Annotated in this window: 48 protein-coding genes (1 of these 48 cut by a window edge); 25 read left to right on the top strand and 23 right to left on the bottom strand. The window is 61.9% G+C overall.

What is annotated here, in order from left to right:
• Window positions 1–124: 124 nt before the first annotated feature.
• Both tssC and tssB read right to left on the bottom strand, forming a co-directional pair.
• Window positions 125–1,606, bottom strand: coding sequence for a type VI secretion system contractile sheath large subunit (gene tssC, locus J3P97_RS16335; RefSeq protein ID WP_434672271.1), 1,482 nt, complete (start codon window positions 1,604–1,606; stop codon window positions 125–127).
• Between the two features lie 30 nt (window positions 1,607–1,636).
• Window positions 1,637–2,197 (bottom strand): type VI secretion system contractile sheath small subunit, encoded by a 561-nt coding sequence (gene tssB, locus J3P97_RS16330; protein ID WP_434672270.1) that lies wholly within the window; start codon window positions 2,195–2,197, stop codon window positions 1,637–1,639.
• Between the two features lie 224 nt (window positions 2,198–2,421).
• Between tssB and J3P97_RS16325 the strand changes: the two genes are divergently transcribed.
• Genes J3P97_RS16325 through tssA form a run of 5 tightly spaced genes read left to right on the top strand, consistent with a single transcriptional unit; the run spans window position 2,422 to window position 9,941 of the window.
• A complete protein-coding gene (locus tag J3P97_RS16325; RefSeq protein WP_434573556.1) occupies window positions 2,422–2,880 on the top strand; it encodes a type VI secretion protein in 459 nt (152 codons plus the stop codon).
• 49 nt (window positions 2,881–2,929) lie between these two features.
• Window positions 2,930–4,261: a type VI secretion system baseplate subunit TssK gene (gene tssK, locus J3P97_RS16320; RefSeq protein ID WP_434672269.1), complete on the top strand. Its 1,332-nt coding sequence runs from the start codon at window positions 2,930–2,932 to the stop codon at window positions 4,259–4,261.
• Window positions 4,262–4,279: 18 nt separating this feature from the next.
• Window positions 4,280–5,041, top strand: coding sequence for a DotU family type IV/VI secretion system protein (locus tag J3P97_RS16315; RefSeq protein WP_434672268.1), 762 nt, complete (start codon window positions 4,280–4,282; stop codon window positions 5,039–5,041).
• Window positions 5,038–8,862, top strand: a complete 3,825-nt coding sequence (locus tag J3P97_RS16310) for a type VI secretion system protein (protein ID WP_434672267.1) — start codon at window positions 5,038–5,040, stop codon at window positions 8,860–8,862. The genes J3P97_RS16315 and J3P97_RS16310 overlap by 4 nt, the downstream gene beginning before the upstream one ends.
• Window positions 8,859–9,941 (top strand): type VI secretion system protein TssA, encoded by a 1,083-nt coding sequence (tssA, locus tag J3P97_RS16305; RefSeq protein WP_434672266.1) that lies wholly within the window; start codon window positions 8,859–8,861, stop codon window positions 9,939–9,941. The genes J3P97_RS16310 and tssA overlap by 4 nt, the downstream gene beginning before the upstream one ends.
• Here the strand turns inward: tssA and J3P97_RS16300 are convergent.
• The gene (locus J3P97_RS16300; RefSeq protein ID WP_434672265.1) at window positions 9,938–10,891 is read right to left on the bottom strand and encodes a 2-hydroxyacid dehydrogenase; all 954 of its coding nucleotides are present in this window, start codon (window positions 10,889–10,891) and stop codon (window positions 9,938–9,940) included. The genes tssA and J3P97_RS16300 overlap by 4 nt on opposite strands.
• Before the next feature lie 381 nt (window positions 10,892–11,272).
• On the opposite strand from J3P97_RS16300, the gene J3P97_RS16295 reads away from it, so the two are divergent.
• A complete protein-coding gene (locus J3P97_RS16295) occupies window positions 11,273–12,553 on the top strand; it encodes a serine/threonine transporter (protein ID WP_434672264.1) in 1,281 nt (426 codons plus the stop codon).
• 571 nt (window positions 12,554–13,124) lie between these two features.
• On the opposite strand, the gene acnB is transcribed toward J3P97_RS16295, so the two are convergent.
• Window positions 13,125–15,725, bottom strand: a complete 2,601-nt coding sequence (gene acnB, locus J3P97_RS16290) for a bifunctional aconitate hydratase 2/2-methylisocitrate dehydratase (protein ID WP_434674567.1) — start codon at window positions 15,723–15,725, stop codon at window positions 13,125–13,127.
• Window positions 15,726–16,132: 407 nt separating this feature from the next.
• Between acnB and J3P97_RS16285 the strand changes: the two genes are divergently transcribed.
• Window positions 16,133–16,603 (top strand): DUF1289 domain-containing protein, encoded by a 471-nt coding sequence (locus J3P97_RS16285; RefSeq protein ID WP_434573568.1) that lies wholly within the window; start codon window positions 16,133–16,135, stop codon window positions 16,601–16,603.
• Window positions 16,604–16,793: 190 nt separating this feature from the next.
• On the opposite strand, the gene J3P97_RS16280 is transcribed toward J3P97_RS16285, so the two are convergent.
• On the bottom strand, window positions 16,794–17,657 hold the full coding sequence (locus J3P97_RS16280; RefSeq protein WP_434573569.1) for a universal stress protein: 864 nt from the start codon (window positions 17,655–17,657) through the stop codon (window positions 16,794–16,796).
• A 159-nt stretch (window positions 17,658–17,816) separates the two neighbouring features.
• Here J3P97_RS16280 and J3P97_RS16275 point away from each other — a divergent pair, with 159 nt between their 5' ends.
• A complete protein-coding gene (locus tag J3P97_RS16275) occupies window positions 17,817–18,419 on the top strand; it encodes a tRNA-(ms[2]io[6]A)-hydroxylase (protein ID WP_434672263.1) in 603 nt (200 codons plus the stop codon).
• A 134-nt stretch (window positions 18,420–18,553) separates the two neighbouring features.
• On the opposite strand, the gene J3P97_RS16270 is transcribed toward J3P97_RS16275, so the two are convergent.
• From J3P97_RS16270 to J3P97_RS16260, 3 genes are all read right to left on the bottom strand, one after another.
• Window positions 18,554–19,042, bottom strand: coding sequence for a GFA family protein (locus J3P97_RS16270; RefSeq protein WP_434672262.1), 489 nt, complete (start codon window positions 19,040–19,042; stop codon window positions 18,554–18,556).
• A gap of 184 nt (window positions 19,043–19,226) precedes the next feature.
• Entirely contained in the window at window positions 19,227–19,841 is a 615-nt protein-coding gene (locus J3P97_RS16265) for a DNA-3-methyladenine glycosylase family protein (RefSeq protein WP_434601116.1), read from the bottom strand.
• Window positions 19,842–19,844: 3 nt separating this feature from the next.
• Entirely contained in the window at window positions 19,845–20,927 is a 1,083-nt protein-coding gene (locus J3P97_RS16260) for a bifunctional transcriptional activator/DNA repair enzyme AdaA (RefSeq protein WP_434672261.1), read from the bottom strand.
• A gap of 144 nt (window positions 20,928–21,071) precedes the next feature.
• On the opposite strand from J3P97_RS16260, the gene J3P97_RS16255 reads away from it, so the two are divergent.
• Window positions 21,072–21,563: a hypothetical protein gene (locus tag J3P97_RS16255; RefSeq protein ID WP_434672260.1), complete on the top strand. Its 492-nt coding sequence runs from the start codon at window positions 21,072–21,074 to the stop codon at window positions 21,561–21,563.
• A 77-nt stretch (window positions 21,564–21,640) separates the two neighbouring features.
• Here the strand turns inward: J3P97_RS16255 and J3P97_RS16250 are convergent, their stop codons facing one another.
• Window positions 21,641–23,095, bottom strand: a complete 1,455-nt coding sequence (locus J3P97_RS16250; protein WP_434573580.1) for a TrkH family potassium uptake protein — start codon at window positions 23,093–23,095, stop codon at window positions 21,641–21,643.
• Window positions 23,096–23,271: 176 nt separating this feature from the next.
• Between J3P97_RS16250 and J3P97_RS16245 the strand changes: the two genes are divergently transcribed.
• Complete coding sequence (locus J3P97_RS16245; RefSeq protein WP_434601113.1) at window positions 23,272–23,859, top strand: LysE family translocator; 588 nt, start codon at window positions 23,272–23,274, stop codon at window positions 23,857–23,859.
• Window positions 23,860–24,000: 141 nt separating this feature from the next.
• On the opposite strand, the gene J3P97_RS16240 is transcribed toward J3P97_RS16245, so the two are convergent.
• Window positions 24,001–24,825, bottom strand: coding sequence for an AraC family transcriptional regulator (locus tag J3P97_RS16240; protein WP_434672259.1), 825 nt, complete (start codon window positions 24,823–24,825; stop codon window positions 24,001–24,003).
• 119 nt (window positions 24,826–24,944) lie between these two features.
• Here J3P97_RS16240 and J3P97_RS16235 point away from each other — a divergent pair, with 119 nt between their 5' ends.
• Complete coding sequence (locus J3P97_RS16235; protein ID WP_434672258.1) at window positions 24,945–25,916, top strand: sensor domain-containing diguanylate cyclase; 972 nt, start codon at window positions 24,945–24,947, stop codon at window positions 25,914–25,916.
• Window positions 25,917–26,857: 941 nt separating this feature from the next.
• Here the strand turns inward: J3P97_RS16235 and fabI are convergent.
• The 8 genes from fabI to gloB all read right to left on the bottom strand — a co-directional run bounded on the left by fabI (window position 26,858) and on the right by gloB (window position 37,655).
• Window positions 26,858–27,652: an enoyl-ACP reductase FabI gene (fabI, locus tag J3P97_RS16230; protein WP_003202751.1), complete on the bottom strand. Its 795-nt coding sequence runs from the start codon at window positions 27,650–27,652 to the stop codon at window positions 26,858–26,860.
• A 19-nt stretch (window positions 27,653–27,671) separates the two neighbouring features.
• Complete coding sequence (locus tag J3P97_RS16225; RefSeq protein WP_434672257.1) at window positions 27,672–29,282, bottom strand: ABC transporter ATP-binding protein; 1,611 nt, start codon at window positions 29,280–29,282, stop codon at window positions 27,672–27,674.
• Between the two features lies 1 nt (window position 29,283).
• On the bottom strand, window positions 29,284–30,303 hold the full coding sequence (locus J3P97_RS16220; RefSeq protein WP_434601109.1) for an ABC transporter permease: 1,020 nt from the start codon (window positions 30,301–30,303) through the stop codon (window positions 29,284–29,286).
• Between the two features lies 1 nt (window position 30,304).
• Entirely contained in the window at window positions 30,305–31,378 is a 1,074-nt protein-coding gene (locus tag J3P97_RS16215) for a microcin C ABC transporter permease YejB (RefSeq protein ID WP_434573593.1), read from the bottom strand.
• Window positions 31,379–31,382: 4 nt separating this feature from the next.
• Window positions 31,383–33,236 carry an extracellular solute-binding protein gene (locus tag J3P97_RS16210; RefSeq protein WP_434672256.1) on the bottom strand — a complete coding sequence of 618 codons (1,854 nt, stop codon included), beginning with the start codon at window positions 33,234–33,236 and terminating at the stop codon, window positions 31,383–31,385.
• Entirely contained in the window at window positions 33,233–35,065 is a 1,833-nt protein-coding gene (locus tag J3P97_RS16205) for an extracellular solute-binding protein (protein WP_434672255.1), read from the bottom strand. The genes J3P97_RS16210 and J3P97_RS16205 overlap by 4 nt, the downstream gene beginning before the upstream one ends.
• Window positions 35,066–35,330: 265 nt before the next feature.
• Window positions 35,331–36,788, bottom strand: a complete 1,458-nt coding sequence (locus J3P97_RS16200; protein WP_434601103.1) for a transglycosylase SLT domain-containing protein — start codon at window positions 36,786–36,788, stop codon at window positions 35,331–35,333.
• A 99-nt stretch (window positions 36,789–36,887) separates the two neighbouring features.
• The gene (gene gloB, locus J3P97_RS16195; protein WP_434601101.1) at window positions 36,888–37,655 is read right to left on the bottom strand and encodes a hydroxyacylglutathione hydrolase; all 768 of its coding nucleotides are present in this window, start codon (window positions 37,653–37,655) and stop codon (window positions 36,888–36,890) included.
• Window positions 37,656–37,720: 65 nt separating this feature from the next.
• Between gloB and J3P97_RS16190 the strand changes: the two genes are divergently transcribed.
• From J3P97_RS16190 to J3P97_RS16175, 4 genes are all read left to right on the top strand, one after another.
• Window positions 37,721–38,479, top strand: coding sequence for a class I SAM-dependent methyltransferase (locus J3P97_RS16190; RefSeq protein ID WP_434573601.1), 759 nt, complete (start codon window positions 37,721–37,723; stop codon window positions 38,477–38,479).
• A gap of 92 nt (window positions 38,480–38,571) precedes the next feature.
• Complete coding sequence (rnhA, locus tag J3P97_RS16185; RefSeq protein WP_030142629.1) at window positions 38,572–39,024, top strand: ribonuclease HI; 453 nt, start codon at window positions 38,572–38,574, stop codon at window positions 39,022–39,024.
• An 88-nt stretch (window positions 39,025–39,112) separates the two neighbouring features.
• Window positions 39,113–39,874: a DNA polymerase III subunit epsilon gene (dnaQ, locus tag J3P97_RS16180; RefSeq protein WP_434601099.1), complete on the top strand. Its 762-nt coding sequence runs from the start codon at window positions 39,113–39,115 to the stop codon at window positions 39,872–39,874.
• Window positions 39,875–40,132: 258 nt separating this feature from the next.
• Window positions 40,133–40,747 carry a GNAT family N-acetyltransferase gene (locus tag J3P97_RS16175; protein WP_305500442.1) on the top strand — a complete coding sequence of 205 codons (615 nt, stop codon included), beginning with the start codon at window positions 40,133–40,135 and terminating at the stop codon, window positions 40,745–40,747.
• Here J3P97_RS16175 and J3P97_RS16170 read toward each other — a convergent pair.
• Window positions 40,713–41,606, bottom strand: a complete 894-nt coding sequence (locus tag J3P97_RS16170) for a LysR substrate-binding domain-containing protein (protein WP_434601096.1) — start codon at window positions 41,604–41,606, stop codon at window positions 40,713–40,715. The two genes, J3P97_RS16175 and J3P97_RS16170, sit on opposite strands and share 35 nt — an antisense overlap.
• A gap of 85 nt (window positions 41,607–41,691) precedes the next feature.
• Window positions 41,692–41,952 carry a hypothetical protein gene (locus J3P97_RS16165; RefSeq protein ID WP_305500444.1) on the bottom strand — a complete coding sequence of 87 codons (261 nt, stop codon included), beginning with the start codon at window positions 41,950–41,952 and terminating at the stop codon, window positions 41,692–41,694.
• Between the two features lie 186 nt (window positions 41,953–42,138).
• Here J3P97_RS16165 and J3P97_RS16160 point away from each other — a divergent pair, with 186 nt between their 5' ends.
• The gene (locus J3P97_RS16160; RefSeq protein ID WP_305500446.1) at window positions 42,139–42,696 is read left to right on the top strand and encodes an NADPH-dependent FMN reductase; all 558 of its coding nucleotides are present in this window, start codon (window positions 42,139–42,141) and stop codon (window positions 42,694–42,696) included.
• Between the two features lie 176 nt (window positions 42,697–42,872).
• A complete protein-coding gene (locus tag J3P97_RS16155) occupies window positions 42,873–44,156 on the top strand; it encodes an arsenic transporter (RefSeq protein WP_434672254.1) in 1,284 nt (427 codons plus the stop codon).
• Between the two features lie 121 nt (window positions 44,157–44,277).
• Here J3P97_RS16155 and J3P97_RS16150 read toward each other — a convergent pair whose 3' ends face one another.
• On the bottom strand, window positions 44,278–45,228 hold the full coding sequence (locus tag J3P97_RS16150) for a DUF1853 family protein (RefSeq protein ID WP_434672253.1): 951 nt from the start codon (window positions 45,226–45,228) through the stop codon (window positions 44,278–44,280).
• A gap of 104 nt (window positions 45,229–45,332) precedes the next feature.
• Between J3P97_RS16150 and J3P97_RS16145 the strand changes: the two genes are divergently transcribed.
• The 8 genes from J3P97_RS16145 (at window position 45,333) to J3P97_RS16110 (ending at window position 55,712) form a co-directional block, all read left to right on the top strand.
• The gene (locus tag J3P97_RS16145; RefSeq protein ID WP_003180647.1) at window positions 45,333–46,223 is read left to right on the top strand and encodes an NAD(+) kinase; all 891 of its coding nucleotides are present in this window, start codon (window positions 45,333–45,335) and stop codon (window positions 46,221–46,223) included.
• Window positions 46,220–47,194 carry a metallophosphoesterase gene (locus J3P97_RS16140; RefSeq protein WP_434674566.1) on the top strand — a complete coding sequence of 325 codons (975 nt, stop codon included), beginning with the start codon at window positions 46,220–46,222 and terminating at the stop codon, window positions 47,192–47,194. Before J3P97_RS16145 ends, J3P97_RS16140 begins: the two co-directional genes overlap by 4 nt.
• Window positions 47,191–48,063 carry a rhomboid family intramembrane serine protease gene (locus J3P97_RS16135; protein WP_434672252.1) on the top strand — a complete coding sequence of 291 codons (873 nt, stop codon included), beginning with the start codon at window positions 47,191–47,193 and terminating at the stop codon, window positions 48,061–48,063. The genes J3P97_RS16140 and J3P97_RS16135 overlap by 4 nt, the downstream gene beginning before the upstream one ends.
• Window positions 48,064–48,108: 45 nt before the next feature.
• On the top strand, window positions 48,109–48,369 hold the full coding sequence (locus tag J3P97_RS16130; protein ID WP_434573613.1) for a YeaC family protein: 261 nt from the start codon (window positions 48,109–48,111) through the stop codon (window positions 48,367–48,369).
• Window positions 48,366–49,196, top strand: coding sequence for a DUF2797 domain-containing protein (locus tag J3P97_RS16125; protein WP_434672251.1), 831 nt, complete (start codon window positions 48,366–48,368; stop codon window positions 49,194–49,196). Before J3P97_RS16130 ends, J3P97_RS16125 begins: the two co-directional genes overlap by 4 nt.
• A 13-nt stretch (window positions 49,197–49,209) precedes the next feature.
• Window positions 49,210–51,867: an aminopeptidase N gene (gene pepN, locus J3P97_RS16120; RefSeq protein ID WP_434672250.1), complete on the top strand. Its 2,658-nt coding sequence runs from the start codon at window positions 49,210–49,212 to the stop codon at window positions 51,865–51,867.
• Between the two features lie 373 nt (window positions 51,868–52,240).
• Window positions 52,241–53,293 carry a WD40/YVTN/BNR-like repeat-containing protein gene (locus J3P97_RS16115; protein ID WP_434672249.1) on the top strand — a complete coding sequence of 351 codons (1,053 nt, stop codon included), beginning with the start codon at window positions 52,241–52,243 and terminating at the stop codon, window positions 53,291–53,293.
• A gap of 43 nt (window positions 53,294–53,336) precedes the next feature.
• Window positions 53,337–55,712, top strand: coding sequence for an efflux RND transporter permease subunit (locus tag J3P97_RS16110; protein WP_434573619.1), 2,376 nt, complete (start codon window positions 53,337–53,339; stop codon window positions 55,710–55,712).
• A gap of 61 nt (window positions 55,713–55,773) precedes the next feature.
• Here the strand turns inward: J3P97_RS16110 and J3P97_RS16105 are convergent, their stop codons facing one another.
• On the bottom strand, window positions 55,774–56,493 hold the full coding sequence (locus J3P97_RS16105; RefSeq protein ID WP_305500458.1) for a FadR/GntR family transcriptional regulator: 720 nt from the start codon (window positions 56,491–56,493) through the stop codon (window positions 55,774–55,776).
• 200 nt (window positions 56,494–56,693) lie between these two features.
• Window positions 56,694–57,461 carry the final stretch of an IlvD/Edd family dehydratase gene (locus J3P97_RS16100; protein WP_181290491.1) on the bottom strand. It continues 969 nt past the right edge of the window, so only the last 768 of its 1,737 coding nucleotides appear in the window; its start codon lies off the right edge, out of view — the gene reads right to left on this strand; it ends in the stop codon at window positions 56,694–56,696.

The raw sequence follows: 57,461 nt of genomic DNA, 5'->3' as shown, positions 1-57,461 counted from the left end.
GCTCCCGCTGGGTCGCGCAGCGGCCCTGTTTTTTGGGACTGCTGCGCCCGAAGCGTCGGACCGGTCCAGCGGGAGCAAGCTCCCTCGCCACAAAAAGCTCTTTAACCACACAGCCACGCCGTGGTCAGGCAGCTACCGGCGGCGGCAGCGTCGCCACCAGGCGGATCGAGGCGGTCAGTTCCTCCAGTTGGAAGTGCGGCCGCAGGAACACCGTCGCTTTATAGGCCCCGGGCTTGCCAGCCACCTCGGTCACGTCCACCCGGGCCTCGCGCAACGGGTACTGCGCCTTGATCTCCTGCGGCGCGTTGTCGTTGATCAGCACGTAGTCGGCGATCCAGTTGTTGAGGTAGGTCTGGACGTTGTCGCGGGTCATGAAGCTGCCGACCTTGTCGCGCATGATCACCTTCAGGTAATGGGCGAAGCGCGAGGCCGCCAGCACATACGGCAACATCGCCGAGATCCGTGCGTTGGCGTTGGCCTCGTTGGTGTTGTAGACCTTGGCCTTGTTGGTGCTCTGGCCACCGAAGAACACCGCCACGTCACTGTTTTTCTTGTGGCACAGGGCGATGAAGCCGAGGTCATTGAGTTCTTTCTCGCGACGGTCGGTGATCGCCACCTCGGTCGGGCATTTGAGCGACAGGTCCCCGGAGCTGGTGCGGAAGGTATGGGCCGGCAGGCCTTCGACCGCACCACCGCCCTCGGCCCCGCGAATCGCCGCGCACCAACCGTATTTGGCAAAGGCCTCGGTGATGCGTTGCGACAGTGCCCAGGCGGCGTTACCCCACAGGTATTTGCTGTGGTCGGTGCCGTTGACGTCCTCGACGTAATTGATGCCTTCCACCGACAGCGTGTCCGGGCCGTACGGCAGGCGCAGCAGGAACTGCGGCAACACCAGGGACACATAACGCGAGTCTTCGCTTTCGCGGAAGGCGCGCCACTTGATCAGCTCCTGGCTTTCGAAAATTTTCGACAGGTCCCGGGGGATCGCCAGTTCGGTGAAGCTGGTCATGTCGAACAGCCGCGGGCTGGCGGCGGCAATGAACGGCGCGTGCGCGGCGGCGGCGACGTTCGAGAGTTTTTCCAGCAGGCCGATGTCCTGCGGATGCCGGCCAAAGGTGTAGTCGCCCACCAGGAGGCTGAACGGGTGCCCGCCGAAGGTGCCGTACTCTTCCTCGTAGATCTTCTTGAACAACGCGCTCTGGTCGAATTCGACGGCTTTCTCCAGGTCGTTCTGCAGTTCTTTCTGGGTGACGTTGAGCAGGCGCAACTTGAGCCGGGTACTGGTTTCGGTGTTCTGCACCAGCAGGTGCAGGCCGCGCCAGGAGGCCTCGAGTTTTTGCAGGTCGGGATGGTGCAGGACTTCGTTGAGCTGGGCGCTGATCAGCTCGTCGATCTGGCTGATGCGGTCGTTGATCATGGCCACGGTGTCCTTGTCGATGGCCATGCCTTCGTCGAGGACCTGGGTGGCGAACTCCGCCAGCATGTCGCGGGCGTAGTCTTGCTGGCTGTCGTCGTGGGCCATGCGGCCTTCGGCGATGATCTTGTCCAGCAAGGACAGGGTCTGGGTCGTGCTCTCGCTGGTTTGAGCGCTGGATGAAGCAGGCATGGCTTTATCTCCCTTGAATGAGGCGCGCGATCAGGCCTGTGGTTCGGCCGGGGCAGGGTCATCGTTGGCGGCGACGGTCGGCAGCTCTGGCGTCGTGTCCTGGGGCCGGGCCGACTTGATCTCCTGCAGGCCTTCGGTGTTGGCGATCACGTCACGCAGCAGCTTGTCCAGGTCATCGTTGCCGTCGAGCTTGGTCAACAGGTCCCGCAGGCGCTGCCGGGCTTCGAACAAGCGGCGCAGCGGCGTGACCTGCTCGACGACCTTTACCGGGTCGAAATCGTCGATGTGCCGGAAGTTGAGTTCGATATTGAGCTTGCTGTCGTCGCCGCTGAGGGTGTTGTTCACCTGCAGCGTGGCGCGGGGGGAGATGGAGGCGAGCACCTCGTTGAAATTATCCCGATCGATCTCGGTGAAGCGCCGCTCGTTGAGCTTGGGCAGCGGCTCCAGTGGCTTGCCCGAGAGGTCGGCCAGAATGCCGACGACCAGTGGCAGTTCTTTTTTCTCGATGGCGTTGCCGATTTCCACGTCGTAGGTGATCTGGACGCGGGGAGGACGGACTCTGTCGAGCTTGTGCTGGGTACTTTCTGCCATGGTGGCCGACTCCGATGCAGGTGTGGAAGCAATGCATCGGGAGTCCCGCTCATCGCATTCCCTTGCTGATCCGCAGGTTGCAAATGGACGGCAGAAAACCTGTCATTCCCTTGACGAACCTGGTCCATTCGACTGTGTGGGTCGAACTATCCAAGACGCTAGAACAGGTCTATAAAAATGCAAGCAAAAACAATTTTTGACCGCTGAGAAAAGGAAGATTCATTTTGCGTGGGTTTTTTCATGGATTTTTTTTGAGCCTGGCACTCACCGGTTGCTCGCTCTTTGCCCCCAGCGTCGACCTCGACAGCCTGACCCTGGACGTCGCGCCTCGGGCCAACGACGACACGCCGATCGCCGTGGATTTCATTGCGGTAAACGACCCGGACCTGCTCAAGCAACTCTCGGGCATCACCGCTAGCCAGTGGTTTGCCGAGCGCGAACAGTTCCAGCGTGACTATCGTCAGCTCATGTCGGTGTGGGGGCTGGAGCTGGTCCCGGGGCAATTCATCGACCGCCAACCCTTCCCGCTGGAGGGCCGGCGCGCCGCTGGACTTTTGGTCTTCGCCAGCTATAACACTCCGGGAGCCCACCGGCTTCGGCTGGACGATCAGCACGAGGCCTGGCTGAAGTTCGACAGTCGCGAGATGACCCTCGTGAATGATGATCGGCACAAGCAGCCTTGAGTGACCGCGGCCGCCTCGCGCGGCAATTTGGGATGTCGAAGGGAGTCGTATGAGCCTGTTACCTGACGCGGTGTGCTGGCACGAGGGCATGCAACTGTTGCCCCAGCATTTTCAGTTGCAAGGACTGCGCGCCGAGGCCCTCGCCGCGCATTTTGCCGGGGCTTGCAACCCTTGGTTCTGGGGCGTCAGCCAGTTGGAAGTCGATCCTTCGGCCCTGAGTGCCGGCCAGGTACGCCTGCTGCAATTGCAAGGCACCTTGCCGGACGGCTTGCCGGTCAATTTGCAGGCCGGTGTCGGGCCAACCCTGGAACTGGACGTCAGCGAGGCGATCGACAAGACCGACGACGCCACCGTGACCGTGTACCTGGCGGTCAGCCCGCTGTGGCGTGCCGGGCAGTTGCTGCCGCTCAAGGGACGTTTGCAATCGGTGGTCGGCGAGGCTTTGCCAGACCTCACCAGCGGCGAGTTTCCCGAGTCGATCACCGTCTGGCGGCCCAACCCGAGGTTGTGCACGCAATTGAGCAAGGCTGATTCGATCTGCTTGCCATTGCTGCGCATCCGCAAGGAAGGCGGCGGTTTCTGGCGCGTGCCGTATACGCCGCCAACGCCGATCCTGCTGCCTGAGTCGGCCCTTGGTCGACGGGTGGCCGGGGTGTGCGCGAGGGCCAGGGAAAAGTGCATGTTTCTCGCCGGTCGCTTGCGTCAGGCCCAGGCGGCTGGCAACCAGGACGATGCCATGGAGATCCGTCGGCAATTGACGGCCCTGTGGGCGCGCTTGCCGGAGCTCGAAGGGATGCTGAATACCCGGGTGGCGACGCCCCAGGCTCTCTACGGTTTGCTGCTGGGGCTGGCCGGGAGCTGGTCGGCGCTGGACCCGTTGGCGGGCGTCCCGGCTTTCGCGCCGTTGGATTTTCTCGAGTTGCAGCGCGGCTACGAGCCGCTGCTCGACTGGCTGGAAACCACCCTGGAATTGGTCCGCGCCGGCTACCGCAGCCTGGCATTCGAGCGCAACGAGCAGGTCTTCTCGATCCAGTTGCCTGATGACCAGCCCAATCAACGCCTGGTGATCGGTTTGCGCATGCCCAACGGCGCCGGCGAACAAGCGGCGGCGGAATGGTTGCGCGGCGCGATCATCGCGTCGGCGCCCCACATTGCGCTGCTGAGCCGCCAACGCATGAGTGGTTTGCCGCACCAGGCCATGAGCCGCAACGAGCAGGTGGCCTACAGCGTCGGTGACGACACCCGTTTGTTTGTGGTGGCCGCGAGCGGGCAATGGTTCGACGGGCAATTGCCGCTGCACATCGTGGCGCCGGCCTCAGCCCAGGCCAGCAGCCCGTGGCAAGTGGTGTTGTTCGTGGCGCAAGCCAGTGAAAATGCCTGATCGCAGAAGGGGAGTCGTATGCCTGACGGAAGTGGCGGGGTGGTTCGGAGTCTGCACGAGGCGCCGCTGAGCAGTGCGTTTCGTCAAGCCTGGTTGAAGTGGTCCCAGGACTGGCAAGACTTGCCCAAGGACAGCGACCCTGCGGTGCTGGTCAATCGGGTCGTGGAGTTTTCCGGTCGCGGCGCCCAGCGTCTCTGGCGGGTGGCCTATGCCACCGTCGGCGATGCCGCTTCCGAGCAGGTCAAGGCGCTGGTCTATGCCTTCGTCGCGCTGGTGGACGAGACCTTGCTGTTCAGCACCTGGCCCGGCCAACTGGCCTGGCAGCAGCATCCCCTCGAGTCACGCATGTACGCCAGCCGCCAGGCCGGCGAGCGCTTGCCCGCAGCGATCAAGAAACTGCTGGATGAGCAGATGCCGGGCACTCGGGACCTGGCGAATGTCTATCTGCAATGCCTGATCCTGGGATTCCAAGGGCGCTTGCGCGGCGAGCCTGGCCAGGTCCAGCACGAAAAATGGCGCGTGGCGTTGTTCACCTTTGCCTGGCAGCACGAACCCGATTACGTCGACGTCAGCCAGCGCCTGGCGATGTCTGCGGCGGCGACGCCCGCGCGTATGCCCGCGCAGCAATCCTTGCCGGACGGCTTTCGCCTGGGGTTAGCGATCGTGGCGATGGTGCTGTTGTTGACTGGCCTGGGGCAGGTCTTCTGGCGTGACATCCGCCTGGAGCTCGAACCTGTGTTGCAACTGAACGAGTCGTCAGGCCAGGAGCAGGATTCATGAATACCCTGAGCATCGTCGCCTTGGTGCTGCTCGCCATTGTCGTGGTGCTGGTGATCGCGGCAGCGGTCTGGTGGTTGCGAACCCAGGGCGGCGCGGCGGTTCGCAATTTCTACGGGGCGGTGCGCCAGATGGAGCAGGAGCAGGGCACCCGCGACCGCTATCAGACGCCTTGGCTGATGATGCTCGGCAACGAAACCGACGGCGCCCAGCTGTGCAGCCAATGGCGTTTGCAACCCACGGAAAAGGCGGGCTGGTTCGGGCGCTGGTTTTGCGATGCCGAAGGCGCCTTGCTGGTAGTGCCCCAGGCGTTGTTCCTGCCCGATGAAGGCATGAACCGGCAACGGGGCAACTGGTGGCGACTGCTGGGCCTGCTGTTGCGGCTGCGCAGCAAGCGGCCATTGGACGGGGTGATCTGGACAGTACCGTTCAGCAAGTTCGATGACATCGAGCACACCACTGAGCTGAGCCTCAAGGTCCGACGGGTTTTTATCGATTTGCTGCAACGGTTTGGCTTGAGCCTGCCGGTTTACGTGGTGATCACCGGGATGGAAGAGTTGCCCGGGTTCCAGGAATTGGTCAGCGCGCTGCCTGCCAAGGCGCGGGAGTCGATGCTGGGTTGGTCGTCGCCTTATTTGCCGGATGCGGCGTGGCAGTCGCACTGGAGTGACCAGGCGCTGGATGAGATCAACGCCGCACTGGCGCAATCGATCATCGAGATCGGTGCGTTGTCGGGACAGCTGAGCACCGATCTTTATGGCCTGCCAGAACGCTTCGAAGGCTTGCGACGAACCTTGCAGATCTTGTTGGAGCCGGTATTCCAGGGCAACGCCCAAGGCGAAGCGCCGCGATTTCGCGGCGTGTACTTCACCGCCAGTCAGGCACCGGCCGTCAGCGGCGACAGTTTGGCCGCCCATCACGATGGCCAGCGGCAAACGGTGTTTGCCCGGCAATTGTGGTCGCGACGTCTTATGGCCGAACGCGGCCTGGCCCAGCCGGTGCCTCGCTTGCTGCGCGTGCGCCAACGCGGTCATCGGCTGGCCGGCGCGGTGGCGTTGGTGGTGGGCCTGGTCTGGTTGGGAGGCATGGTCTGGGTCTGGCGCGATTCGGTGGAAAACGCCGAGGGACTGTCGCGGTTGGTCCTCAGTGCCCACAAGAACCACATTGTCGTTGACCCGGACCAGCCGCAACTGGAGCCGACCCGGCATAACGTGCAGAACTACTGGAACGTCTTGGAGAAAGCCCCGCGCTGGCGTTATGTCTCGGTCGTCTTCCCCACCTCCTGGTTTTCCTCCGTGGACACGCAGCTGGAGGATGGCTTGCGCCTGACCGCCCGGCACCATTGGATACTACCGCTGCGAGACTTGCTCGATTCCGACCTGGAACAGCTCAAGTCCATCCGCAACACCGAGCGGCGGGGCAACGTCGAGAACGACGATCCGGCGCAGTGGCAAAGCTACCTGAAGGCCAAGGCGCTGGTGGATCTGGCGGCACGCCTCGAGCAGCACAACCAGATGTTCAGCCAAGTGGTGAACGACCCCAAGGCGCCACTGGACGAACTGGTGCAGTTGAGCAACGCCGCGTTGTCCTTGGGCCTGAACACCGGGACTTTGAGTCGCCCACAGTTTTACAACCGGGTCCTGTTCGATGCGCGAAACAGTGATTTGCAAGGGCTGGACCTGAACGCCGCGCGCCCTGTGATTACCGATAATTTCACCGGCCTGATGCAACGCTGGCTGGACCATTACTTCCTGGCGGACAACTTCGTTCGCCAGGCCGGTTATCTCAAGTTGCACCTGCAAGGACTGGAGGCAGGCAGCGGCAACTCCTTGAGTGAGCTGGAAGACCTGATGGCGCTGATCGATGACCTGCAGACGCTGGTCAGCCTGACCAACTCCGCCTGGGGGCGGGGCAAGGGCCAGGACCTCGTGCCTGGCTACACCCAGATGCTGGACAAGGTCAGCCACAGCACTTTGCTTGGCCCGGATATCACACAGGACTTGGAGAGCCAGGCGGCGAAGTTGCAGCAAAGTTTTCGCGACCAGTGGATCGTCCAGAGTGGTTCCCGGGACAATCTGCTGGTGCAGCAGGGCAGTGGCTTGCTGGTGTTGCAGGACCATGTCACGGCGTTGGACGGCGCGGTGCAAGCGCTGTTCAAACGGGATTTCGTGGCGTTGGCGATGCAGAAGGATCCGTCGACCGGCAATCCGGATTCAATAGGCCAGGGCGATGGCAGTGATGATTTCAGCGTCGCCCTGAATTATTTCGCCAGCTACAAGAGCTATGCCAGCGAAGAGCTGTCGCGGATCCCGCCGGATTACCGTGACGCGCTGATGCAGGCCGCCGAAAGCGCCGCGGCACGGGCCATGTGGTTGAGCCTGGATGAAAGCGACGAGCCGTCGCCGGGCCTGGGCTTCAACGTACAGACCGCCCAAGCCGTGGCGCTGCAGAAAGCCTTCATGGACGTGCACCGGGGCGACCTGGCGATACGTTTCCAGCGCCTGCTCAATCGCCGGGCATTGGCGCAGATCAACAATGGCCTGGCCGAAATCGATGCCCAGCCGTTATTCAGCCAGCGCGCCGATATCGAGCGTTGGGACGGTTCGAAGAACTTCGGCTTGCAGCTGTATGGCGCCAACGATCCACAGGAACTGAAGCTGAACCTGAACCAGCAATTCAGTGCCATGCTGCAGATCGCCGAACAGCGCATGCCTGCCCTGGAATGGCTGATCGTCCAGCAGGACGACCTGTCCGCCCTGGAGCATGACCAGGTGGCGCGGTTCATGGCCCTCAACGACGAACTGCTCAAGTACAAGAATCAGAACCCGGCCAGTTCGGCTGCCCAGTTGGAACAATTGGTAAGTCGGGATTTCAATGCGATGGACACCGCGTCCTGCGCGCAGATCTTGCAGACCTCCAGCCTGTCCGGTGGGCGCGGCGACCTGGCTCGGCGCACGGTCGCATTGCAGCAGGGGGCGCTGCAGCGTTGCCTGTACCTGCGACAGAACCAGGCGGCAATGGCCTGGAATGACCTGGCCAATTATTTCAACCAGTACCTGGCGGGACGCTTCCCGTTTTCCCAGGACGTGCGGGCCAGTGATGCCGACCCGGCACGGGTCCGGCACCTGTTGGAATTGATCGAGACACGCGTGCCCCTGGCCCAGGCCGGGCTGACGCTGAGCCAGACGCCGGAGCGGTTGGCGGCCGAGGATTTCCTCAACCGCTTGAAGCAGGCCGGTGTCTGGCTCGGGCCGCTGTTCGTGCGGGACAAGAGCGGCATCCTGGGCGTGGAGATGGACGTGCGCTGGCGCACCGACCGCGAGGAAGAGCGCGGCGCCGACCAGGTCATCGCCTGGAGCCTGGACGCCGGCAACCAGCAGATCAACTACCCCGGTGAGGGCCAGCAGAACCTGCGCTGGATGGTCGGCCAGCCCGTGCGCCTGACCTTGCGTTGGGCCCGCAACGGCTACCAGCGCCCGGCCAACGACCCGTTGCAACCGAACCTGGTGGTGCGCGACCTCGAAGCCGGCTGGGAATACCAAGGGCCATGGTCGTTGCTGCGCCTGATGCGTTCGCTGGGCTCGGCCCAACGCCAGCCGAATGTCGACTACACCGATTTTCCCCTGGCCCTGCAACTGCCGGTGACCGCCCAGACCCAAGCCCGCACGGCGCAACAGACCTTGATGTTCGTGCGCCTGTCTTTGATGAGCCAGGGTTCCAAATTGCCGCTGTCGATCCCGCCGCTGCCGACACAGGCGCCGCGGTCACCTTTCCTCGCGCCTGCGTCGAGGCCTGCCATTGCCACCCGTGAGGAGGGCCTGTGAGTTTGCCGATAACCCCGTTGCCCGAATTGGTCAGCCAATTGCTCGAACCGATCAGCGCCGAGTCGCCCTGTGGCCAGGATCTGCGTTACGAAACGGAGTACGACCAGCTACGCGAATTGCGTCGGGAAGACGACACCAGCCTACCCACCGGCGTGTGGCAGTCTTCGATCAAGCGCGCGCTCTGGCCGTACCTGGAGCGGCTCGCGACCACGTTGCTGCTGGAGCGCAGCAAGGACCTGATGATCAGTGCCTGGCTGGGGGAGGCCTGGCTGCACCTGGCCGGGCTGGAAGGTTTGCCCGGCAGCCTGGCACTGGTGGCGGGGCTGTGCGAGCGCTATCCGGAACACCTGCATCCCCTTGCCGAGGATGGCGATCAATCGTGGCGGGTGATTCCGCTGGAATGGCTGGCCCGTCGCTACAGCGAAGTGCTGCTGACGCGGGTGCCGTTGCTTGATGGTCGTGACCCAGACTTCGCGGGTTTCAGCCTGGACGATTGGCAGCGCCTGCAGCGCCAGCAAGTGCTGGGCAACGACAGCAAGAATGCCAAGGCCTCGGCGGAGGCGGCGCGCAACGAACAAAAGAAGCTCAGCGAACTGATTCGCAACACCCCGTTGTCGTTTTGGTTGCACCGCCAGGGCAGCCTGATGTTGAGCCTGCAACACCTGCAACGGCTCGAAGCCTGGAGCGACGCCTATCTGGGTAACCTGGCGCCGGGCTACAAGTCCTTGCAGGACGTGATGCAAGCCATGTTGGCATTGGTAAAGGAGTTCATCGCGATGCATCCACAGCAACCCGCCGTCGTGCCCGCGCAAACGCCCACGGTGGCAACGACGCCGACCTCCCCGCCGACGGCGGCACCTGCCCAGGTCTTCCAGGAACCGGCCAATCGTGAGGAGGCCTATCGACAATTGCTGGTCATCGCCGGTTACCTGGCGCGCACCGAACCCCACAGTCCCGTGCCCTATCTGATCCGGCGCGGTGTGGAGTGGGGCAACAAGCCGCTGAGCGAGCTGCTGGGAGAACTGATCAGTGCCGATGCCGAGTCTCGACGGCTGTGGACGTTACTCGGGGTGCTTTAATGCTGCGCGTCGGGTAGCTCCACTGGCGTCAGCACCGGCTTGCCGGAAAAAAACGCGTTCAGGTTATCGCCGACCAACTCCACCATGGCGCGTGTCGCTTCCGGCGACAGGCCAGCCACGTGAGGTGTCAGCACGACGTTCGACAATTGCTTCAGGGCGTCGGGTACTTCGGGTTCATGGTCGAATACATCCAGCGCAGCCCCGGCAATTCGCCGATGTTCGAGGGCGTAGATGAGCTCGGTCGTGGCGACCACGCTGCCGCGGGCAATGTTGACCAGGAATCCGTTGGGACCCAGGGCGTCGAGGGCTTGCTTGTTGATTAACTGGCGGGTGTCCAGCCCTCCGGGCGTGGCGATAATCAGAAAATCCGAAACCCTGGCCAGTTCGGTGGGCGTTGCGCAGAAGGCGTAGGGCACGTCGCTGCGTACGCGGCGATTGTGGTAGCTGATGTTCATGTCGAAACCGAGGGCGGCCCGCTTGGCAATCGCCATGCCCACGGCGCCGAGTCCCAGCACGCCCAAGTGCTTGCCAGCGAGGGAAGGGCGCGTGCTTCGCGGCCATTCGCCCCGGCGCAGGGCTGCGTCGGATCGAGGCACATCGCGCACCAACGCCAATAACAGCGCCATGGCATGGTCGGCCACCGATGAAGCGTTGACCCCGGCACCGTTGGTGACAACGATGCCTCGGTCGCGGGCGGCTTGCAGGTCCACTTGTTCATAACCTGCGCCGATCACGCAGATGATCTTCAGGTTGGGCAGGGCGGCCATTTCCTCGGCGGTCAAGCCCAAGGGGCCGCGGGTCAACACCGCGCTGAACCGTTCACCGTGTTCGAAAACCGCTGCCTTGCGTTCGGCGGGCGTGGGCGCGAGTTCCAAGTGATAGCCTTGGCGCTCCAGGATCGGCAGGTATTCGTTAACGGTTTCAACCAGTACCAGAACGGTTGCAGTCATGCTGTGCTCCTGTGGGCGCGGGCGATTTTGATATTCAACCTGATTGTAGGGGCCGCAGGGAGGTGTAGCTTGGGCTTTTTGTATTTCATTTTTGGCTGGCGCATTTCCCCGTGGGAGCGAGCCTGCTCGCGAAGACGCTGGTTCAGGCAGTGAGGTGTTACAGGAAGGGCCTCTTCGCGAGCAGGCTCGCTCCCACAAGAATGTGGGGGACAATTTTTCTGTCCATGATCTGCTCCGGATAACCACTCCTCAGCTAAGTCTTTGCTTCTGTTCATGAATCCCGGACAATCGCGCCCCTGTTTCGGCCAGGGCGCTGCCTGTCGGGGTTTTCCGACTCGTCCTGGCCGGGTGCATGTGACCGGAAAGCGGAGATCCGACCGGATGAATGATCAGGCCAACAGCGTCGAAGAGCGCTTTGAAACGACAGCCCCAGCCACCCTCAGTCAATGGAGTCGCCACGACACGACGTGGATGCTGGGCCTTTTTGGTACCGCCATTGGCGCTGGCACGCTGTTTCTACCGATCAACGCCGGCCTCGGCGGTTTCTGGCCGCTGCTGATCCTGGCGCTGCTGGCGTTCCCCATGACGTTCTATGCGCACCGGGGCCTGACTCGTTTCGTGCTGTCCGGTCGCGACGGGGCAGACATCACCGAGGTGGTGGAAGAGCATTTCGGCATCAAGGCCGGCGCGTTGATCACCCTGTTGTACTTCTTTGCGATCTTTCCGATCCTGCTGATCTACAGCGTGGCGCTGACCAATACGGTGGGCAGTTTCCTGGAACATCAGCTGCACGTGCAGCCGCCTCCTCGGATTGTGTTGTCGCTGATGCTCATTCTCGGCCTGCTGGCCGTGGTGCGTTGCGGCGAGCAGGCGATCGTCAAGGCCATGAGCCTGATGGTTTACCCGTTCATCGTGGCGCTGCTGTTCCTTGCGGTGTTCCTAATGCCCCATTGGAACGGCGGGATCCTGACCACTGCGTCGACGCTGCCGGAGCCTTCGGCATTGCTGCATACCTTGTGGCTGGCAATTCCGGTAATGGTGTTTTCGTTCAACCATTCGCCGATCATTTCGGCATTTGCGGTGGACCAGAAACGTCGCTACGGCGATAACGCTGAAGAGCGCAGCTCACAGATCCTGTCGCGCGCGCATGTGCTGATGGTGGTGATGGTGCTGTTCTTCGTGTTCAGTTGCGTGCTGACCCTGTCCCCGGCACAACTGGCCGAGGCCAAGGCGCAGAACCTGTCGATCCTGTCGTACCTGGCGAACCATTTCAGCAACCCGACCATCGCCTTCGCGGCACCGCTGATTGCCTTCGTGGCGATCTCCAAGTCGTTCCTGGGGCACTACATCGGCGCCAGCGAAGGTCTCAAGGGCCTGATCGTCAAGAGCGGCCGGCGCCCGGCGCCGAAAACCCTCGATCGCCTGACGGCGGCGTTCATGCTGGTGGTGTGCTGGGTCGTTGCTACCCTTAACCCGAGCATCCTGGGCATGATCGAAACCCTGGGCGGCCCGGTCATCGCGGCCATCCTGTTTCTGATGCCGATGTACGCGATCCGCAAAGTCCCAGCCATGGCCCGCTATCGTGGCCAGGCGTCGAATGTCTTTGTGGTGTCGGTGGGCTTGGTGGCGATCACTGCGTTGGTCTATTCCCTCCTGGCCTGACCTGCGTTTATGTGGGAGCGAGCCTGCTCGCGAAAGCGGCGGTTCAGTTGGCAGGGATGTTGGCTGTGCCGCCGTCTTCGCGAGCAGGCTCGCTCCCACATTGGTTTTGGGTGTTTATGGCATTGCGTCCGGCATAAAACCCTGTGGGAGCGAGCTTGCTCGCGAAAGCGGTGGGTCAGTCGGCAGGGATGTTGGCTGTGCCGCCGTCTTCGCGAGCAGGCTCGCTCCCACATTGGTTTTGGGTGTTTATGGCATTGCGTCCGGCATAAAACCCTGTGGGAGCGAGCTTGCTCGCGAAAGCGGTGGGTCAGTCGGCAGGGATGTTGGCTGTGCCGCCGTCTTCGCGAGCAGGCTCGCTCCCACATTGGTTTTGAGGTGTTCACAAAAATTGTGTTCATGCTCGCTCCCACATGGGTTCCGGGTTGTCTGCCAAAATTGCAGCGGCCACAAAAATCCCTGTGGGAGCGAGCCTGCTCGCGATGGCGGTCTGTCAGCTTGCATCAAATCCCCAGGCATAAAAAAACGCCGCCCCTCGCAAGAAGGGCGGCGTTTCAGTGGTGCGCTTTAAGCTTTACGCTTGAACGACCGGGATGTTGGCGTTGGCAGCCGCTTCACGGAACTCGGCGATCTGGTCGAAGCTCAGGTAGCGGTATACGTCCGCTGCCATGCTGTCGATCTTGCCGGCGTATTCCATGTACTCCTCGACGGTCGGCAGGCGACCCAGGATCGACGCCACGGATGCCAGCTCAGCCGAAGCCAGGTAGACATTCGCGCCGTCACCCAGACGGTTCGGGAAGTTACGGGTCGAAGTGGAGACCACGGTGGAGTTCGGTTCCACGCGTGCCTGGTTACCCATGCACAGCGAGCAGCCCGGCATTTCCATCCGTGCACCGGCCTTGCCATAGATGCCGTAGTAGCCTTCTTCGGTAAGCTGGTGAGCGTCCATCTTGGTCGGCGGCGACAGCCACAGACGGGTTGGCAGTTGGCCCTTGACCTGGTCGAGCAACTTGCCGGCAGCGCGGAAGTGACCGATGTTGGTCATGCAGGAACCGATGAACACTTCGTCGATCTTCTCGCCAGCAACGCTGGAGAGCAGGCGGGCGTCGTCCGGGTCGTTCGGCGCGCAGAGCACAGGCTCCTTGACGTCGGCCAGGTCGATTTCGATGATTTCCGCGTACTCGGCGTCCTTGTCGGCTTCCAGCAGTTCCGGGTTGGCCAGCCAGGCTTCCATCGCCTGGGCACGACGCTCCAGGGTGCGGGCATCGCCGTAGCCTTCGCCGATCATCCAGCGCAGCAGGGTGATGTTCGACTTCAGGTACTCGGCAATCGATTCCTTGGACAGCTTGATGGTGCAACCTGCGGCCGAACGTTCTGCCGAGGCATCGGACAGTTCGAAAGCCTGCTCGACGGTCAGGGTTTCCAGGCCTTCGATTTCCAGGATGCGGCCGGAGAAGGCGTTTTTCTTGCCTTTCTTCTCGACAGTCAACAAGCCTTTCTGGATCGCGTAGTAAGGGATCGCATGGACCAGGTCGCGCAGGGTGACGCCCGGTTGCAGCTTGCCCTTGAAACGCACCAGGATCGACTCGGGCATGTCCAGCGGCATCACGCCGGTGGCGGCGGCGAAGGCGACCAGGCCGGAACCGGCCGGGAACGAGATGCCGATCGGGAAACGGGTGTGGGAGTCACCACCGGTGCCGACGGTGTCCGGCAGCAGCATGCGGTTCAGCCAGCTGTGGATGATGCCGTCGCCCGGACGCAGGGACACGCCCCCACGGGTCATGATGAAGTCTGGCAGGGTGTGGTGGGTGGTCACGTCGATCGGCTTCGGATACGCCGCGGTGTGGCAGAAGGACTGCATCACCAGGTCGGTCGAGAAGCCCAGGCACGCCAGGTCTTTCAGTTCGTCACGGGTCATCGGACCGGTGGTGTCCTGGGAGCCTACGGTGGTCATCTTCGGCTCGCAGTAGGTGCCCGGGCGAACGCCGGTCACGCCGCAAGCCTTGCCGACCATTTTCTGCGCCAGGGTGAAGCCCTTGGTGCTTTCGGCCGGCGCTTCAGGCTTCTTGAACAGGTCCGAAGGCGGCAGGCCCAGCTCGGCGCGGGCTTTTTCGGTCAGGCCACGGCCGATGATCAGCGGAATACGACCGCCGGCACGGACTTCGTCGAGCAGGACCGGCGTCTTCATTTCGAAGGTGGTCAGGACTTCATCGCTGCCATGCTTGCAGACTTTGCCGGCATGCGGGTACAGGTCGATCACGTCGCCCATGTGCATGTTCGACACATCGAATTCGATCGGCAGGGCGCCGGCGTCTTCCATGGTGTTGTAGAAAATCGGCGCGATCTTGCTGCCGAAGCAGAAACCACCGGCGCGCTTGTTCGGCACATACGGGACGTCGTCGCCGAAGAACCACAGCACCGAGTTGGTGGCGGATTTACGCGAGGAACCGGTACCGACCACGTCACCGACGTAGGCGATCGGGAAACCTTGGCCACGCATCTCTTCGATCTGCTTCATCGGGCCGGTCTTGCCTTGCTCATCGGGCACGATGCCGTCGCGAGCCATTTTCAGCATGGCCAGGGCGTGCAGCGGGATGTCCGGGCGGGACCAGGCGTCAGGGGCAGGGGACAGGTCGTCGGTGTTGGTTTCGCCGGTGACCTTGAAGACCCGCAGGCTGATCTTGTCGGCCAGCACCGGGCGGTTCTTGAACCACTCGCCGTCGGCCCAGGATTGCAGGACGGCCTTGGCGTGGACGTTGCCGTTCTTGGCTTTTTCCGCCACATCGTGGAAGGCATCGAACATCAGCAGCGTGTGCTTGAGTTCTTCGGCGGCGACCGGAGCCAGCTCGGCGTCGTCCAGCAGGTCTACCAGGGTCACGATGTTGTAGCCGCCCTGCATGGTGCCGAGCAGTTCTACAGCGCGCTTCTTGTCGATCAGAGGGGATTGGGCTTCGCCCTTGGCCAGGGCGGACAGGAAACCGGCCTTGACGTAGGCGGCTTCGTCGACTCCAGGCGGAACGCGATTGGTGATCAGGTCAACGAGGAAAGCTTCTTCGCCAGCCGGGGGATTCTTCAGCAGCTCGATCAGGCCTGCGGTTTGTTCGGCGTTAAGCGGCTGGGGAACGATACCCAGTGCTGCGCGCTCTTCGATATGTTTGCGGTAGGCTTCAAGCACAGTTATTACCCTCATCAGTGGTCCCAAATGGGTGTCCGGGACGCTCATCCAGAAACTCACGGCACTCATGCGCGTCAGGGGGCTTTTTGGGCCTCCACGCCAGAATTGCCGGAGTTCCTCACAGAAGCTGCTTTCAAAGTTTTACGCCTGCAGAACGGGAGCTGATGAGGGTTGGCGTTGGGCTTTCCCCGCTGGAAAGACCCTTCGCCAACACCGCTCTGAAGGAACGACTGTGCTCGTGACGCTTTGAAAACAGCTTCTAACGGACATTGGCGCCTTAAAAGGCTGGCTGATTCTACGGGAAAAAACAATTAAAGGTAAGTTGAGCCTGGAAGTTTGAGGGGTGATCAATCTTAGACAAAGGGCTAACATGCCGGCCTGTCCTGTTTTTGCGTGTGCGTTGCCTTATGCCCAACCAGCTCATCAAGACCCCCTGCGTCGGCCTCTGTTCCACTGTCTACGGCGACCTGGTGTGCCGTGGCTGCAAGCGGTTCCACCATGAAGTGATTCACTGGAACGGCTACAACGAAGAGGAGAAGCGCGCGGTGTGGTTGCGGCTCGAGCAGCTGCTGGTGCAGGTGATGGTGGCCAAGCTCGAGGTTTTCGACCCGCAGCTGCTGCGCCAGCAACTGGAATCGCGCAAGATCCGCTTCGTGCCGCATCAGTCGGAATATTGCTGGGCCTATCAGTTGATCGCCCGGGGCGCACGGGTGATCAATAACCTGGAAGCGTACGGCATGGTGCTGCTGCCGGAATTTCGCGACTGGGAGCTGCCCGACCTGCGCGATGCCATTGATCGGGAATTTTTCCTCCTGTCCGAAGCGCATTACCAGCGCTACATCGCGCCGGGGTTCTTGAAGGATGCGATTGGCGGCTGAAAGGCCCTCATCTGTGGCAAGTTGCTTTGTACCCAGTAGCTCTTGTGGCGAGGGAGCTTGCTCCCGCTGGGTTGCGAAGCGACCCTCGCTCTTGATCCGGATAATCTTGAACCTGAAAAACCCAGGCGTCTGCTGCGCAGCCGAGCGGGAGCAAGCTCCCTCGCCACAAGAGCTTGATCGCCCAAGGCTTTTATTCTTTTGCCGCCATCTCCACCAGATGGTCCTCCACCTCCTGCGGCTTGAGCACCAGCACATCGCTTTCCAGCGTATCGAGCACGGCTTCGGCGGTGTTGCCGATCAGCACCCCTGACAAACCCGAGCGGGCCACGGTGCCGATCACGGTGACAGCGGCCTGGAGCTTGTGGGCCATGTAGGGAATCAAGACATCCGCCGGGCCTTCCTGGATATGCAGGTGCTCGTCATCAATGTCGAATTCGGCCTGGAACGCCCGGCATTGCTCACGGTAGCGCGCCTCGATGGTTTCCTTGAGCTGGTAGGTCGGGTCGGCGGACGAGAGCATCGGCGACGGGTGGGCGCTGATGACATGCAGGTGCGCCTTGGCGAGGAGGGCGATGTCGTAGCCATGGTCGATAATCGTCGAGTGCAAGTGGCGGTGCTCGCCATCGGCATTGCCCACGTCGACGGCGGCCAGGATCACCCGGTCTTTCCAGGACCCCGACGTCTTGACCAGCAGCACCGGAGTCGGGCAATGGCGCAGCAGCTTCCAGTCGGCCGGGGTCAGCAGGGCTTTTTTCAAGGGGCTGTCGGGGAAGTGCTGCTTGATGACCAGGCCACAGCCTTCGGCCTGCTGCACGTCGATGATGGTTTCGTAGAGACTTTCGTTCCAGGCCTGCTCGGTGGTCACGCTGTAGCCGTCGGCCGCCAGTGCGGCCTTCAGGACGCTGAGCATCCCGGCATGGTCATGGTGTTTGTCGCAGACCAGCAAGTGCAAATGGGCCTGGGTCACGCCGGCGATCAGTTTGGCGCGCTTGAGTGCCAGGCTTTCCGAATGTTCGGGTTCGATGACCACGAGGATGCTGCGAATGGCTTGCATGATCGGCGTCTCCAGCAATGTAAAGGCACGGCGTTGCTCAACTATAGTTGTTCTGGACGGCCCGTCGACTTGATGCATATCAACGGCGGTGGCTGGTGGTCTGGGGGCAGGCCGGTATAATCGGCGCCCTTCGCTCGACTACCTTTGCCCGTGAGTCTCATGATCCTTCCCGAAATCCACGAATTCCTCGGCTGCCGCACCCCCGATGCCTGGGTCCAGGCGGCGCTGGCCGACCAGGAAACGTTGCTGATCGACCACAAGAACTGTGAATTCAAGGCCGCCAGCACTGCCTTGAGTCTGATTGCCAAATATCACTCCCATGTCGACCTGATCAATATGATGTCGCGCCTGGCCCGGGAAGAACTGGTGCATCACGAGCAGGTCATGCGCCTGATGAAAAAACGCAAGGTCGCCCTGCGCCAGCTCTCCGCCGGGCGCTACGCTTCGGGCCTGCGTAAAGTGGTGCGCAGCCACGAACCGGTGAAACTGGTGGACACCCTGGTGGTCGGCGCTTTTATCGAAGCCCGCAGTTGTGAGCGTTTCGAGGCCCTGGTGCCGCATCTGGACGAGGAGCTGGGCAAGTTCTATTTCGGCCTGCTGAAAAGCGAGGCCCGACATTTTCAGGGTTACCTGAAACTGGCCTACCAGTATGGCGACGCCAAGGATATTGCCCAGGTCATTGAGAAGGTCCGCGAGGCGGAGCGCGAGTTGATCGAATCAGTGGACGTGGAGTTTCGGTTCCACAGTGGTGTGCCGGCCTGATGGCGATGCTGCGCTGACGCCTTCGCGAGCAGGCTCGCTCCCACAGGTTTTGTGTGAACATGGATCTCAGGGCAGCCTGAATCCTTTGTGGGAGCGAGCCTGCTCGCGAAGAGGCTCTGAACAGCGGCACAGTGTCAAATGGTCAAACCCAGGCGTTCATGCCACTGGGCAATCGATTCTTCGGGATACACGTCGAACTGCTGGTCACCCGAGCGCGCCTCGACCTCTACCCATGGCGCCCTGGAACCCAGCATCAGATGGGTACGTTCGGGCGGCACCGGCAGCGGCGTGTCGATGGCGGAAGCAAATGGGTGGATCAATTCCGGCCATTCAGGGCTGAACAACCATAATCCCGAGCCGCACAGCGAGCAGAAATGCCGCTCGGCGCTGCTGCGGTGGGCGCGTTTGTCGCCCTCGTCCTTGAGCCGCGCATGGTAGATCGAGATGTGCTTGCGACCCTGCACCTTCAGGCTCGTGGCATCTCCCCCCAGGTTGATCGCAAATCCGCCGCCGCCCTGGGTCTTGCGGCAGATCGAGCAGTAGCAACGTTGGTAAGGGTAGGGGTGACTGCTGTCCAGGCTGAACGATACGGCGCCGCAGTGGCAGGATCCTTCGAGGTGCATGGGAACCTCCGGTGGATTGGAAATGGTTCAGTACAGCCTAGACGGTCGGCGTTTTTTGCCGGTTGGATTTATGTTGAATGTGCGGACGCCTTCGCGAGCAAGCTCGCTCCCACATTGGAATCGGGAGATCCACAAGTCCCCTGTGGGAGCGAGCCTGCTCGCGAAGGCGTTGGTACATCCAGCATTACTTGGGCACCCGCCACAGGTACCACGCCGCCACCGTCCGGTAGGGACTCCAGGCCCGGCCGATTTCGCTCATCTGTCTGGAGCTCGGTTGGGTTTCCTGCCCTTTGAGCCGCCGATAACCCTCGCGAACCCCAAAATCATCCGCAGGCAGGATATCCGGCCGTTCCAGGCTATAGATCAACAGCATCTCCACGGTCCAGCGTCCGACGCCGCGCAGGGTGACCAGGCGCTTGATCAATGCTTCGTCGTCCATGGCCTGCGCCGTGGCGTAATCCGGCACGATGCCGTCCAGCGTGGCCTGGGCGATACCCTGGAGAGTGGCGATCTTGCTGGCTGAAAATCCACAACCGCGCAATTGCGCTGCATCAGTTGCCAGTATCTGCTCAGGCCCGGGAAACGTCCCCGATGGGTACAGCCCGAGCAGCCGGCCAATGATCGCATCCCCGGCCTTGGCGTGCAGTTGCTGATAGGCAATCGCCCGCATCAGCGCCTCATACGGATCCCGGGCCGGTTTGGGTTGCAGAAGGCAAGGACCGATCGACTCGATATGGCGCCGCCAGTCTTCGTCCAGGCCTGCCAGGAAAGTGCTCGCTTGCTGATAAGACGCCGCCATCAGTCAAAACGCCAAAGGCAACGAAACCTGCACCGCGGCTCGCTCCAACCGTAATAGAAACGCCTTGCGCGGCTGTCCGCCGCCATAGCCGGTCAAGGAGCCATCCGCCCCAATCACCCGGTGACAAGGGATGACGATGGCCAAGCGGTTCTGTCCATTGGCCAGGCCCACGGCGCGGCTGGCGCCAGGGCTGCCCAGTGCGTTGGCGACGGCGCCGTAGCTGCGGGTTTCGCCGTAGGGGATTTTCTGCAGCTCGGCCCAGACCCTGGCCGCGAAGGCGCTGCCAGGCATGTGCAACGGGAGGTTGAAAACCGTGAGCTTGCCGGCGAAATAGTCGGCCAGCTCGCTTTCGATCTGTTGCAGATGCGCGTTGTGGCCCGGCGCAACCGTATAGCCGTAGCGTTGCTGCAGTTCCTCCAGCTCCTTGGTCAAGGCCGGGCGATCGAGAAACTCCAGCAATACCAGGCCGCGGCGCTCGGCCATGGCCAGCATCGGCCCCAATGGCGTGGTCAGGCGAGTAAACAGCAAGGGTTCGCTGAGGCCGGCGCGGCCGGGGGTGATGTGGAAGGATTTGACGAAGGCATCACGAAACCCGCTCAGCGATTCATAGCCGGAGTCGAACGCCGCATTGTCGATCGAGGCGCCTTCCTTTATCCCGCCCAGGGCGATGCCCAGGCGGCGGGTGCGCAGGTAGGCGTGGAAGGTCATGCCGAAATGCTGTTTGAACCAGCGGCGTAATTTCAGCGGTTCGATGCCTTGTTCCAGCAGCAGGGCGTCGGTCCAGCGCAGGTCTGGCTCGGCGTCGACGGCTTTGAGCAATGCCTGGATCCAGTCCGGGGCAATGGCGGCGGCATCCAGCGGCTTGCAACGCAGGCAGGCCCGATAACCGGCGGACATCGCCTCGTCGGCGTGGGCAAAGAACTCGACGTTCTCCGGTTTCGGCTTGCGCGCGGTGCAACTAGGGCGGCAGAAAATACCGGTGGTCTTGACCGCGGTGAAGAACACCCCCTCGTAGGTGGTGTCTCGTTCGAGCATGGCGCGGACCATCTCGGCGTGGGGCGGAAGCAGCGAGTGATGTAGGTTCATGGGCAGAGCATAGAACCGTGGCCGGGACGACTCCACCGAAAAATCGACAATGAATTCATGGTCATTTGGTCGGATGCCCGCGAACAAAAATTGAACCTTCAAGTCTTAGAGGTTCACCCGCTGTTTTTGTCTTTCGGAGACATCATGTCCAAACACAAGAAATCCCTCATCGCCGTAGCTGTCTGTGCCTTGGCGTTCGGCGCCTCGGCTTTGTTGCCTGCCGACCTGTCACCTATCGGTTCGAGCTATGCCGCGGGCGGTGGCGGCGGCGGTGGCGGCGGTAATGGAGGCGGTGGCGGCAATGGCGGAGGGAATGGCGGCGGCCACGGTGGCGGCGTGGGCGGCGGACAAGGCAGTGGCAGCGGTGGCAAGTCCAGCGACTCCAGCGGCCACGGCAAAGGACTGGCCAGTGATCACGCCGGGACTCGGACTCGCGATCATGGCCTGAGCGGTAAGCACACTGGTACCACCCGCACCGATCGCACCAGCAAGGCGTCGGCGACTTCCGCCATTGCCAAGGACCGTGATACTCGCGGCTTGACCAAGGCCTCGGCGATTTCCGCCGCTACGCCGGGCACCCATAACACCAAGGGCTTGAGCAACGCGACCCGTTCATCGATGAAGAACGACCGCTAATTGCTTGAATGAAATCGCGAGGCCTGTTTCCGGGCTTCGCGATTTTTTTCGTCTGCCGTTCAGTCCTGTTCGACGAGTCAGTACTTCCAGAACACCGGCGTGAACAGCACCAGCACCGTCAGGATTTCCAGCCGTCCCAGCAGCATGCCGATGGTCAGTAGCCATTTTGCCGCATCCGGCAAGGTCGAGAAGTTGCCGGCGGGGCCGATGATGTTGCCCAAGCCTGGACCCACGTTGCAGACGGCAGTGGCGGCACCGGTCAAGGCGGTCGTCCAGTCCAGGCCGATCAGGGCCAGACCCAGGGCGATGGCGCCGATCGTGATGGTGAAGAAGAACGAGAATGTCAGCAGCGAACGAACGATTTCCTCGTCGATGGGATGGTTGTTGTATTTCTTCTGGATCACCGCCCGGGGATGGATCAGCTGCTTCAAACTGCCCATCAGCAGCACCCTGGCGACTTGAAAGCGAAAAATCTTCAGGCCCCCGGCCGTGGATCCCGAACAGCCGCCGACGAACGTCAGGTAAAAGAACAGCAACAGGGCAAAGCTGCCCCACAGCGTGTAGTCACCCAGCGCCACGCCAGTGGTCGTGACGACTGAGGTGACGTTGACCGCCACGATGCGAACCGCGTCCCACCACGCGTGATCGCTGTTAAGGCTCAGCCAGGTACCCACCAGCAGCCATGTAACGACCAGGAAGCCGATGAAGCCCCTGACTTGCTGGTCCTTGAGCAGGGCGCGCCGATGGCCCCGCAATGTCGCGACATACAGCGTGAAGGGCAGCGATCCGGCCATCATGACGACCACTGACACCCAATGAACCGCCGGTTGCGGCCAGTGCGCCAGGGATGAATCGGAGGTGGAAAAGCCTCCGGTGGAAATCAGCGACATCGCATGGTTGATCGCTTCGAAAGGCGTCATTCCCGCAAGCCACAGCCCCAACGTCGAGAGGGCGGTCAAGCCGATGTAGATCCACAGGATGTAATTGGCCGCGACGTGAGAGCGCGGCGTGACTTTCTCCGACCAGTCCGAAGATTCGGTCTGGAACAGCCGCATGCCGCCGACCCGCAGCAGCGGCAGGACTGCCACGGCCATGCCGATAAAGCCGATTCCGCCGAGCCAGTGCAACATCGACCGCCAGATCAACAGGCCGGGCGATGCACTATCCAACCCGGTCAGGATGGTCGAGCCGGTGGTGGTGATGCCCGACATGGTCTCGAAAAATGCATCGGTGTAGCTGATGTGCTGGATGAACACCATCGGCAGGGCGGCGAATGCGCAGACAATTACCCAGCTGGCGGTGGTGAGCAGGTACATTTCCCTGGGACGCATCTGGACGTGGTCCGGCCTTCCACGGGCCACCAGTGCCACACCGCAGACGAAGGTGATCAGGCTCGACCATAGAAACGCCGACAAGTCATCGTTGCGCTCGTAGAACATCAGCGTAAACAGCGGAATCGCCATGCTGATCGCAAGGGTGATCAGGAAAATTCCGAGGATGAAACCGATGAGACGCAGAACCGCTATAGACATGGATGACGCCTGATTCAAAGAGCTGCCCAGTATCGATTTGGTGAATCGCTTACCGCGTAAAATTTGCGTAAAAAAATGAAGCGGAAGTGCTCGACGACCAAGGCAGTTTTCTTCAATACCCGAGCAGGCGGCCCCTTTACCTTGGGGCCTCTTTCCTGAACTGAAGAAGATATGTGATGAGCTTGATATTTTCCATGGCCACCTTTGCCCTGGTGGCTTCCATTACTCCGGGCCCGGTCAATATCGTCGCCCTCAGCTCCGGTGCCCGATATGGATTTCGCGCAACCTTGCGCCATGTCGCCGGCGCCACCCTCGGGTTCGTCCTGCTGCTGGTCTTGATGGGATTGGGGTTGCATGAAGTATTGCAGCGCTGGCCTGGGCTCACGCGTGTGGTGCAACTGGCTGGTGTGGCGTTCCTGTTGTACATGGCCTGGAAACTGGCGGTGGACAACGGCGAGCTGGGTGACCGGGACGAGGGGCGCGCGCCTTCAATGTTCCATGGCGCGTTGATGCAGTGGCTCAACCCCAAGGCGTGGCTGGCTTGCGTGGCGGGGATGGGCGCCTTCGTGGCCGACGGCGAGGCGCGGCTGGTGTGGCAGTTTGCGGCGATCTACCTGGTCATCTGCTATGTCTCGGTGGGTTGCTGGGCCTATGCGGGCAGCTTTCTGCGCACGTGGCTGGGTAACCCGGCGACCATGCGCCTGTTCAATCGATTGATGGCGGCGTTGTTGGTGGCGAGCGCGGTGTATCTGTTGTTGCCTTGAGTCTGACGAGGTGTCCAACTGGCAGAGCTTTTGTGGCGAGGGAGCTTGCTCCCGCTCGACTGCGCAGCAGTCGCCAGGTTTTGGGGCTACTGCGTAGCCCAGCGGGAGCAAGCTCCCTCGCCACGGAGTCAAGTGGCTACGTCAGCCGCGGTATTGCCCGGGTGTAGCCGCCAGGTGTTGCTTGAACGCCCGTTGGAAGTGCGCCTGATCGGCAAACCCGCTGTCCAGCGCCACATCGGCAATCAGCTTGCCCTCGCGCAGTTGACGGCGGGCGAACTGGATGCGCCGGTTGATCAGGAAGGCATGCGGTGTCATGCCGTAGTGGCGCTTGAAAGCCCGGCTCAAATAGGATGGCGAAAGCTGCGCGAAGGCGCAGATATCGTCGAGCTTGAGGGCTTCGGTGCAATGGTCGTGAATGAACTGCGCCGCCCGCATCAGCGCCGGGTGGCTGCCACGCTCCGGACGTCCGGCCGGGTTGAGGCGATGCTGGAGATCGGTGAAAAACACTTCGGCGGCGACTTGCTTGCCACTGGTATCGATATGTTCAGCCACCAGCGTTTCGTAGAGCCCGCACAGGCCGGAGAAAAGCGCGACATCACGGCTATGGGTTGTGCCGAATGCCTGGAAGTCCAGCGAGGGGTCAAAGCCGATACGGCGTTGCAGATCCCGCAGCCATTGGGTGTCGACATACAGCATCACATAAGACCAGGGCTGATCGTCGATCGGGTTGCAAGCATGGACGTCGCCGGGATTCATCAGCACTACCGTGCCGCTCTGGACCTGGAACCGCGATTGTTCGTGCAGGTAGGTGCTGCGTCCGGCGGTGATTGCGCCGATGGAAAAGTGATCATGGGAATGACGCGAATAACAGACCTTGCGCCCATCGGCGATGGCCCGGGCCTCGATGAAAGGCAGCGCCGCGTCGCGCCAGAAACGTGGGGCGGCGTCGTGGTTGGCGGGTTTCATCAGGCAATGTCCTGTTTTATTGGCTGTGCCTGAGTGTATGCGTCCGTGCCGGAAAATGCCCGTTCGAGTTTGCTCCGGTCTGCGCTAGACTCTGATGAGTTCCGCCAACGGAGTTACCGATGCTTGCGCCAGGCAAACCTGACAACGAAGCCGTTCGCCTCAAACAATTGCAGTCGCTCAAGCTGCTCGATACCCCACCCGAGGAGCGGTTTGACCGCCTGACCCGTCTTGCCCGGCGTCTGTTCAACGTGCCGATCGCCCTGGTGTCGCTGGTGGACGCCAATCGGCAATGGTTCAAGTCAAGCGCCGGCCTGGAAGCCAGTGAGACCCCGCGCGAGGTGTCGTTCTGCGGGCATGCGATCTTGCAGGACGAGATCCTGGAGATTTGCGACGCGGAACAGGACGTGCGGTTCCACGATAATCCGTTGGTCAAGGGCCAACCTGGCATCCGCTTCTATGCGGGGCATCCGCTGGGGCTGGATGATGGCAGCAAGATGGGCACCCTGTGCTTGTTGGACACCCGGCCGCGCACCCTCAACGACGACGAACGCGAGCTGCTGCGCGATCTGGCGAGCATGGCCGAGCAGGAGTTGGTGGCCGTGCAGATGGCCAGCATGGATGAATTGACGCTGCTGTCCAATCGGCGCGGCTTCATGACCCTGGCCCAGCACGCGCTGAGTGTCTGCAGCCGTCTTTCGCGGCCGGCGACACTGCTGTTTTTCGATCTCAACGACTTCAAGCCGATCAACGATCGCTTCGGGCATGCCGAGGGTGACGGCGCGCTGAAGACATTCGCCGACGTATTGCGCATTGCCTTTCGTGAAAGCGACGTGATCGGTCGCATGGGCGGAGACGAGTTTGTCGCCTTGCTCACCGGCGCTTCCCATGTCGAGACGACGGCGATCATGGCACGGCTCAGGGAAATGCTCGAAGAGCGCAACATAACGTTGCAGCGCGGCTATGACATCGATTTCAGCGTGGGCCAGATCGAATACGACCCCGAGCGGCATGAGTCGATCGACAGCCTGCTGGCAGAGGCGGATGCGGCGATGTATGCGCAGAAGCAGGGACGGCGCAATAGCCCAAACTGATTGAGTTGCCCCCCGACATCACCCTCAACTGACCCACCGTCTTCGCGAGCAGGCTCGCTCCCACACGGTCTCGAGTTGTGCCTGACACTCCGGATGGCGCAGAACCGCTGTGGGAGCGAGCCTGCTCGCGAAGAGGCCAGCCCATCCAGCATCCCCGTCGACTGATCCACCGCCTTCGTGAGCAAGCCCACTCCCACAGGATTTTGTGTTGTGCCTGGATGCTCCTAGTGGCGCAGCTCCATTGTGGGAGCGAGCTTGCTCGCGAAGAGGCCAGCCCATTCAGCATCCCCGTCGACTGAAACACCGCCTTCGCGAGCAAGCTCGCTCCCACAGGATTTTGTGTTGTGCCTGGATACTCCGGATGGCGCAGAACCACTGTGGGAGCGAGCCTGCTCGCGAAGAGGCCAGTACATTCAGCATCCCCGTCGACTGAAACACCGCCATCGCGAGCAAGCTCGCTCCCACAGGATTTTGTGTTGTGCCTGGATGCTCCTAGTGGCGCAGCTCCATTGTGGGAGCGAGCTTGCTCGCGAAGAGGCCAGCCCATTCAGCATCCCCGTCGACTGATGCACCGCTATCGCGAGCAAGCTCGCTCCCACAGGATTTTGTGTTTTGCCTGACACTCCGGATGGCGCAGCTCCACTGTGGGAGCGAGCCTGCTCGCGAAGAGGCCAGCCCATTCAGCATCCCCGTCGACTGATGCACCGCTATCGCGAGCAAGCTCGCTCCCACAGGATTTTGTGTTTTGCCTGACACTCCGGATGGCGCAGAACCACTGTGGGAGCGAGCCTGCTCGCGAAGAGGCCAGTACATTCAGCATCCCTGTCGACTGAAACCCCGCCATCGCGAGCAAGCTCGCTCCCACAGGTGATTTTGCAGGGCATAAAAAAACGCCGCTTGGCCTTTCCAGGGCAAGCGGCGTTTTATTGCAACGTGAAGATTTACTCTTCGATGTTGCCCATGGCGGTGGTGTTGAAGCCGCCATCCACGTACATGATTTCACCGCTGATGCCCGACGCGAGGTCCGAGCACAGGAAGGCGCCGGCGTTGCCGACTTCTTCGATGGTGACGTTGCGACGCAGCGGGGTTTGCGCTTCGTTGGCGGCCAGCATCTTGCGGAAGTTCTTGATGCCGGAAGCGGCGAGGGTGCGGATCGGGCCGGCAGATACGCAGTTCACGCGGGTGCCGTCCGGGCCCAGGGAGCCGGCCAGGTAGCGAACGCCAGCTTCCAGGGAGGCCTTGGCCATGCCCATGACGTTGTAGTTCGGCATGGTGCGCTCGGCGCCCAGGTACGACAGGGTCAGCAGGCTGCCGTTGCGGCCTTTCATCATCTCGCGACCGGCCTTGGCCAGGGCCACGAAGCTGTAGGCGCTGATGTCGTGGGCAATGCGGAAACCTTCACGGGTGGTGGCTTCGGTGAAGTCGCCATCCAGTTGGTCGCCCGGGGCGAAGCCCACGGAGTGCACGATGCAGTCCAGGCCATCCCACTTCTTGCTCAGTTCTTCGAAGACCTTGGCGATTTCTTCATCGCTGGCGACGTCGCACGGGAAGCACAGCTCAGGGCTCGAACCCCAGCCTTGCGCGAACTCTTCGACACGACCCTTGAGTTTGTCGTTCTGATAAGTGAAGGCAAGCTCAGCGCCCTCGCGATGCATGGCGGCAGCGATGCCGGATGCGATGGACAGCTTGCTGGCGACACCGACGATCAGTACGCGCTTACCGGCGAGAAAACCCATGTGTTGCTCCTCTTTCAGGTTATTCGGCAGTTGTCGGGGCCAGGAAAGCGGCCTCCAGCAACTGCTGTGTATAGGGGTGTTGCGGCGCGGCGAATATGCTGCGGGCATCACCTTGTTCGACCACTTGGCCATGCTTGACCACCATCAACTGGTGGCTCAGCGCTTTGACGACAGCCAGGTCATGGCTGATAAACAGGTACGTCAGGTTGTACTTGGTTTGCAATGACCGCAACAGCTCCACCACCTGGCGTTGCACGGTACGGTCCAGGGCCGACGTTGGTTCGTCCAGCAGAATCAACGCCGGCTTGAGCACCAGGGCCCGGGCAATGGCGATGCGCTGCCGTTGCCCTCCGGAAAATTCGTGGGGGTAGCGATTCCGGGTTTCCGGGTCCAGGCCTACCTCCTTTAATGCCGCGATTATCGCTTGTTCCTGTTCGGCTTCGGTGCCGATCTTGTGGATCCGCAGTCCTTCGCCGACGATCTGGCTCACACACATCCGCGGGCTCAGGCTGCCAAACGGGTCCTGAAACACCACTTGCATCTCCCGGCGCAACGGCCGGACATGCTGCTGCGACAGGCTGTCGAGCTGCTTGCCCTCGAAGCGGATCCCGCCCTGGCTGCCGATCAACCGCAAGATCGCCAGCCCCAGCGTGGACTTGCCGGAACCGCTCTCGCCGACGATGCCCAAGGTCTGGCCCTGGGGCAGGCTGAAGCGGATTCCGTCCACTGCCTTGATGTAATCCGTCGTGCGCTTGAACAGGCCTTTCTTGATCGGGAACCAGACTTTCAGGTCCTCGACCTCCAGCAGCGGCGGGCCGACCACGTTGGTCGCCGGGTTGCCGCTGGGCTCGGCGGCGAGCAATTCCCGAGTGTACGGATGTTGCGGCGCGCGGAACAACTCTGCGCACGATGCCTGTTCGACGATGCAACCGCGCTGCATGACACATACACGATGCGCAATTCTTCGCACCAGGTTCAAATCGTGGCTGATCAGCAGCAGCGACATGCCCAGGCGCGCCTGCAAATCCTTGAGCAGATCGAGGATTTTCAACTGCACGGTGACGTCCAGCGCGGTGGTCGGTTCGTCGGCTATCAGCAGTTCCGGCTCGTTGGCCAGGGCCATGGCGATCATCACCCGCTGACGCTGGCCACCGGACAGTTCGTGGGGCAACGCCTTGAGCCGTTTGTGCGGTTCGGGGATGCCGACCAGTTCCAGCAGCTCGAGGGAGCGACGGGTGGCGACCTTGCCGGTCAGGCCCTTGTGGATGCCGAGCACTTCATTGAGCTGTTTTTCAATGCAGTGCAGCGGGTTCAGGGAAGTCATCGGCTCCTGGAAGATCATCGCGATCCGGTTGCCACGGATATGGCGGATGGTCTTTTCCTTCAGGCCCAGCAGATTCTGGCCGGCGTACTGGATGGTCCCGGTCGGGTGGTGGGCCAGCGGGTAGGGCAGCAAGCGCAGGATCGAATGGGCCGTCACCGACTTGCCCGAGCCGCTTTCACCCACCAGGGCGAGGGTTTCGCCGCGCTTGATGTCGAAGCTGATGCCCTCGACCACGCGCTGGCGGCGTTCGCCAACGATGAACTCCACCGCCAGGTCGCGTACTTCGATCAGATTGTCCTGGTTCATTTCACTTCCTCGGATCGAAGGCATCGCGAGCGGACTCGCCGATGAACACCAACAGGCTCAGCATGATCGCCAGCACGGCGAATGCGCTGATGCCCAGCCAGGGCGCCTGCAGGTTGGACTTGCCCTGGGCCACCAGCTCGCCGAGGGATGGCGCTCCGGCCGGCAGGCCGAAACCGAGAAAATCCAGGGCGGTGAGGGTGCCGATGGCGCCGGTGAGGATGAACGGCATGAAAGTCATGGTCGAGACCATGGCGTTGGGCAGGATGTGGCGGAACATGATGGCGCCGTTCTGCATGCCCAGCGCTCGCGCGGCGCGCACGTATTCGAGGTTGCGCCCGCGCAGGAACTCGGCGCGCACCACATCCACCAGGCTCATCCAGGAAAACAGCAGCATGATGCCCAGCAGCCACCAGAAGTTCGGCTGGACGAAGCTGGCGAGGATGATCAGCAGGTAGAGTACCGGCAGCCCGGACCAGATTTCCAGGAAGCGCTGGCCGGCCAGGTCTACCCAGCCGCCATAGAAGCCCTGCAACGCACCGGCAATCACCCCGATGATCGAGCTGAGCACCGTCAGCGTGAGCGCGAACAGCACCGAGATGCGGAAGCCATAGATGACCCGCGCCAGCACGTCGCGGCCCTGGTCATCGGTGCCCAGCCAGTTCACCACCGAGGGCGGTGCCGGGGCCGGGACCTTCAAGTCGTAATTGATGCTCTGGTAGCTGAATGGAATCGGTGCCCACACGACCCAGGCGTCCTTGGCGGCGAGCAACTCGCGGATATACGGGCTCTTGTAGTTGGCCTCCAGCGGGAATTCGCCGCCGAACGTCGTTTCCGGGTAACGCTTCAGGGCCGGGAAGTACCAGCCGCCGTCGTAGTGCACCACCAGTGGCTTGTCGTTGGCAATAAGCTCGGCGCCCAGGCTGAGGACGAACAAGAACAGAAACAGCCACAACGACCACCAGCCACGCTTGTTGGCCTTGAACAGTTCGAAACGGCGACGATTGAGAGGGGAGAGGTTCATCTCAATGCTCCCGGCTTTCGAAGTCGATACGCGGATCGACGAAGGTATAGGTCAGGTCGCCGATCAGTTTCACTACCAGCCCCAGCAGGGTAAAGATGAACAGTGTGCCGAAGACCACCGGATAATCACGGTTGATGGCGGCTTCGAAGCTCATCAACCCGAGGCCGTCGAGGGAGAAGATCACTTCCACCAGCAGCGAGCCGGTAAAGAAGATCCCGATGAACGCCGAAGGGAAACCGGCAATCACCAGCAGCATGGCGTTGCGAAATACATGCCCGTAGAGCACCCGGTTGCGCGTCAGCCCCTTGGCCTTGGCGGTGACCACGTACTGCTTGTTGATTTCATCGAGGAAACTGTTCTTGGTCAGCAGCGTCATGGTGGCGAAGTTGCCGATCACCAGGGCGGTGACAGGCAAGGCCAGGTGCCAGAAATAATCGAGGATCTTGCCGCCGAGGCTCAGTTCTTCGAAATTGTTCGACGTCAGCCCCCTCAATGGAAACCAGTCGAAATAACTGCCGCCGGCAAACACCACGATCAGCAGGATGGCGAACAGGAACGACGGGATCGCATAACCGACGATGATCGCCGAACTGGTCCACACATCAAAATGGCTGCCGTGCCGCGTGGCCTTGGCAATCCCCAGCGGGATCGACACCAGGTACATGATCAGCGTGCTCCACAGTCCGAGGGAGATCGACACCGGCATCTTTTCCTTGATCAGGTCGATGACCTTGGCGTCGCGGAAAAAGCTGTCGCCAAAGTCCAGGCGGGCGTAGTTCTTGATCATGATCCACAGGCGTTCGGGGGCCGACTTGTCGAACCCGTACATGCGCTCGATTTCCTTGACCAGTGCCGGATCCAGGCCTTGGGCGCCGCGGTAGGAGGAGCCGGCCACCGACACTTCCGCGCCGCCGCCGGCGATGCGGCTGGTAGCGCCTTCGAAACCTTCGAGCTTGGCGATCATCTGCTCCACCGGCCCACCGGGCGCGGCCTGGATGATCACGAAGTTGATCAGAAGGATGCCGAACAGGGTCGGGATGATGAGCAGCAGGCGCCGAAAAATATAAGCCAGCATCGGGTTACTCCACGCTCACAGGGGCGGCGACTTGCTGCTCGATCACTTGTTTTTCCACTTCGTCGGCCGGTTTGACGTCCGGCTTCACCCACCATGTGGTGGTGCCGATGTCGTAGGTCGGGGTGACTTTCGGGTGGCCGATATGGTTCCAGTAGGCCACGCGCCAGGTCTTGATGTGCCAGTTGGGGATCACGTAGTAGCCCCACTGCAGCACCCGGTCCAGCGCCCGGGCATGGGCCACCAGGCTTTTGCGCGAATCGGCGTTGATCAACTGTTCCACCAACTGGTCGACGGCCGGGTCCTTCAGGCCCATGGTATTGCGGCTGCCAGGCTTGTCCGCGGCAGCCGACATCCAGAACTCGCGCTGCTCGTTACCCGGCGAGCTGGACTGCGGGAAGCTGCCCACCACCAGATCGAAGTCCCGGGAGCGCACGCGGTTGATGTACTGGGACACGTCGACGCGGCGAATAACCAGCTCGATGCCCAGGTCGCTCAGGTTGCGCTTGAAAGGCAGCAGCACCCGCTCGAATTCGGTCTGGGCCAGGAGGAATTCCAGCACCACCGGTTTGCCCTGGGCGTCGACCATCTTGTCGTCGACGATGCGCCAGCCGGCCTCTTGCAGCAATTGATAGGCCTTGCGCTGCTGGTCGCGGATCATGCCGCTGCCATCGCAGACCGTAGGCTGGAAGGTTTCAGTGAAGACCTGTTCCGGAATCTTGCCGCGCAGCGGTTCGAGAATCTTCAATTCGTCTTCGCCGGGCAGGCCGGTCGCGGCCATTTCCGAGTTCTCGAAATAGCTGCGGGTGCGGGCGTAGGCACCGTGGAACAACTGCTTGTTGGTCCATTCGAAGTCCAGCAACAGGCTCAACGCCTGGCGCACCCGCACGTCCTGGAAGATCGGGCGGCGCAGGTTGTAGACAAAACCCTGCATGCCGGTGGGGTTGCCGTTGGGGATCTGTTCCTTGATCAGGCGGCCTTCGCTGACGGCGGGAATGTTGTAGGCGTTGGCCCAGTTCTTGGCAGCCATCTCCAGCCAGAAATCGAATTGCCCGGCTTTCAACGCCTCTACGGCCACGGTGTTGTCGCGGTAGTAATCGGTGGTCAGTACGTCGAAATTGTAAAAGCCGCGGTTGACCGCCAGGTCCTTGCCCCAGTAATCCTTGACGCGCTCGTAGCGGATCGAACGCCCCGCCTTCACTTCGGTGACCCGGTAGGGGCCGCTGCCGAGGGGGATCTCCAGGTTGCCCTTGTTGAAGTCGCGGTTGGCCCACCAGTGCTTGGGTAACACCGGCAATTGACCGAGGATCAACGGCAGTTCGCGGTTATTGGTGTGCTTGAACTTGAACAGGACCTTGAGTGGCGTCTCGGCGACGACTTCGGCGACGTCGTTGTAATAACCGCGAAACATCGGTGCGCCGTCCCTGGTCAGGGTCTCGAAGCTGAACACGACGTCTTCGGCGCGCACCGGATGGCCGTCGTTGAAGCGGGCATCGGGGCGCAGGTAGAAGCGCACCCAGCCATTGTCCGGGGCCTTCTCGATCTTTTCTGCGATCAGGCCGTACTCGGTAAAGGGCTCGTCGAGGCCTTGCTTGGCCAGGGTGTCGTAGATCAGGCCGATATCATCGGCCGGTACGCCCTTGCTGATAAATGGGTTGAGGCTGTCGAAGCCGCCAAACCCGCCCTGACGGAATATCCCGCCCTTGGGGGCATCCGGATTTACATAATCGAAATGCTTGAAGTCGGCCGGGTACTTCGGCGGTTCGTTGTACAACGTCAAGGCGTGTTGCGGCGCGGCACAGGCCAGTCCGGCGAATAACAGGCCGCTGGCCTGCAGGAGCAGGGCGCGTAAAGGCTTCATTGATCTTTCTCCGAAGATTTCAGCCACCATGCGCTCAGGCCCAGGGTATAGGGCGGCGTAGTGACGAAGGCGAACCGGTTGCGGTACGCCAGGCGATGATAATTGAGATACCAGTTGGGAATGCAGTAATGCTGCCATAGCAGCACGCGGTCCAGGGCCTTGCCGGCGGCGACCTGTTCGTCGCGAGTCTGGGCGGCGAGCAGCTTCTCCAGCAGGTGATCGACCACGGGGTTGGCGATGCCCGCATAGTTTTTACTGCCCTTGATCCCGACCTGGCTGGAGTGGAAGTACTGCCATTGCTCAAGGCCCGGGCTGAGGGTCTGGCTCAGGGTCAGCAGGATCATGTCGAAATCGAACTGGTCCAGGCGCTGCTTGTACTGGGCGCGGTCCACCGTGCGCAGACGGGCCTGGACGCCGATGCTGGCGAGGTTCTCGACGTAGGGCTGGAGGATGCGCTCCAGGTTCGGGTTCACCAACAGGATTTCAAAGCGTAGGGGCTGCTTGTCGGCGTTCAGCAAGTGCTGGCCGTGGAGGGTCCATCCGGCTTCTTTCAACAGGCCCAGGGCCTTGCGCAGTGTCTCGCGCGGAACGCCGCGACCGTCGGTGCGAGGCAGACTGAAGGGTTCGGTCAGCAACCGGGGCGGCAATTGTTCGCGATAGGGCTTGAGCAGCAGCCATTCGTGCCCCACGGGCAGGCCCGTGGCCGAAAATTCACTGTTGGGGTAATAGCTGAGTGTGCGTTTGTAGGCACCGCTGAACAACGTGCGGTTGGTCCATTCGAAATCGAACATCAATCCCAGGGCTTCGCGCACCTTGACCTCGGCGAAGGTGCTGCGCCGGGTGTTCATGAACAGGCCCTGGGTCTGGGTCGGAATCTGATGGGGAATCTGCGCCTTGATCACATCGCCACGGTTGATCGCCGGAAAGTTGTAGCCGTTGGCCCAGTTCTTGGCCTGGTGTTCGATGTAGATATCGAATTCACCGGCCTTGAACGCTTCGAAGGCCACCTCGCTGTCGCGGTAGAACTCGACGACCATGCGGTCGTAGTTGTATTTGCCGCGATTGACCGGCAGGTCCTTGCCCCAGTAGTCCTTGACCCGTTCGAAGACCAGTTGGCGACCGGGCTGCACCTTGGTGATGCGATAAGGGCCACTGCCCAGGGGGGGCTCGAAGGTGGTCGCCTTGAAGTCGCGGTCTTTCCAGTAGTGCTGGGGCAGCACCGGCAGTTCCCCCAGGCGCAGAATCAGCAAGGGATTGCCCGCACGCTTGAAGACAAAGCGGATTTTCAGCGGGTTGAGGATATCGACCCGCAGCACTTCCTGCAGGTTGGTGCGGTATTGCGGATGACCTTCCTTGAGCAGCGTCCTGTAGGAAAACGCCACGTCATAAGCGGTGATCGGCACGCCGTTATGGAACCGCGCCTCCGGCCGCAGGTTGAACACTACCCAGCTACGGTCCTCGCTGTATTCCACGGATCGGGCGATCAAGCCGTAGCTCGACGTCGGTTCGTCGCCGGACGGTGCGTACTGGCCGGTGCCAACCATCAACGGCTCGTTCAATTCATTGATGCCGTATTGCAGGAAATTTGCCGTTGAAACCGGGCTGCTGCCCTTGAAGGTATACGGATTGAGTGTGTCGAAGGTGCCAAATGCCATGACCCGCAAGGTGCCGCCCTTGGGCGCTTGCGGGTTGACCCAGTCGAAGTGGGTGAATCTGGCCGGGTACTTGAGCGTGCCGAACTGCGCATAGCCATGGCTTTCGCTGATGGTGGCGCCGGCGGGGGAGCTCAAGGCCAGGCTGATCAGGAACAGGAGGAGGGGACGTATCAAGTCTGAGATCCGATCCAGGCGGCTTGGGCTTTTATGGCCTGTACAGTAACAGCTTGTATCGGCAGGAAAAAGGCGGGGGCTCAAAGCGCCAGATTACCTGGATCCGTGGCGAGAGTGCCTTTGTGGCGAGGGAGCTTGCTCCCGCTGGGTTGCGAAGCAACCCGTGAACCTGGCACCTCGGTGTGACAGGTGAATTGAGTCGCTGCTTTTGGGGCTGCTGTGCAGCCCAGCGGGAGCAAGCTCCCTCGCCACGGGAGCTCCGCTGTTAATGCGGGGAATAGACCGTCAGCATCTGTCCAGGCTTGAGCGCCTTGCCCATGCGCGGGTTCCAGCGCTTGAGGTGCTGCATTTCGACGTTGAAGCGCTTGGCAACGACGTAAAGCGAGTCACCTTGCTTGACCTTGTATTGGGTCTGCTTCTTCTGTTCCTTGCCCTTGGCGGCTACGACAGTGTTGATGCGTTTGCCGCTGGCCTTGGTTGCCTTGGTGGCCTTGACGTCTTGCATGACCAGGGTCTGGCCGACCTTGAGCTTATTGCCGCTGAGCTTGTTCCAGCGTTGCAGGTCCTTGGTCTGGACGTTGTTGGCCTTGGCGATCTGGGCCAGGTTGTCGCCGCGCTTGACCCGGTAGCTGCGCCGTACACCTTCCACTTCGCTGTCATCGGCGTTTTCGAAGACCGGCTTGAGCGAGCGCGGGCTGATCAGTTCTTCCGGGCGCATGGTTGACAGGCTGGCGGTCAGCAACTGTGCCTTGGAGGTCGGGACCAGCAGGTGTTGTGGGCCGTCGACGGTGGTGCGTTGCTTGAACGCCGGGTTGAGCTGGAACAGCTCGTCTTCGTCGATGTTCGCCACCGCTGCGACTTTTGAAAGGTCCATGCGCTGGTTGATCTCGACGACCTGGAAGTAGGGTTCGTTGGCGATCGGGTTGAGGTTCACGCCGTAGGCATCGGGGGCCAGTACCACTTGGGACAGCGCCAGCAGCTTCGGCACGTAGGCCTGGGTTTCGCTGGGCAGAGGCAGGTTCCAGTAGTCGGTGGGCAGGCCGAGCTTTTCGTTGCGCTCGATGGCCCGGCTGACCGTGCCTTCACCGGCGTTGTAGGCCGCCAGCGCCAGCAGCCAGTCACCGTTGAACATGTCATGCAGGCGCGTCAGGTAATCCATGGCGGCCGTGGTCGACGCTGTGATGTCGCGACGTCCGTCGTAGAAACGCGTCTGGCGCAGGTTGAAATAACGCCCGGTGGAGGGGATGAACTGCCACAGGCCCACCGCGTTGGCGCGGGAATAGGCCATCGGGTTGTAGGCGCTTTCGATCACCGGCAACAGCGCCAGCTCCAGCGGCATGTTGCGCTCTTCCAGGCGCTCGACGATGTAATGGATGTACAGGCTGCCGCGCTCGCCGGCGTTTTCCAGGAAGGAAGGATTGCTGGCGAACCACAGGCGCTGCTGCTCGATGCGCGGGTTGACCCCGGCGGTTTCCTGCAGCTGGAATCCCTGGCGCATGCGTTCCCAGACGTCCTGGGGCACTTGCGGGCTGGGTTTTTCCGTCAGCCAGACGGGTTTTTGCTTGGCTCGCGCGGCGATATTCGGCGTATGCGCGACATCGGCCTGCGGCACCTGGCTGGTGCTCTGGCAGCCGGCCAGCGTGGCGGACACAGCCACCGCGATGGCTTGAGCCAAGCGGGTCAATGTGTCTGACTGGACGGACCTGCGAATAGATGACGACATTGGCTGGAAGTAAGTTCCGGGCAAAAATGTCGGCCGATTCTAGGAAGCGCACCCCAACAGGTCAACCATTCAGAATTTTTGTATCAATTGATAGCGGGCTTAGAACTTATCTTTCCAGGCCCTCAAGGCCGCAAAAACCTCACTCGCCGTCTGGTTACGCTGGCCGTTCCGTTCGTCTGCTTTTTCTTTAACGGATGTTTCAGAGGTGCGCAAAAACGGATTGGTGAGCTTTTCCAGGGCCAGGGTCGACGGCAGGGTGATGACACCCTGGCTGCGCTGCTCGGTGACTTTCTCCAGGCGCGCGGCAATGTCCGGGTTGGCCGGCTCGACCGCGACGGCAAACTTCAGGTTGCTCAGGGTATATTCATGGGTGCAGTAGACGAGCGTATCGTCGGGCAGTGCGGCGAGGCGGCTCAAGGAGTGGTGCATCTGCTCGGGCGTGCCCTCGAAGAGCCGGCCGCAACCGGCGGCGAACAGCGTGTCGCCGCAGAACAGCAGGCCGCGATGGTAGTAGGCGATATGCCCAAGGGTGTGTCCGGGCACGGCGTGAATATCGAAGTCCAGGCCCAGCACGTTGACCTTGGCGTTGTCCTCCAGGGCGATGTCCCGCGCCGGGATGTTTTCGCTGGCCGGCCCGTAGACTGTGGCGTTCGTCGCGCTTTTCAGCGCCGCGACACCGCCGACATGGTCATGGTGGTGATGAGTGACCAGGATGTCGCTCAGGACCCAGCCCGGATGGGCGTCGAGCCAGGCCCGTACGGGGGCGGCGTCGCCCGGGTCGACCACGGCGCAGCGCTGGGTCGAGTGATCCTGTAACAACCAGATGTAGTTATCGGTAAACGCGGGCAGGGCACTGATCTGTATCATCGCTGAATTCGCCAAGCTCAAAACAAAGGCGCATCTTAGAACTTCCTGGCGCGTTGGAGAATGCAATGACCGATGAAGCGTTCGCTCAGGCTGATCCTGAATGGCTGGCATTGATCAGTTCCGCCCGTGAATGGCTGTCCGGCCCTGTCGGGCAATTCCTGCTGGAAGAAGAACGGCGCATGCTCGAAGACGAGTTGGGCCGGTTCTTCGGCGGCTACCTGGTGCATTACGGCCCCTCGGCGCAGACCCCACCGTCGGCCCCGCAGGTGCAGCGCAACGTACGCCTGGGCGCGCCGTTGCCTGGCGTGGAGATCGTCTGCGAGGAGCAGGCCTGGCCGTTGAGCGAGCATGCCGCCGACGTGGTGGTCATGCAGCACGGCCTGGATTTCTGCCTGTCGCCCCATGGCCTGTTGCGCGAGGCCGCCAGCAGCGTGCGTCCCGGTGGCCATTTGTTGATTATCGGCATCAACCCCTGGAGCAGTTGGGGGCTGCGTCATGTATTCGCCGGCGACGCGCTGCGCCAGGCCCGTTGCATCTCGGCTTCGCGAGTGGGCGACTGGCTCAACCTGCTGGGCTTCGCGCTGGAGAAACGCCGCTTCGGGTGCTATCGTCCGCCGCTTGCGTCGCCCAAGTGGCAGGCCCGTCTGGCCGGCTGGGAGCGCAAGGCCAGTGACTGGCAATTGTCCGGCGGCGGCTTCTATCTGTTGGTGGCGCGCAAGATCGTGGTCGGCTTGCGCCCGGTACGCCAGGCGCGGCGCGAGCCGGTGGGCAAGCTGATTCCCTTGCCGATGGCCAAGGTCAATCGCCGTCACATCGAGCCGTAACTTTTATTTCCAATGGTTCTGGCCGGCATTCGGTTTCGGGCGTCGAGCGGTCCCGGCCGGTGGGCCTTTGCATTTTTTCTGGATAGATTGGCATGAGCGATAGCGTAGAACTTTTCACTGATGGCGCCTGCAAGGGCAATCCGGGCCCGGGTGGCTGGGGTGCGTTGCTGGTGTGCAAGGGCGTGGAAAAGGAGCTCTGGGGCGGCGAAGCCAATACCACCAACAATCGCATGGAGCTGATGGGCGCCATTCGCGGCCTGGAAGAACTCAAGCGGCCATGCGATGTGCTGCTGGTGACCGACTCGCAATATGTAATGAAAGGCATCAACGAGTGGATGGCCAACTGGAAGAAGCGCGGCTGGAAAACGGCGGCGAAGGAACCGGTCAAGAACGCTGATCTCTGGAAGCTGCTGGACGAGCAGGTCAACCGCCACAACGTCACCTGGAAATGGGTGCGCGGGCACATCGGCCACCACGGCAACGAGCGGGCCGACCAGTTGGCCAATCGTGGGGTCGATGAGGTACGGGGGTATAAGCAGGCTTGATCCAAAAAGCGGTCCCGGGCTTATCCCACCGAATAGCGTGCTAACATTCGCGCTTTTGCAAGACTGCCCGTTTGAGAGCTGAACACTGATGGCCAACAGATCTGTAGTACTGGATACCGAAACCACCGGCATGCCCGTGACCGACGGTCACCGGATTATCGAAATCGGCTGTGTCGAGCTGATCGGTCGACGCCTGACCGGTCGTCATTTCCACGTTTACCTGCAACCGGACCGCGAAAGCGACGAGGGTGCCATTGGCGTGCACGGCATCACCAACGAATTCCTGGTAGGCAAGCCGCGTTTCGCTGAGGTAGCCGATGAGTTCTTCGAATTCATCCAGGGCGCGCAGTTGATCATCCATAACGCGGCGTTCGACGTCGGGTTCATCAACAATGAATTCGCCCTGATGGGCCAGCACGACCGGGCCGACATCACCCGGCATTGCACTATCCTCGATACCTTGATGATGGCGCGGGAGCGGCATCCGGGCCAGCGCAACAGCCTTGATGCCTTGTGCAAGCGCTACGGGGTCGACAACTCCGGTCGTGAGCTGCACGGCGCCTTGCTCGACTCCGAGATCCTCGCCGACGTCTACCTGACCATGACTGGCGGTCAGACCAGTCTGTCCCTGGCCGGCAATGCGTCTGACGGCAATGGCACCGGCGAAGGTTCGGGTAACCAGGCGAGCGAGATCCGGCGTTTGCCGGCAGACCGCAAGCCGGCCCGGATCATCCGCGCCAGCGAAAGCGACCTGGCCGAACATGCCGCGCGTCTGGAAGCCATCGCCAAGTCCGCCGGTGCCCCGGCATTGTGGACGCAATTGGTCGAGGCGCAGGCTGCCGCGAGTTGATGAGATATCTGTGGGAGCGAGCCTGCTCGCGAAAGCGCTGGGTCAATTGGCAACTGTCGAATGTGCCTACGCCTTCGCGAGCAGGCTCGCTCCCACAAGAGCTTTCCTCATGCAGTTTTCGGCGCAATCGCCAATACTTTCCAATTTAAAGTAAAGGCAGGCCATGGTTATCCGCGTGACGTGTGAAGATTCGACAAGCAAGGGCAATGGATGGCTTCGCGCCGTTGGTTGTCTCAAGGAATGAGGACCTTCCCCAGTATGCAACCGGTCATGAATCCCAAGCACCCCGGCCTGTCGGTGCGCGTCGCCGATGACGGCTTCGCCGCTTATATCTGGGGCAGCGATTTCAGTTTCGAAGTCAGCGTCTATGGCACGGCGCAGATCGGCCGGCCGGTGAGCCAGTGGCCGGTGACGCCGATCGTTCCCTACCGCAAGTGCTACGGCATCGACCCTGAAGAGTTCAGCAGTTTTCGCGATGCCCCGGACAGCGAAATCTTCATGGCCTACCTGGACGATCAACCGGTCGGCCATCTGGTCGTCAGCACCAATTGGAACGGGTATGCCCATATCGACGAGCTGGCGGTGCATGCACCGGCTCGCCGGCATGGGGTGGCCAAGGCCTTGCTCGACGTGGCCCAGTTCTGGAGCCGCAAGAAAAAACTGCCGGGCATCATGCTGGAAACCCAGAACAACAACCTGGGCGCCTGTCGGCTTTACGAGCGCTGCGGCTATGTGCTCGGCGGCATCGATCACCTGCGTTATCGCGGCATTGACCGGCACACCGCCGAGGTGGCGCTGTTCTGGTACCGGTTGTTCGACGATCCGCTGGGCATGACGGTCAGTGGTTCAGCAACGCCTCGGCTTGTTCCGTGATCCGTTCCAGCAACGACTGGATCGCCGGTGAAGGCGTGGCACCGTTCAGGCTCAATGCATAGAGGCAGATGGGCACGGCCGGCGATACCGGACAGATGTCCAGGTCGCCGCCCCTGGCCCCCGAGGCGGTAAACGGGTCGACAATCGCCAGGCCTTCGCCGGCCTCGACCATTGCCCGCATCATCTGATGAGTCTGCACGCGTATCTGCACCACCGGCGCCGGGCGCAGTGCGCCAAGCTTATGGTCGAACGCCGGGCTCAGCGGATCATGCCCCTCCAGCCCGACCAGCGACTGGCCCGCAAGATCCTGAACCGACACGTATTTCTGTCGTGGTTGCAGCCAGCCATGGGGCGCCAGCAGCTGCAGTTTGCCTTGGGCGATCATCTGGCAATCGATGTCGGGGTGTTCGGGATCGTGCAGGCTCAGGCCCAAATCGCTTTCACGCAGCAGCAGGCTCTTGACGATTTCCCGGGTCGGCTGGCTGAGCAGGGTGCACGGCGCATCCGGATGGCGCCGACGCAGGGCGGCAATGCTCAGGGGTAACAGCTGTTGGGCCAGTGGTGGGGTGCAGATGATGCGCAGGGGCGGCGCCTGATAATGCTTCAGGCTGGCGGCCATTCGCTGTATCGGTTCGAGGGTGTCGTACAGCCGCGTGATGCCTTCGCGTAATTCCAGGGTTTCCCGCGTCGCCTGCAAGCGTCCGCGCACGCTGGCGAACAGCATGAAACCGAGCTGGGCCTCCGCATCGCGCAGGATAGACTCGACTTCGGCCACCGGCAATTGCAGCCATTCGGCCGCGGTACCCAGGTGGCCAGTCTGCAGCAGCGCCTGGATCACTTCGATGTGGCGTAAACGCATGCAAGAGGTCCGTATTAGGCAGGTAAGCCATTGAGTGGCTGAATCCTAACCCAATTACGGGTGCGACTTCTGCTCATGCAAACAGTTATAGAGCGATCTGCGTTTCGACTGGCGCCTGAGGCTGCCGTGGCGTTTCAGGCTCGCGGGTCAGGTGGATGCCGGATTGCACCAGCAGGAACGTGTCCTCGTCGACTTTGTTGACCCGATCTCCAATGGCCAGCTTATAAGTGATGACATCCTTGCCAATGCCGTCTTGTGACGGGTCTGATTCTTGGAATTCATGCACCGAATAGACGCGACCTTCGGCGTCCCGTGCGTGAAATTGTCCGACAAGTACTGCTGCCATTGCTTGGAACCTCTGAAAATAGATCACTCGATTTGCGGTTCTGTAGACCTTGGTCAAGTGCGGTAAGTTTTCCTACAGTAAAAAAATAGTCCGGTTGGCAGGTTTTGGGTGATCCACTGGTCCAATTGTGGTGCCGATCATCTATAACTACAGGCTCCCTTTGAGCCGATAGTCGAGAAGCCTCTCATGAGTAATGTCTACACAGTGGCGGTTTTAGTGGGCAGCCTGCGCAAGGCGTCGATCAACCGAAAGGTCGCGTTGGCCCTGGCGGACCTGGCGCCGTCCAACCTGAAACTGGAGATCGTCGAAATCGGCGAGCTGCCGCTCTATAACGAAGACATCGACGTCTCGCCGCCGGCGGCCTATACCGCGTTTCGCCAGAAGGTCGGCGCGGCGGATGCGTTGTTGTTCGTGACACCGGAATACAACCGCTCGGTGCCGGCCCCGCTGAAGAACGCCATTGATGTCGGCTCGCGCCCCTACGGTCAGAGTTGCCTGAGCGGCAAGCCGGGCGCAGTGATCAGCGCCTCACCCGGTGCCATCGGCGGTTTTGGCGCCAACCACCATTTGCGCCAATCCCTGGTTTTTCTCGACGTGCCTTGCATGCAACAACCTGAAGCCTACCTGAGCGGTGCGGGAACGGCGTTCGACGAGGCGGGCAACCTGTCGGAATCGGTGCGGCCGTTTTTGCAGAAGTTCATCGATGCCTATGGCAAGTGGGTGGAGCAGCATAAGAAGGTTTGATATCACCGTGAAACCCGTGGCCAGGGAGCTTGCTCCCTCGCCACAAGTGCATCCATGACCGCATAAGCCGTTCAATTCCTGCTTTACCGAATATCCGAAACTCCCTATCTTCGCCGTTCGCTGGCGCAGTGGCGTCCTGCTGCTGGTTTTTTCTTTTCCTTTCAAGGCTGTAACGCATGCTCATCGCGTCATTGATTTTCCTGCTGACCATAACGCTGGTGATCTGGCAGCCCAAGGGGTTGGGCGTCGGCTGGAGTGCCACCCTTGGTGCGCTGTTGGCCTTGCTGAGCGGCGTGGTACAGGTCGGGGACATTGCCCTGGTGTGGCAGATCATCTGGAATGCCACCGGTACGTTCGTCGCGTTGATCATCATCAGCCTGTTGCTGGACGAGGCCGGGTTCTTTGCCTGGGCCGCGTTGCATGTGGCCCGTTGGGGGCGAGGCAGCGGCCGCAAGCTGTTTGCGTTCATGGTGTTGCTCGGGGCGCTGGTCTCGGCATTGTTCGCCAACGACGGAGCGGCGCTGATCCTGACGCCTATCGTGATTTCCATGTTGCTGGCCCTGCGGTTCTCGCCGGCGGCGACCCTGGCGTTCGTGATGGGTGCCGGTTTCATCGCCGATACCGCCAGCCTGCCTCTGGTGGTATCGAACCTGGTGAACATCGTTTCCGCGGATTTCTTCGGCATCGGCTTCAACCGCTACGCGTCGGTCATGGTGCCGGTGAACCTGGTCAGCGTTGCGGCCAGCCTGGCGATACTGCTGTGGATGTTTCGTCGCGATATCCCGCGCGACTATGACCCGCAGCAGCTGGAAGACCCGGCAAGCGCCATCCACGATACGGCAACTTTTTATGCCGGTTGGGTGGTGTTGGCGATCCTTTTGCTGGGCTGCTTTGCCCTGGAGCCGCTGGGCATTCCCATCAGCGCGATTTCGGCGGTCTGCGCTGCACTGCTGTTGGCGGTGGCGGCTCGAGGACACAAGATCTCCACGCGCAAGGCGATGAAAGAAGCGCCCTGGCAGATCGTGATCTTTTCCCTCGGCATGTACCTGGTGGTCTATGGCCTGCGCAACGCCGGCCTCACCGGCTACCTCGCCGCCTGGCTCGATGGCTTCGCCGGTTACGGGGTGTGGGGCGCGGCCATGGGGACCGGGCTGTTGACCGCGCTGCTTTCATCGGTGATGAACAATCTGCCGACGGTGCTGATCGGCGCTTTGTCCATCGATGCCAGCCAGGCCACTGGCGTGGTCAAGGAGGCGATGATCTACGCCAACGTCATCGGCAGTGACCTGGGGCCGAAAATCACTCCGATCGGCAGCCTGGCAACCTTGCTTTGGCTGCATGTGCTGGCGCGCAAGGATATCCGCATCGGCTGGGGTTATTACTTCAAGGTCGGGATTGTGCTGACGGTGCCGGTGCTGCTGGTGACGTTGGCGGCGCTGGCTGTGCGGTTGTCACTCTAGGCCGTGGCGACGCCTTCGCGAGCAGGCTCGCTCCCACAGGGGAATTGATTCCTCCAAGGGCATGCATTCCAGATGTGGGAGCGAGCCTGCTCGCGAAGGGCCCCTGACAGCCCCCCAAACCTCAACCATTACCCGGCACATCCGGCCAAAGATCCGCCACCAGGAACGCCCGCTCGGCTTCCTCCCATTCGCCCTCGGCATTTTCGGTCAGGCGCACCATCAGTTGCGCCGGTGCCATGGGATCAAGGGCGGTTCGCCAGGCCTCCAGTTGTCCGGCAGTCCAGGCCTGGTCAACCGGGTAATGGGCCGGGGCCAGCCAGGCCGCGCGGGGCAGGGGCTGCCAGCGCCCTGGCGGGCGCTGGGTGACGAATCCGGGCCAGTCCCGCTGGTGCAACCAGCGGCCGCGCAAATGCCGGGGGTGCGCACCGCTCGGCGGTTCGGCCTCGCCCGGCCAGGGATAGAGCAGATAGCCGCCGAGCCAAAGGTGCGAGCGAAACGACTCGATGCCCAGCGCTGCCAAGGCCTTGCGACTTTCCGGGCGTGCCGAGATCGGCAGTTGGTGCTCATGCAGATGCGTCAGCTTGCGGTCGAGTCGGTCATGGCAGCCGGGCCCAAGCCATTGCGCGGTATCTCGCCCGTTGCCTTGTTGCGGGCCCAGGTACAACTTGATCGCCAGCTCCAGGTGATGCACGCCTTCATTATCGCGTAGCAGCAGGTCCAATTCGCCCAGCGTATGGCCGTCGCGCCGGATCGGCAGGTTCGCCGCGATCAGTTCGATGCCCGGCGCATGCTGCACGGCAAATTGCCAGAGCCTTTCGTAATACAGCCCCAGGCGCCGCGTGCGCCCCTGGGACAGGCACTGCAACAACGGATAGCTGTCGCGGTCCAGTTCGCGCAACCAGTGTTCCAGGCGATGGGGCTGCTGCACCCAGCCGCTGCCCGCCAGCGGATGGCGCTGGGGCCAGGGCGTGTCGATGAGCATCGGCGGGGCGACGATCACCCACGCCAGGTCCCGTACTTCGGGATGGCGCAGGCGGCGGGGCAGGTCGAGCAATTCGGGAAACAGGATCATGTTGCGAGCATAGCCGTTGCGCTGAAGGCTTAAAGGATTTTGTCTACGGCGCGGTTTCGCCCATAATCGGGTTTTTCGCCCGTCGCAGACCTCGCAGGAGCCTCATGGAGCAATTTCGCAATATCGGCATCATCGGTCGCCTGGGCAGTTCCCAGGTGTTGGACACCGTTCGCCGTCTCAAGCGCTTCCTCCTGGAGCGGCACCTGCACGTGATCCTCGAAGATACCATCGCCGAAGTGCTGCCGGGCCACGGCCTGCAGACGTCGTCGCGCAAGATGCTCGGCGAAGTCTGCGACATGGTCATCGTGGTCGGTGGCGACGGCAGCCTGCTGGGCGCCGCCCGGGCCCTGGCCCGGCACAACATTCCAGTGCTGGGGATCAACCGTGGCAGCCTGGGCTTCCTCACCGATATCCGGCCTGACGAGCTGGAGATCAAGGTCGCCGAGGTGCTGGACGGCCATTACCTGGTGGAAAACCGCTTCCTGCTGCAAGCCGAGGTGCGCCGTCACGCCGAGGCCATCGGCCAGGGCGATGCGCTCAACGATGTGGTGCTGCACCCTGGCAAATCCACGCGCATGATCGAATTCGAGCTGTACATCGACGGCCAGTTCGTCTGCAGCCAGAAGGCCGACGGCCTGATCGTCGCTACCCCGACCGGTTCTACCGCCTACGCGCTGTCGGCCGGTGGCCCGATCATGCATCCCAAGCTCGACGCTATTGTGATTGTGCCCATGTACCCCCATACCTTGTCTGGGCGACCCATCGTGGTCGATGGCAACAGTGAGCTGAAAATCGTCGTGTCCAAGGATATGCAGATCTACCCGCAAGTGTCCTGTGACGGCCAGAACCATTTCACCTGCGCGCCGGGTGACACCATCACCGTCAGCAAGAAGGCGCAAAAGCTGCGCCTGATCCATCCGCTGGATCACAACTACTACGAAGTCTGCCGGACCAAGCTCGGCTGGGGCAGTCGTTTGGGGGGTGGAGGCGACTGATGCTCGATCCCGCGCGCAGTTACGATCTGATCGGCGATGTGCACGGATGCGCGTTGACCCTGGAACACCTGCTCGACCGACTCGGTTACCGCAAGCAGGCCGGGGTCTGGCGACATCCTTCGCGCATGGCGGTGTTCCTCGGCGACATCATCGACCGGGGCCCGCGGATTCGCGAGGCGCTGCACATCGTCCACGACATGGTCGTGGCCGGCCAGGCGCTGTGCATCATGGGCAACCACGAGTTCAATGCCTTGGGCTGGAGCACCCCGGCATTGCCGGGCAGCGGCCAGCGCTACGTACGCGAACACACGCCGCGCCATGCCCGCTTGCTCAACGAAACCCTGACCCAGTTCGAGCAGCACCCGGGTGAATGGAGTGATTTCCTCAAGTGGTTCTACGAGCTGCCGCTGTTTGTCGACGCCGGGCGCTTCCGGGTCGTCCACGCCTGCTGGGACGCGGGCCTGATCGAGCCATTGCGCGGCTTGTTCCCGGAAGGCTGCATCGACGAGCATTTTCTCCAGGCTTCGGCCGAATCGGGCAGTTTTGCCTGCACAGTGTTCGATCGCCTGTTGCGCGGCACCGACATGCGCCTGCCTCATGGCATGACCCTGACGGGCGGCGACGGCCTGACCCGCGCGTTCTTCCGCACCAAATTCTGGGAAGACAACCCGCAGACCTACGGCGACATCGTCTTCCAGCCCGACGCATTGCCGGAGCCGGTGGCCCGCACACCGTTGTCACCGGACGAAAAAAACAACCTGCTGCGGTATGGCGTCGATGAGCCGATGTTGTTCGTCGGCCACTATTGGCGCAGCGGCAAACCGGCGCCGATCCGCCCGAACCTGGCCTGCCTGGACTACAGCGCGGTGCTCTACGGCAAGCTGGTCGCCTATCGGCTCGACCAGGAAACCCGTCTGGACCCGCACAAGTTCGTCTGGGTCGATGTCGAGCGGCCGGAGATGGGGCGATGAGCGTCGTCGCCGTCCTGCGCCTGCCCCTGGCAGTGGACCTGAGCGGTTTCGTCAAGCTGCTGCAGCGCATGCAGGTGCCTCATCGCGTCAGCGAAGAGGCGGGCGAGCAGGTGCTCTGGGTGCCGGATGAAATCAGCGAAAACGTGCGTTCGTTGTACGAGCGTTTTCCCGCCGGCGATCCCGAGCAACAGCTGGAACTGCCTGACACCGGCAGCACGTCCCGGCGGGCAGGGTTCGTCCAGCAACTGGCCCGCAGTCCGGTGACGGCCCTGATATTGCTGCTGAGCCTGATCGTCAGTGCCGTGACCCTGCTGGGGGAAAATCTTCAAACCCTGCGCTGGTTGACCTTCCTCGAGTTTCGCGTCGTCGGCGACTACATCCAGTTCACGCCGTTGGCCGACAGCCTCGCGGCGGGGCAGTGGTGGCGGCTGGTGACGCCGATGCTGGTTCATTTCGGCTTCCTGCACATCGCCATGAATGGCATGTGGTACTGGGAACTGGGACGCCGGATCGAAGCGCGCCAGGGCGGGATCAACCTGCTCGGGCTGACGCTGCTGTTCAGCCTCGTGTCCAATTTCGCCCAGTACCTGTTCAGCGGCGCGACCCTGTTCGGCGGGCTGTCCGGAGTGCTGTACGGCCTGCTGGGCCATTGCTGGATCTACCAGTTGCTCGCGCCGAACCCGGCCTATCACTTGCCCCGTGGGGTGCTGGTGATGATGCTGGTGTGGTTGCTGTTGTGCCTGTCCGGGCTGGTTTCGCTGATCGGTTTCGGCGAGATCGCCAACGCGGCCCACGTCGGCGGGTTGCTCGTCGGTTGCTCCACGGGCTTGTTGGGCGGGCTGTTCGCTCGCCGTAAAATGGCCCTTTGACCGGCGCCTGTGCCTTTTGAGAATGCGCAATTGCGCGGAGAACCCATGTCTTCCTTCAACGAAATGATCGACAACATCACCCCCGACATCTACCGCAGCCTGAAACTGGCCGTGGAAATCGGTAAATGGGCCGACGGCAACAAGCTCACCGCCGAGCAGCGCGAGTTGTCGCTGCAAGCGATGATCGCCTGGGAAATCCAGAACCTGCCCGAAGAAGAGCGCACCGGCTATATGGGCCCGCAGGAATGCCAGTCGAAAGCCACCGTCGTGCCGAATATCCTGTTCAAGTCGGACGCCATCCATTGATCGAGATTGGCCGCGGTGCAATCAGCAAGATGTCGGCACGCCTTGACGGGCCGACCGTTCAATACGCCTTTCGCCTGGGCGATGTCGAGGTGCCGGTCAATCCGTTGATCGGCAGCAGGATCCGCCTGGAATACCTCGGTGCGATCCACTGTACCCATTGCGGACGGCGGACCAAGACCAGTTTCAGCCAGGGTTATTGCTACCCCTGCATGACCAGACTGGCGCAATGCGACCTCTGCATCATGAGCCCCGAGCGTTGCCATTTCGAGGCGGGTACCTGTCGCGACCCGGCCTGGGGCGAGCAGTTCTGCATGACCGATCATGTGGTCTACCTGGCCAACTCATCGGGCGTGAAAGTCGGCATCACCCGCGCCACGCAACTGCCGACCCGCTGGCTCGACCAGGGCGCGAGCCAGGCGCTGCCGATCCTGCGGGTCGCCACCCGGCAGCAGTCGGGTTTCGTCGAGGACCTGTTCCGCAGCCAGGTGGCGGACAAGACCAACTGGCGCGCCTTGCTCAAGGGTGACGCTGCGGCGGTGGACTTGCGGCAGATCCGTGATTCACTGTTTGAAAGCTGCGCCCAGGGCCTGCAGGGTTTGCAGGAACGATTCGGCTTGCAGGCGATCCAGACCATAGCGGACGTCGAACCCGTCGAGATCCGTTACCCGGTGCAGCAGTACCCGGCGAAGATCGTCAGCTTCAACCTGGACAAGGACCCGATCGCCGAGGGCACGCTGCTGGGAATCAAGGGCCAATACCTGATTTTCGACACCGGCGTGATCAATATTCGTAAATACACGGCCTACCAGCTCGCCGTGCATCAGTAGAAGGATTCGACCCATGCGCACCGAACAACCGAAGATGATCTACCTGAAGGACTATCAGGCTCCCGAATACCTGATCGACGAGACGCACCTGACCTTCGAGTTGTTCGAGGACCACAGCCTGGTCCATGCGCAACTGGTGCTGCGCCGCAACCCCGAGCGCGGCGCCGGATTACCGCCGCTGGTGCTCGATGGCCAGCAGTTGGAATTGCTCTCGATCAAGCTCGACGACGCCGACCTGGGGCAGGGCGACTATCAACTGGATGACAGCCACCTGACCTTGCAGCCCAAGGCCCAGGCGTTCACCGTCGATACCACCGTGCGCATCCATCCGGAAACCAACACGGCCCTGGAAGGCCTGTACAAATCCGGCAGCATGTTCTGCACCCAGTGCGAGGCCGAAGGCTTTCGCAAGATCACCTATTACCTCGACCGCCCCGACGTGATGAGCAAGTTCACCACCACCGTGGTCGCCGAACAGCACAGCTACCCGGTGCTGCTCTCCAACGGCAACCCGATTGCCAGCGGCCCTGGGGAAGACGGCCGGCACTGGGCGACCTGGGAAGACCCGTTCAAGAAGCCGGCCTACCTGTTCGCCCTGGTGGCCGGTGACCTGTGGTGCGTCGAAGACACCTTCACCACCATGACCGAGCGCACCGTGGCGCTGCGCATCTACGTCGAGCCGGAAAACATCGACAAATGCCAGCACGCCATGACCAGCCTGAAGAAGTCGATGCGCTGGGACGAAGAGGTGTACGGGCGCGAATACGACCTGGACATCTTCATGATTGTCGCGGTCAACGATTTCAACATGGGCGCGATGGAGAACAAGGGCCTCAACATCTTCAACTCCAGCGCCGTACTGGCCCGCGCCGAAACCGCCACCGACGCCGCGCACCAGCGGGTCGAGGCGATCGTCGCCCACGAATACTTCCATAACTGGTCGGGCAACCGCGTGACCTGCCGCGACTGGTTCCAGCTGTCGCTCAAGGAAGGCTTCACGGTGTTCCGCGACGCCGGGTTCTCGGCGGACATGAACTCGGCCACGGTCAAGCGCATCCAGGACGTGGCGTACCTGCGTACCCACCAGTTCGCTGAAGACGCCGGCCCGATGGCTCACCCGGTGCGCCCGGACAGCTTCATCGAGATTTCCAACTTCTACACCCTGACCGTGTACGAAAAGGGCTCGGAAGTGGTCGGCATGATCCATACCCTGTTGGGCGCCGAAGGCTTCCGCAAGGGCAGCGACCTGTACTTCGAGCGCCACGATGGCCAGGCCGTGACCTGCGACGATTTCATCAAGGCCATGGAGGATGCCAATGGCGTCGACCTGAGCCAGTTCAAACGCTGGTACAGCCAGGCCGGTACGCCACGGCTGGCGGTGAGCGAGTCCTACGACGCCGCGGCGAAGACTTACAGCCTGACGTTCCGCCAAAGCTGCCCGCCGACGCCGGACAAGGCCGAGAAACTGCCCTTCGTGATTCCGGTCGAGTTGGGCCTGCTGGACAGCAATGGCGCCGAAATTCCACTGCGCCTGAGCGGCGAAGCGGCGGCGAGCGGCACGACCCGGGTGATCTCGGTGACCGAGGCCGAGCAGGCCTTCACCTTCGTCGATATCGCTGAAAAGCCCCTGCCTTCGTTGCTGCGCGGCTTCTCGGCGCCGGTGAAGCTGAGCTTCCCGTACGACCGTGATCAACTGATGTTCCTCATGCAACACGACAGGGACGGCTTCAACCGTTGGGATGCCGGCCAGCAATTGTCGGTGCAGGTCTTGCAGGAACTGATCGGCCAGCACCAGAAAGGCGAAAGCCTGGTGCTTGACCCTCGGCTGGTCAGCGCCTTGCGCAGCGTGCTGTCGGATGAATCCCTGGATCAGGCGATGGTCGCGGAAATGCTCTCGCTGCCAAGCGAAGCCTACCTGACCGAAATCAGCGAAGTGGCGGACGTCGAGGCGATCCACGCCGCCCGCGAATTCGCTCGCCGGCAGTTGGCCGAAAACCTGTTCGAAGCCCTGTGGCTGCGCTACGAGGCCAACCGCGACCTGTCCCGGCGCACGCCGTACGTGGCCCAGGCCGAGCACTTCGCGCGGCGTGCGTTGCAGAACATCGCGCTGTCCTACCTGATGCTGACCGACAAACCTGAAGTGCTGAGCGCCACGCTTGAACAGTTCGACACCGCGGACAATATGACCGAGCGCCTCACGGCGCTGGCGGTGCTGGTCAACTCGCCGTTCGAGACCGAAAAGGCCAAGGCCCTGGAAGTGTTCGCGGAGAACTTCAAGGGCAACCCGCTGGTCATGGACCAATGGTTCAGCGTCCAGGCCGGTAGCCCGTTGCCGGGCGGGCTGGCGCGGGTCAAGGCGTTGATGGAGCACCCGGCGTTCAACATCAAGAACCCGAACAAGGTGCGGGCACTGGTCGGCGCGTTCGCCGGGCAGAACCTGATCAACTTCCACGCCGCCGACGGTTCCGGTTATCGCTTCCTGGCGGACCTGGTGATCCAGCTCAACGCCTTGAACCCGCAAATCGCCTCGCGGCAACTGGCGCCACTGACCCGCTGGCGCAAATACGACAGCGCACGCCAGGCCCTGATGAAGGGCGAGCTGGAGCGCATCCTGGCGTCCGGTGGGCTGTCGGCCGATGTGTTTGAAGTGGTGAGCAAGAGCCTGGCTTGACCTTGATGCCGCGGTCTGCCTGGCGGACCGCGGTGCCCCTTTCGCGAGCAGGCTCGCTCCCACAATGGATCCTCTGTGGACACATATTCTGTGATCGACGTGGATTCCTTGTGGGAGCGAGCCTGCTCGCGAAGGGGCTCAATTATTATCCACTTGAAACTCGCGCCATCACCCCGCCGAATACCCCGCCATTCACCCTTGTCACCAACCCCCCACGGTTAACAAAAGATAACGTGGCGCCGATTGTCAGACCTTTCGAAAGCCCGATAGGATAGGTCCAGCTTGCGAAGTGGCTCTAGATTGCAGGTTTCAGGACTATGCTTCAGGACTGCAACGTACCAAGCCATAACAATAATAAATGGGGGAAAGGTCTATGAATGAGCCTGTCATGGCTGTGGGCCGCTGCCGCCCGCCAGTGCTGCGCAGATTTGCGCTGCTGGTCTCGGCGCTCTCGCTGCTGGGCTCTGCCGTTTTGTCGGCGCCGGTGCTGGCGGTTGCGGCGTCGACGGCCGATGTCATCTATTCCGTCGAATCGGCCAAGGCCAGCAAAACCCTCATGCTCGATGTGGTCCATGCCGGCCAGCGCCTGGTCGCGGTCGGTGACCGTGGGCATATCGTCTTTTCCGATGACCAGGGCAAATCCTGGACCCAGGCCAAGGTGCCGACCCGCCAACTGCTTACCGCAGTCTTCTTCGTCGACGACAAGCACGGTTGGGCCGTGGGGCACGACGCGCAGATCCTCGCCAGCGAGGACGGCGGCACCACCTGGACCAAGCAGTTCGAAGACCTCACCCGTGAAGCACCGCTGCTCGACGTCTGGTTCAAGGACGCCAGCAGTGGCCTGGCGGTGGGCGCCTACGGTGCGCTGTACGCGACCACCGATGGCGGCAAGCACTGGGAGCAGGCCAGCGACCGCCTCGAGAATGAAGACCAATATCACCTCAACGCTATCGCCGCGGTAAAGGACGCCGGGCTGTTCATCGTCGGCGAGGCCGGCAGCATGTTCCGCTCCGCCGACTGGGGGCAGACCTGGGAAAAACTCGAAGGTCCGTACGAAGGTTCGCTGTTTGGCGCCATCGGCACCGCCCAACCTTCGACCCTGTTGGCCTACGGCCTTCGCGGCAATCTCTATCGCTCCACGGATTTCGGCGACAGCTGGGAGCAGGTCGAGCTGAAGGCGGCCCGTGGCGCGCTGGAATTCGGCTTGTCGGGCGCGACGCTGTTGCCGGATGGCTCGATCGTGATCGTCGGCAACGGCGGCAGCGTGATTCGCAGCACCGACGATGGCGTGACCTTCAGCGTGTTCAACCGTCCGGACCGCATTTCCGTGGCGGCCGTCACGGCGGCGGGCAACGGCAACCTGATCCTGGCGGGACAGGGCGGCGTTCGCGCTACCACGCCCACTGGCGCCGAACTGAGCAAATGAGCCGGGCCTGTCAGACGGGCACAATAACAAGAAGGCGGACCCCATGAGCAGTCATCACCAAGACAAGGCGACGTTCCTCGAGCGCCTGATTTTCAACAACCGCCCGGCAGTGATCATCATTTGCCTGCTGGTCAGCATTTTCCTGTTCTGGCAGGCCACGCTGATTCGGCCGTCCACCAGTTTCGAAAAAATGATTCCCCTCGAGCATCCGTTCATCGAGAAGATGCTCGAACACCGCAATGACCTGGCGAACCTGGGCAACACGGTACGGATTTCCGTGGAAGCTACCAACGGCGATATTTTCTCCAAGGAGTACATGGAGACCCTGCGCCAGATCCACGACGAGGTCTTCTACATCTCCGGCGTCGACCGCTCCGGCCTGAAGTCGCTGTGGAGCCCAAGCGTGCGCTGGACCGAAGTGACGGAGGAGGGCTTCGCCGGTGGCGAGGTGATCCCGCAAAGTTACAACGGTTCGGCCGACAGCCTCGACCTGCTGCGCAACAACGTGCTCAAGTCCGGCCAGGTCGGGCGCCTGGTGGCGAACGATTTCAAATCAAGCATCATCGACATCCCGCTGCTGGAGTCCTATCCCGACCCACAAGACCAAGGCAAATTGCTCGCCCTCGATTATCGGAAGTTTTCCCACGAGCTTGAAGACAAGATCCGCAACAAGTTCGAAGCGCAGAACCCGAATGTGCAGATTCACATCGTCGGCTTCGCCAAGAAGGTCGGCGACCTGATCGACGGCCTGGTCATGGTGGTGCTGTTCTTCGGCGTGGCCTTCGTCATCACCCTGATCCTGCTGTACTGGTTCACCAACTGCATGCGCAGCACCGTTGCGGTATTGAGCACCACCCTGGTGGCGGTGGTCTGGCAGCTGGGGTTGATGCACGCGGCCGGTTTCGGCCTGGATCCGTATTCGATGCTGGTGCCTTTCCTGATCTTCGCCATCGGCATTTCCCACGGCGTACAGAAAATCAACGGCATCGCCTTGCAGTCCAGCGAGGCGGACAACGCCTTGACGGCGGCGCGGCGGACCTTCCGCCAATTATTCCTGCCAGGGATGATCGCGATCCTGGCCGATGCCGTCGGCTTCATCACCTTGCTGATCATCGACATCGGCGTGATTCGCGAACTGGCCATCGGCGCGTCCATCGGCGTGGCGGTGATTGTGTTCACCAACCTGATCCTGCTGCCGGTGGCGATTTCCTACGTCGGTATCAGCAAGCGCGCGGTCGAGCGCAGCAAGAAAGACGCGACCCGCGAACATCCGTTCTGGCGCCTGCTGTCGAACTTTGCCAGCGCCAAGGTCGCGCCGGTATCGATTGCTCTGGCCGTGCTCGCGTTTGGCGGCGGCCTCTGGTACAGCCAGAACCTGAAGATCGGCGACCTTGACCAGGGCGCCCCGGAACTGCGTCCGGACTCGCGCTACAACCAGGACAACAACTTCATCATCAGCAACTATTCCACCAGCTCCGATGTGCTGGTGGTGATGGTCAAGACCAAGGCCGAAGGCTGTTCGCGCTACGAAGCCATGGCGCCCATCGACGAGCTGATGTGGAAGATGCAGAACACCGAGGGCGTGCAGTCGGCTATTTCCCTGGTGACTGTGTCCAAGCAGATGATCAAGGGCATGAACGAGGGCAACCTGAAATGGGAAACCCTGTCGCGCAACCCTGATGTACTGAACAGCTCCATTGCCCGGGCCGACGGCCTGTACAACAACAGCTGTTCCCTGGCGCCGGTGCTGGTGTTCCTCAACGACCACAAGGCCGAGACGCTCGACCGCGCCGTGACGGCGGTGCAGGATTTTGCCAAGGAGCACAACCGCGATGGCCTGGAGTTCATCCTCGCCGCCGGGAACGCCGGGATCGAGGCGGCCACCAACGAGGTGATCAAGGAGTCGGAACTGACCATCCTGATCCTCGTGTATATCTGCGTGGCGACGATGTGCATGATTACCTTCCGTTCCTGGGCAGCGACGCTGTGCATCGTGCTGCCACTGGTGCTGACCTCGGTGCTGGGCAACGCTCTGATGGCGTTCATGGGCATCGGCGTGAAAGTCGCGACATTGCCGGTGGTAGCCCTCGGCGTAGGGATCGGCGTGGACTACGGCATCTACATCTACAGCCGTCTGGAAAGTTTCCTGCGGGCCGGGTTGCCGTTGCAGGAGGCGTATTACCAGACGCTGAAATCCACTGGCAAGGCGGTGCTGTTTACCGGCTTGTGCCTGGCCATCGGCGTCTGCACCTGGATTTTCTCGGCGATCAAGTTCCAGGCGGACATGGGCCTGATGCTGACGTTCATGTTGTTGTGGAACATGTTCGGTGCGCTGTGGCTGCTGCCCGCGCTGGCGCGATTCCTGATCAAGCCGGAGAAGCTGGCGGGGCAGAAGGGTAATTCGTTGTTTGCTCACTGAAGCCTGGCAGAAATAAAAAAGCCGCAACCTGAGGTTGCGGCTTTTTTATTTGGGCTGTGCTTCAGGAAGGGTCGGTACCCAGCACCACATTCAGCGCGCTGCGAGCATCGTCCAGTTGCACCAGCGTGGCATGGCGGGCGCCGAGGGCATCGCGGTTCTCGATGGCGGTGAGGATCGCCTTGTGCCGTGGCATCGCCAGCTCGTGCAGGTTGGGCCGTTGGTTGGAGTGCTTGAGGGCTTCCGCGATGGCCACCGACAGCATGTTGCACAGGTTGGCGAGCAGGTCGTTGTGGGTGGCGTCGGCGATGCGGCTGTGAAAGTCCAGGTCCGGTTGCAGGAGGGCTTCCGGGGTCGGGGCGGCTTCCATGCGCTGGTAGGCTTCGCTGATGGCGGCGATGTCGGCGTCGGTGGCGAATTGCGCGGCGAGGGCGGCGGCGGCCGGCTCGATGATGCTGCGCACGCTTGTGAGCAGTCCGAAGAACTCGTTCTGCGGGCTGCTCTGCATCAGCCAGTGCAGCACATCGGGGTCGAGCATGTGCCATTCCCGACGCGGCTTGACCACCGTGCCCACTCGCGGCCGCGAATACACCAGGCCCTTGGCGACCAACACGCGCGTGGCTTCGCGCAGCACCGGGCGGCTGACGGCATATTCTTCGCACAGCAAGGCTTCGGCGGGCAGTTTGTCGTCGGGCTTGAAGCGGCCAGAGACGATCTGCATGCCCAGTTCCTGGACGATGCGCGCGTGCATGCTCTTGCGGTCGGAGGGTTTGCGGTAATCCATGGGGAGCGGCGCGATCCTGTGTGCGAGGGGTGCTGCGCATGATAGCAGGCGCGGCGAGGGCGGGTCGCTAGTGCGATTTCTTAAGGTCAGTGCAGGCTTCTTGTGGGAGCGAGCCTGCTCGCGAAGGCGGTGGGTCAGGCGGCATGAATGCCGCTGGTCCAACGCTTTCGCGAGCAGGCTCGCTCCCACATGAGACAGGGTCAATGGGAGTGACGCGGCACCTCGGCGCCGCGGCAGCCCACCAGGAAGTCGAAGTCGCAACCCTGGTCGGCTTGCAGCACATGGTCGATGTACAGCTGGCGGTAGCCACCGACCAGCAATTGCTGCGGTGGCGCCAGGTCGGCCAGGCGCGCGGCGAGTTCGGCGTCGGGGATGTCCAGGTGCAGGCGGCCGCTGGCGCAATCGAGTTCGATCCAGTCACCTTCTTTCACCGCGGCCAAAGGCCCACCGGCCGCCGCTTCCGGTGCCACATGCAGCACCACGGTGCCGTAGGCGGTGCCGCTCATGCGCGCGTCGGAAATACGCACCATGTCCGTCACGCCCTGGGCCAGCAGTTTGGCTGGCAAGCCCATGTTGCCGACTTCGGCCATGCCCGGATAACCCTTCGGCCCGCAGTTCTTCATGACCAGGATCGAGTCGGCATCCACGTCGAGCTCCGGATCGTTGATCCGCGCCTTGTACTCGTCGAAGTTCTCGAACACCACCGCGCGACCGCGATGCTGCATCAGTTCGGCGGTGGCCGCGGACGGCTTGAGCACTGCGCCCAATGGCGCCAGGTTGCCGCGCAGTACGCAGATGCCGCCGTCGGCGCGGATCGGGTTGTCCAGGGTGCGAATGACTTCGTCCTGGCCGTAGATCGGCGCGTCCTTGGTGTTTTCGCCGAGGCTCTTGCCGTTCACCGTCAGTGCGTTCGGGTGGGGGATCAGGTTGGCTTCGCCGAGGCGACGGAGCACGGCGGGCAGGCCGCC

The sequence above is a fragment of the Pseudomonas sp. R1-15 genome (assembly GCF_051132085.1).
In the GTDB taxonomy this organism is placed as follows: domain Bacteria; phylum Pseudomonadota; class Gammaproteobacteria; order Pseudomonadales; family Pseudomonadaceae; genus Aquipseudomonas.
Note: the sequence above shows the minus strand (reverse complement) of the source record. Positions and strands in the feature narration are given on the sequence as shown.

What these genes read in the sequence shown, in the direction of transcription:
- J3P97_RS16260 (WP_434672261.1), bottom strand. Translation starts at nt 20,927, where the DNA reads ATGAACCTACATCACTCGCTGCTTCCGCCCCACGCCGAGATGGTCCGC.
- J3P97_RS16145 (WP_003180647.1), top strand. Translation starts at nt 45,333, where the DNA reads ATGGAGCAATTTCGCAATATCGGCATCATCGGTCGCCTGGGCAGTTCC.
- J3P97_RS16170 (WP_434601096.1), bottom strand. Translation starts at nt 41,606, where the DNA reads ATGCGTTTACGCCACATCGAAGTGATCCAGGCGCTGCTGCAGACTGGC.
- J3P97_RS16130 (WP_434573613.1), top strand. Translation starts at nt 48,109, where the DNA reads ATGTCTTCCTTCAACGAAATGATCGACAACATCACCCCCGACATCTAC.
- J3P97_RS16160 (WP_305500446.1), top strand. Translation starts at nt 42,139, where the DNA reads ATGAGTAATGTCTACACAGTGGCGGTTTTAGTGGGCAGCCTGCGCAAG.
- J3P97_RS16110 (WP_434573619.1), top strand. Translation starts at nt 53,337, where the DNA reads ATGAGCAGTCATCACCAAGACAAGGCGACGTTCCTCGAGCGCCTGATT.
- J3P97_RS16190 (WP_434573601.1), top strand. Translation starts at nt 37,721, where the DNA reads ATGACCGATGAAGCGTTCGCTCAGGCTGATCCTGAATGGCTGGCATTG.
- J3P97_RS16300 (WP_434672265.1), bottom strand. Translation starts at nt 10,891, where the DNA reads ATGACTGCAACCGTTCTGGTACTGGTTGAAACCGTTAACGAATACCTG.
- J3P97_RS16150 (WP_434672253.1), bottom strand. Translation starts at nt 45,228, where the DNA reads ATGATCCTGTTTCCCGAATTGCTCGACCTGCCCCGCCGCCTGCGCCAT.
- J3P97_RS16240 (WP_434672259.1), bottom strand. Translation starts at nt 24,825, where the DNA reads ATGAAACCCGCCAACCACGACGCCGCCCCACGTTTCTGGCGCGACGCG.
- J3P97_RS16165 (WP_305500444.1), bottom strand. Translation starts at nt 41,952, where the DNA reads ATGGCAGCAGTACTTGTCGGACAATTTCACGCACGGGACGCCGAAGGT.
- J3P97_RS16210 (WP_434672256.1), bottom strand. Translation starts at nt 33,236, where the DNA reads ATGAAGCCTTTACGCGCCCTGCTCCTGCAGGCCAGCGGCCTGTTATTC.
- J3P97_RS16200 (WP_434601103.1), bottom strand. Translation starts at nt 36,788, where the DNA reads ATGTCGTCATCTATTCGCAGGTCCGTCCAGTCAGACACATTGACCCGC.
- pepN (WP_434672250.1), top strand. Translation starts at nt 49,210, where the DNA reads ATGCGCACCGAACAACCGAAGATGATCTACCTGAAGGACTATCAGGCT.
- J3P97_RS16235 (WP_434672258.1), top strand. Translation starts at nt 24,945, where the DNA reads ATGCTTGCGCCAGGCAAACCTGACAACGAAGCCGTTCGCCTCAAACAA.
- J3P97_RS16315 (WP_434672268.1), top strand. Translation starts at nt 4,280, where the DNA reads ATGCCTGACGGAAGTGGCGGGGTGGTTCGGAGTCTGCACGAGGCGCCG.
- rnhA (WP_030142629.1), top strand. Translation starts at nt 38,572, where the DNA reads ATGAGCGATAGCGTAGAACTTTTCACTGATGGCGCCTGCAAGGGCAAT.
- J3P97_RS16220 (WP_434601109.1), bottom strand. Translation starts at nt 30,303, where the DNA reads ATGAACCTCTCCCCTCTCAATCGTCGCCGTTTCGAACTGTTCAAGGCC.
- tssK (WP_434672269.1), top strand. Translation starts at nt 2,930, where the DNA reads ATGAGCCTGTTACCTGACGCGGTGTGCTGGCACGAGGGCATGCAACTG.
- tssC (WP_434672271.1), bottom strand. Translation starts at nt 1,606, where the DNA reads ATGCCTGCTTCATCCAGCGCTCAAACCAGCGAGAGCACGACCCAGACC.
- J3P97_RS16295 (WP_434672264.1), top strand. Translation starts at nt 11,273, where the DNA reads ATGAATGATCAGGCCAACAGCGTCGAAGAGCGCTTTGAAACGACAGCC.
- J3P97_RS16310 (WP_434672267.1), top strand. Translation starts at nt 5,038, where the DNA reads ATGAATACCCTGAGCATCGTCGCCTTGGTGCTGCTCGCCATTGTCGTG.
- fabI (WP_003202751.1), bottom strand. Translation starts at nt 27,652, where the DNA reads ATGGGTTTTCTCGCCGGTAAGCGCGTACTGATCGTCGGTGTCGCCAGC.
- J3P97_RS16285 (WP_434573568.1), top strand. Translation starts at nt 16,133, where the DNA reads ATGCCCAACCAGCTCATCAAGACCCCCTGCGTCGGCCTCTGTTCCACT.
- J3P97_RS16275 (WP_434672263.1), top strand. Translation starts at nt 17,817, where the DNA reads ATGATCCTTCCCGAAATCCACGAATTCCTCGGCTGCCGCACCCCCGAT.
- dnaQ (WP_434601099.1), top strand. Translation starts at nt 39,113, where the DNA reads ATGGCCAACAGATCTGTAGTACTGGATACCGAAACCACCGGCATGCCC.
- J3P97_RS16105 (WP_305500458.1), bottom strand. Translation starts at nt 56,493, where the DNA reads ATGGATTACCGCAAACCCTCCGACCGCAAGAGCATGCACGCGCGCATC.
- J3P97_RS16155 (WP_434672254.1), top strand. Translation starts at nt 42,873, where the DNA reads ATGCTCATCGCGTCATTGATTTTCCTGCTGACCATAACGCTGGTGATC.
- J3P97_RS16245 (WP_434601113.1), top strand. Translation starts at nt 23,272, where the DNA reads ATGAGCTTGATATTTTCCATGGCCACCTTTGCCCTGGTGGCTTCCATT.
- J3P97_RS16135 (WP_434672252.1), top strand. Translation starts at nt 47,191, where the DNA reads ATGAGCGTCGTCGCCGTCCTGCGCCTGCCCCTGGCAGTGGACCTGAGC.
- J3P97_RS16255 (WP_434672260.1), top strand. Translation starts at nt 21,072, where the DNA reads ATGTCCAAACACAAGAAATCCCTCATCGCCGTAGCTGTCTGTGCCTTG.
- tssB (WP_434672270.1), bottom strand. Translation starts at nt 2,197, where the DNA reads ATGGCAGAAAGTACCCAGCACAAGCTCGACAGAGTCCGTCCTCCCCGC.
- J3P97_RS16215 (WP_434573593.1), bottom strand. Translation starts at nt 31,378, where the DNA reads ATGCTGGCTTATATTTTTCGGCGCCTGCTGCTCATCATCCCGACCCTG.
- J3P97_RS16265 (WP_434601116.1), bottom strand. Translation starts at nt 19,841, where the DNA reads ATGGCGGCGTCTTATCAGCAAGCGAGCACTTTCCTGGCAGGCCTGGAC.
- gloB (WP_434601101.1), bottom strand. Translation starts at nt 37,655, where the DNA reads ATGATACAGATCAGTGCCCTGCCCGCGTTTACCGATAACTACATCTGG.
- J3P97_RS16225 (WP_434672257.1), bottom strand. Translation starts at nt 29,282, where the DNA reads ATGAACCAGGACAATCTGATCGAAGTACGCGACCTGGCGGTGGAGTTC.
- J3P97_RS16270 (WP_434672262.1), bottom strand. Translation starts at nt 19,042, where the DNA reads ATGCACCTCGAAGGATCCTGCCACTGCGGCGCCGTATCGTTCAGCCTG.
- J3P97_RS16280 (WP_434573569.1), bottom strand. Translation starts at nt 17,657, where the DNA reads ATGCAAGCCATTCGCAGCATCCTCGTGGTCATCGAACCCGAACATTCG.
- J3P97_RS16250 (WP_434573580.1), bottom strand. Translation starts at nt 23,095, where the DNA reads ATGTCTATAGCGGTTCTGCGTCTCATCGGTTTCATCCTCGGAATTTTC.
- J3P97_RS16115 (WP_434672249.1), top strand. Translation starts at nt 52,241, where the DNA reads ATGAATGAGCCTGTCATGGCTGTGGGCCGCTGCCGCCCGCCAGTGCTG.
- J3P97_RS16175 (WP_305500442.1), top strand. Translation starts at nt 40,133, where the DNA reads ATGCAACCGGTCATGAATCCCAAGCACCCCGGCCTGTCGGTGCGCGTC.